Annotated in this window: 46 protein-coding genes (1 of these 46 running past the window's edge); 22 read left to right on the forward strand and 24 right to left on the reverse strand. The window is 42.7% G+C overall.

Going from position 1 to position 57,671, the window contains the following annotated elements; translation table 11 throughout:
* Positions 1 to 328: 328 nt before the first annotated feature.
* Both yciH and AACW75_RS09955 read right to left on the reverse strand, forming a co-directional pair.
* The gene (yciH, locus tag AACW75_RS09950; RefSeq protein ID WP_145565382.1) at positions 329 to 640 is read right to left on the reverse strand and encodes a stress response translation initiation inhibitor YciH; all 312 of its coding nucleotides are present in this window, start codon (positions 638 to 640) and stop codon (positions 329 to 331) included.
* 3 nt (positions 641 to 643) lie between these two features.
* Positions 644 to 1,012, reverse strand: coding sequence for a DUF3319 domain-containing protein (locus AACW75_RS09955; protein ID WP_004730993.1), 369 nt, complete (start codon positions 1,010 to 1,012; stop codon positions 644 to 646).
* Positions 1,013 to 1,112: 100 nt separating this feature from the next.
* Between AACW75_RS09955 and AACW75_RS09960 the strand changes: the two genes are divergently transcribed.
* Positions 1,113 to 2,081, forward strand: a complete 969-nt coding sequence (locus tag AACW75_RS09960) for a tyrosine-type recombinase/integrase (RefSeq protein ID WP_145568869.1) — start codon at positions 1,113 to 1,115, stop codon at positions 2,079 to 2,081.
* Between the two features lie 168 nt (positions 2,082 to 2,249).
* Here the strand turns inward: AACW75_RS09960 and AACW75_RS09965 are convergent, their stop codons facing one another.
* Both AACW75_RS09965 and AACW75_RS09970 read right to left on the reverse strand, forming a co-directional pair.
* On the reverse strand, positions 2,250 to 3,245 hold the full coding sequence (locus AACW75_RS09965) for a D-alanine--D-alanine ligase (protein WP_017074307.1): 996 nt from the start codon (positions 3,243 to 3,245) through the stop codon (positions 2,250 to 2,252).
* 179 nt (positions 3,246 to 3,424) lie between these two features.
* Complete coding sequence (locus AACW75_RS09970; RefSeq protein WP_017074308.1) at positions 3,425 to 3,988, reverse strand: SPOR domain-containing protein; 564 nt, start codon at positions 3,986 to 3,988, stop codon at positions 3,425 to 3,427.
* Positions 3,989 to 4,204: 216 nt separating this feature from the next.
* Between AACW75_RS09970 and AACW75_RS09975 the strand changes: the two genes are divergently transcribed.
* Positions 4,205 to 6,889 (forward strand): bifunctional acetate--CoA ligase family protein/GNAT family N-acetyltransferase, encoded by a 2,685-nt coding sequence (locus AACW75_RS09975; RefSeq protein ID WP_145568867.1) that lies wholly within the window; start codon positions 4,205 to 4,207, stop codon positions 6,887 to 6,889.
* Here AACW75_RS09975 and AACW75_RS09980 read toward each other — a convergent pair.
* On the reverse strand, positions 6,878 to 7,765 hold the full coding sequence (locus tag AACW75_RS09980; protein WP_017074310.1) for a LysR family transcriptional regulator: 888 nt from the start codon (positions 7,763 to 7,765) through the stop codon (positions 6,878 to 6,880). The genes AACW75_RS09975 and AACW75_RS09980 overlap by 12 nt on opposite strands.
* Before the next feature lie 225 nt (positions 7,766 to 7,990).
* Here AACW75_RS09980 and AACW75_RS09985 point away from each other — a divergent pair, with 225 nt between their 5' ends.
* On the forward strand, positions 7,991 to 10,138 hold the full coding sequence (locus AACW75_RS09985; protein ID WP_145568865.1) for a TonB-dependent hemoglobin/transferrin/lactoferrin family receptor: 2,148 nt from the start codon (positions 7,991 to 7,993) through the stop codon (positions 10,136 to 10,138).
* A gap of 355 nt (positions 10,139 to 10,493) precedes the next feature.
* On the opposite strand, the gene galE is transcribed toward AACW75_RS09985, so the two are convergent.
* Positions 10,494 to 11,507, reverse strand: a complete 1,014-nt coding sequence (gene galE, locus AACW75_RS09990; protein ID WP_102554312.1) for a UDP-glucose 4-epimerase GalE — start codon at positions 11,505 to 11,507, stop codon at positions 10,494 to 10,496.
* A 332-nt stretch (positions 11,508 to 11,839) separates the two neighbouring features.
* Here galE and AACW75_RS09995 point away from each other — a divergent pair, with 332 nt between their 5' ends.
* The 3 genes from AACW75_RS09995 (at position 11,840) to AACW75_RS10005 (ending at position 14,435) form a co-directional block, all read left to right on the forward strand.
* Positions 11,840 to 12,583, forward strand: a complete 744-nt coding sequence (locus AACW75_RS09995) for a 5-oxoprolinase subunit PxpA (protein ID WP_145568863.1) — start codon at positions 11,840 to 11,842, stop codon at positions 12,581 to 12,583.
* Positions 12,584 to 12,724: 141 nt separating this feature from the next.
* Complete coding sequence (locus AACW75_RS10000; protein WP_145568861.1) at positions 12,725 to 13,492, forward strand: 5-oxoprolinase subunit B family protein; 768 nt, start codon at positions 12,725 to 12,727, stop codon at positions 13,490 to 13,492.
* Complete coding sequence (locus AACW75_RS10005) at positions 13,485 to 14,435, forward strand: 5-oxoprolinase subunit C family protein (RefSeq protein ID WP_017074315.1); 951 nt, start codon at positions 13,485 to 13,487, stop codon at positions 14,433 to 14,435. The genes AACW75_RS10000 and AACW75_RS10005 overlap by 8 nt, the downstream gene beginning before the upstream one ends.
* A gap of 173 nt (positions 14,436 to 14,608) precedes the next feature.
* On the opposite strand, the gene AACW75_RS10010 is transcribed toward AACW75_RS10005, so the two are convergent.
* From AACW75_RS10010 to AACW75_RS10020, 3 genes are all read right to left on the reverse strand, one after another.
* Positions 14,609 to 16,063, reverse strand: a complete 1,455-nt coding sequence (locus AACW75_RS10010) for an FAD-dependent oxidoreductase (protein ID WP_017074316.1) — start codon at positions 16,061 to 16,063, stop codon at positions 14,609 to 14,611.
* Between the two features lie 573 nt (positions 16,064 to 16,636).
* Positions 16,637 to 19,075: an ABC transporter permease gene (locus AACW75_RS10015; RefSeq protein WP_145568860.1), complete on the reverse strand. Its 2,439-nt coding sequence runs from the start codon at positions 19,073 to 19,075 to the stop codon at positions 16,637 to 16,639.
* Position 19,076: 1 nt separating this feature from the next.
* Positions 19,077 to 19,751 (reverse strand): ABC transporter ATP-binding protein, encoded by a 675-nt coding sequence (locus AACW75_RS10020; RefSeq protein ID WP_145568858.1) that lies wholly within the window; start codon positions 19,749 to 19,751, stop codon positions 19,077 to 19,079.
* Here AACW75_RS10020 and AACW75_RS10025 point away from each other — a divergent pair.
* From AACW75_RS10025 to mrdA, 5 genes are all read left to right on the forward strand, one after another.
* The gene (locus tag AACW75_RS10025; protein WP_145568856.1) at positions 19,750 to 20,391 is read left to right on the forward strand and encodes an arylesterase; all 642 of its coding nucleotides are present in this window, start codon (positions 19,750 to 19,752) and stop codon (positions 20,389 to 20,391) included. The genes AACW75_RS10020 and AACW75_RS10025 overlap by 2 nt on opposite strands.
* 81 nt (positions 20,392 to 20,472) lie before the next feature.
* The gene (gene fabV, locus AACW75_RS10030; protein WP_145568854.1) at positions 20,473 to 21,672 is read left to right on the forward strand and encodes an enoyl-ACP reductase FabV; all 1,200 of its coding nucleotides are present in this window, start codon (positions 20,473 to 20,475) and stop codon (positions 21,670 to 21,672) included.
* Between the two features lie 178 nt (positions 21,673 to 21,850).
* Complete coding sequence (locus tag AACW75_RS10035; protein ID WP_237297384.1) at positions 21,851 to 23,758, forward strand: sensor domain-containing phosphodiesterase; 1,908 nt, start codon at positions 21,851 to 21,853, stop codon at positions 23,756 to 23,758.
* 119 nt (positions 23,759 to 23,877) lie between these two features.
* On the forward strand, positions 23,878 to 25,533 hold the full coding sequence (locus tag AACW75_RS10040) for an ABC-ATPase domain-containing protein (protein ID WP_017074322.1): 1,656 nt from the start codon (positions 23,878 to 23,880) through the stop codon (positions 25,531 to 25,533).
* A gap of 249 nt (positions 25,534 to 25,782) precedes the next feature.
* Positions 25,783 to 27,681 (forward strand): penicillin-binding protein 2, encoded by a 1,899-nt coding sequence (gene mrdA / locus AACW75_RS10045; RefSeq protein ID WP_145568850.1) that lies wholly within the window; start codon positions 25,783 to 25,785, stop codon positions 27,679 to 27,681.
* A gap of 188 nt (positions 27,682 to 27,869) precedes the next feature.
* Here mrdA and AACW75_RS10050 read toward each other — a convergent pair whose 3' ends face one another.
* Complete coding sequence (locus tag AACW75_RS10050) at positions 27,870 to 28,505, reverse strand: DNA-J related domain-containing protein (protein ID WP_145568848.1); 636 nt, start codon at positions 28,503 to 28,505, stop codon at positions 27,870 to 27,872.
* A 158-nt stretch (positions 28,506 to 28,663) separates the two neighbouring features.
* On the reverse strand, positions 28,664 to 29,503 hold the full coding sequence (locus AACW75_RS10055) for an isopenicillin N synthase family dioxygenase (protein WP_017074325.1): 840 nt from the start codon (positions 29,501 to 29,503) through the stop codon (positions 28,664 to 28,666).
* Between the two features lie 201 nt (positions 29,504 to 29,704).
* Here AACW75_RS10055 and AACW75_RS10060 point away from each other — a divergent pair, with 201 nt between their 5' ends.
* Positions 29,705 to 30,319 (forward strand): DUF2238 domain-containing protein, encoded by a 615-nt coding sequence (locus AACW75_RS10060; RefSeq protein ID WP_145568845.1) that lies wholly within the window; start codon positions 29,705 to 29,707, stop codon positions 30,317 to 30,319.
* A gap of 100 nt (positions 30,320 to 30,419) precedes the next feature.
* Here AACW75_RS10060 and AACW75_RS10065 read toward each other — a convergent pair whose 3' ends face one another.
* From AACW75_RS10065 to AACW75_RS10085, 5 genes are all read right to left on the reverse strand, one after another.
* On the reverse strand, positions 30,420 to 30,671 hold the full coding sequence (locus AACW75_RS10065) for a hypothetical protein (RefSeq protein ID WP_004730943.1): 252 nt from the start codon (positions 30,669 to 30,671) through the stop codon (positions 30,420 to 30,422).
* 21 nt (positions 30,672 to 30,692) lie between these two features.
* Positions 30,693 to 31,601, reverse strand: a complete 909-nt coding sequence (locus tag AACW75_RS10070; RefSeq protein ID WP_108117969.1) for a DMT family transporter — start codon at positions 31,599 to 31,601, stop codon at positions 30,693 to 30,695.
* Positions 31,602 to 31,666: 65 nt separating this feature from the next.
* Positions 31,667 to 33,358, reverse strand: coding sequence for an SgrR family transcriptional regulator (locus tag AACW75_RS10075; protein WP_145568842.1), 1,692 nt, complete (start codon positions 33,356 to 33,358; stop codon positions 31,667 to 31,669).
* A gap of 154 nt (positions 33,359 to 33,512) precedes the next feature.
* On the reverse strand, positions 33,513 to 33,746 hold the full coding sequence (locus AACW75_RS10080) for a DUF3389 domain-containing protein (protein WP_004730938.1): 234 nt from the start codon (positions 33,744 to 33,746) through the stop codon (positions 33,513 to 33,515).
* 57 nt (positions 33,747 to 33,803) lie between these two features.
* On the reverse strand, positions 33,804 to 34,229 hold the full coding sequence (locus tag AACW75_RS10085; protein ID WP_102551360.1) for a hotdog fold thioesterase: 426 nt from the start codon (positions 34,227 to 34,229) through the stop codon (positions 33,804 to 33,806).
* Between the two features lie 156 nt (positions 34,230 to 34,385).
* On the opposite strand from AACW75_RS10085, the gene AACW75_RS10090 reads away from it, so the two are divergent.
* Entirely contained in the window at positions 34,386 to 35,174 is a 789-nt protein-coding gene (locus tag AACW75_RS10090) for a M48 family metallopeptidase (RefSeq protein ID WP_145568841.1), read from the forward strand.
* A gap of 114 nt (positions 35,175 to 35,288) precedes the next feature.
* Here the strand turns inward: AACW75_RS10090 and AACW75_RS10095 are convergent, their stop codons facing one another.
* Positions 35,289 to 36,371, reverse strand: a complete 1,083-nt coding sequence (locus AACW75_RS10095; protein ID WP_145568839.1) for a site-2 protease family protein — start codon at positions 36,369 to 36,371, stop codon at positions 35,289 to 35,291.
* Between the two features lie 356 nt (positions 36,372 to 36,727).
* On the opposite strand from AACW75_RS10095, the gene AACW75_RS10100 reads away from it, so the two are divergent.
* From AACW75_RS10100 to AACW75_RS10110, 3 genes are all read left to right on the forward strand, one after another.
* On the forward strand, positions 36,728 to 37,987 hold the full coding sequence (locus AACW75_RS10100) for an outer membrane protein transport protein (protein WP_102445893.1): 1,260 nt from the start codon (positions 36,728 to 36,730) through the stop codon (positions 37,985 to 37,987).
* 13 nt (positions 37,988 to 38,000) lie between these two features.
* Positions 38,001 to 40,436: a VolA/Pla-1 family phospholipase gene (locus AACW75_RS10105; protein ID WP_145568837.1), complete on the forward strand. Its 2,436-nt coding sequence runs from the start codon at positions 38,001 to 38,003 to the stop codon at positions 40,434 to 40,436.
* Positions 40,437 to 40,660: 224 nt separating this feature from the next.
* The gene (locus AACW75_RS10110) at positions 40,661 to 41,218 is read left to right on the forward strand and encodes a PhnA domain-containing protein (protein WP_004730927.1); all 558 of its coding nucleotides are present in this window, start codon (positions 40,661 to 40,663) and stop codon (positions 41,216 to 41,218) included.
* 85 nt (positions 41,219 to 41,303) lie between these two features.
* Here AACW75_RS10110 and AACW75_RS10115 read toward each other — a convergent pair whose 3' ends face one another.
* The 7 genes from AACW75_RS10115 to aspT form a co-directional block, all read right to left on the reverse strand.
* Entirely contained in the window at positions 41,304 to 42,464 is a 1,161-nt protein-coding gene (locus AACW75_RS10115; RefSeq protein WP_145568835.1) for a BamA/TamA family outer membrane protein, read from the reverse strand.
* Between the two features lie 259 nt (positions 42,465 to 42,723).
* Entirely contained in the window at positions 42,724 to 43,629 is a 906-nt protein-coding gene (locus AACW75_RS10120; RefSeq protein ID WP_017092845.1) for a LysR family transcriptional regulator, read from the reverse strand.
* 142 nt (positions 43,630 to 43,771) lie between these two features.
* A complete protein-coding gene (locus tag AACW75_RS10125) occupies positions 43,772 to 44,197 on the reverse strand; it encodes a hypothetical protein (RefSeq protein ID WP_145568833.1) in 426 nt (141 codons plus the stop codon).
* 13 nt (positions 44,198 to 44,210) lie between these two features.
* A complete protein-coding gene (locus AACW75_RS10130; protein ID WP_145568877.1) occupies positions 44,211 to 45,383 on the reverse strand; it encodes a patatin-like phospholipase family protein in 1,173 nt (390 codons plus the stop codon).
* Positions 45,384 to 45,547: 164 nt separating this feature from the next.
* Positions 45,548 to 46,405: a pyridoxal kinase PdxY gene (gene pdxY, locus AACW75_RS10135; protein ID WP_145568831.1), complete on the reverse strand. Its 858-nt coding sequence runs from the start codon at positions 46,403 to 46,405 to the stop codon at positions 45,548 to 45,550.
* A 180-nt stretch (positions 46,406 to 46,585) separates the two neighbouring features.
* On the reverse strand, positions 46,586 to 48,181 hold the full coding sequence (locus tag AACW75_RS10140; RefSeq protein ID WP_017095568.1) for a bifunctional aspartate transaminase/aspartate 4-decarboxylase: 1,596 nt from the start codon (positions 48,179 to 48,181) through the stop codon (positions 46,586 to 46,588).
* Positions 48,182 to 48,270: 89 nt separating this feature from the next.
* On the reverse strand, positions 48,271 to 49,986 hold the full coding sequence (gene aspT / locus AACW75_RS10145) for an aspartate-alanine antiporter (protein WP_102450666.1): 1,716 nt from the start codon (positions 49,984 to 49,986) through the stop codon (positions 48,271 to 48,273).
* Positions 49,987 to 50,453: 467 nt separating this feature from the next.
* Here aspT and AACW75_RS10150 point away from each other — a divergent pair, with 467 nt between their 5' ends.
* From AACW75_RS10150 to AACW75_RS10175, 6 genes are all read left to right on the forward strand, one after another.
* On the forward strand, positions 50,454 to 50,666 hold the full coding sequence (locus AACW75_RS10150; protein WP_017079206.1) for a DUF1656 domain-containing protein: 213 nt from the start codon (positions 50,454 to 50,456) through the stop codon (positions 50,664 to 50,666).
* Between the two features lie 10 nt (positions 50,667 to 50,676).
* Positions 50,677 to 51,537: an HlyD family secretion protein gene (locus tag AACW75_RS10155; protein ID WP_017092840.1), complete on the forward strand. Its 861-nt coding sequence runs from the start codon at positions 50,677 to 50,679 to the stop codon at positions 51,535 to 51,537.
* Positions 51,538 to 51,550: 13 nt separating this feature from the next.
* Complete coding sequence (locus AACW75_RS10160) at positions 51,551 to 52,906, forward strand: FUSC family protein (protein WP_017092839.1); 1,356 nt, start codon at positions 51,551 to 51,553, stop codon at positions 52,904 to 52,906.
* A 359-nt stretch (positions 52,907 to 53,265) separates the two neighbouring features.
* Positions 53,266 to 54,927 carry a hypothetical protein gene (locus AACW75_RS10165; RefSeq protein ID WP_145568830.1) on the forward strand — a complete coding sequence of 554 codons (1,662 nt, stop codon included), beginning with the start codon at positions 53,266 to 53,268 and terminating at the stop codon, positions 54,925 to 54,927.
* A 218-nt stretch (positions 54,928 to 55,145) separates the two neighbouring features.
* Positions 55,146 to 57,242 (forward strand): carboxylesterase family protein, encoded by a 2,097-nt coding sequence (locus tag AACW75_RS10170; protein ID WP_145568828.1) that lies wholly within the window; start codon positions 55,146 to 55,148, stop codon positions 57,240 to 57,242.
* A gap of 84 nt (positions 57,243 to 57,326) precedes the next feature.
* Positions 57,327 to 57,671 carry the 5' portion of a phospholipase D family protein gene (locus AACW75_RS10175; protein WP_145568826.1) on the forward strand. The gene runs 1,113 nt beyond the window's last position, so the window shows 345 of its 1,458 coding nt (coding positions 1–345); the start codon lies at positions 57,327 to 57,329; the stop codon falls past the right edge of the window.

The raw sequence follows: 57,671 nt of genomic DNA on the forward strand, positions 1-57,671 counted from the left end.
ATCACTCATAGTCACCAGCATGTTGTTATGTCCATAGCGTTTACCAATATCAATTAAGCCTAGTGGTGATGAGCTAAAGGGACATTTTAACTTTGGAAAATAGTGACATTACAACTTTGCGCTTACAGATTCAGTGCGTATTATGTACGTTATGTTAAATTGATTTTGGCGTTTATAAGGCAGGTATCTCTATGTGATGCCCTGCCTTTATTCGATGTCGATATACTCTGATTTATACTTTGTATTTAACCATAATGGCTATTTACCATAAAATACCTAATATCCAGTGGTAATAATCTTCGATTTTACCCCTGGCATTAGTTAGAACTTAACCGCCAGCAAATTTAACTTTGTAGCCTTTCTTTTCAAGATGCGCTTTGAGCTTGTCACGAGCGTCGCCTTGAATCTCGATGTTGCCATCTTTTACTGAGCCACCGCAGCCACACACTTTTTTGAGTTCCGCTGCCATTAGTTTTAAAGGTGCGTCATCTAGGTCTAAGCCAGTTACGATAGAAACGCCTTTGCCTTTACGGCCTTTGGTTTCTTTTTGGATTCGAACGATACCATCGCCTTTAGGACGTTGGACTTTCTCTTCTTCAGGTGTGATACGACCTGTTTCTGTTGAATATACTAGGCTCATAAACTACTTCTTTTGTTGCTCTGCTTTTTGTTTTGCGAGTAAGTAAGCTTCTATATGACGCTGGATTGCAATCTTGCCGCCTTTGATAAGACGCCCGTTAAACATGCAATACCACGCGTTAGGCTCACCGGTGTCATTCTTGATCTGATAGCCGTTGAAGTTTTCAGTTAGGCCACCAGTTCCTCTCGACTTATTTAACGCCGTGAACTCTTTAGGGTCAATAATAGACGCAGTGTCAATCCACCAATCAATACTCTTCTTCACGGCAGCTAGGTTGCCCTGAATAACATTGTTTTTTAACTTAGCACGCCAAATGGTGTTGTTAGCATCCATCGATTGTAGGTGGACGCTTCGGTAAATTGAATTAGCCATATCTATTAATCATCTTTTTGTTTTCACTGCATTAATCATAAGTATACTTTTAATGATATCAAGCATAATATGGTAAAAACAGCTGTTGAGGTATGGTAATTTGAGAAAAAAAGTCCCTATTTTAACTGACTTTGTGACGATTAATTCATTTGTTGAAAAATTGAACAGCAATGCGACAATTAAAATTATAGATGAGTTAACAGGGCATCAATATTCTCATAATTCACTTTTAGGTATCTACAGTGATTGGAATCGCTATCATGCGTTCTGTACTAAAAATCGCATTAACACTCTCCCTGCATCTATCACTGCTATTCGTCGTTTCCTCGAAACTGAATCTAACGATAGAAAATACGCATCGTTAAAACGTTACACTGCAACACTTAGTTTGTTACACACTGTGCTCAACTTTGCCAACCCAATTAAACATAGGCAAGTTCGCTTTACCCTGCTCCACTTGCAAGCTCAGATGGCCGGTGACGCTAAGCAAACCAATGCCATGACATCTGCACACCTCACCGAATTGAACACGCTGCTTTCGCATGAGAACGTAAACTTAAAAGAGATTCGTGATATTGCAATCTATAATGTGATGTTCGAATGCGCTTTAAAGCGTTCAGAGCTCAAAGCATTATCAATGAGAGATGTTGATAGCTGTAACGAAGGCTACAAGATAACTATTAAAGATTCGGCGTATAAGTTGTCGCCAGTAGCAAGTGTGACCTTACAACGTTGGCTTTCTTTTACTGGTACAGATGATGAGTTCCCCGCATTTCGTGCGATAGATAAGCATGAGAACATTGGGCTTCAACCTTTGGATGATTCGTCGATTTACAGGATATTAAGAAGAGCAAGCGATATGCTTGCTCTCGCAGAAAATCATCACTTTTCAGGGAATTCGATCCGTGTCGGTGCGGCACAAGAGCTTTCGAAACAAGGTCTTAAGGTAAGAGAAATTCAGGATTTTGGACGTTGGCTCAGCCCTGCAATGCCCGCGCAATATGTGGGTTATGTTGGTACCGCCGATAATGAGAAAATGAAATTTAAAGCTATCGTACCTTGGCAATAAGCGGATAAAACCAAAGGGTTACCGTCAAGGAGGTTTGCAATAAGCACTCGGGGATCAAATAATCGGGCCCAGTTAATAAACTACTTGGTTATAAAAATGATTAGTGCCTTGGCTATGAGCTCAAGGCACTACTTTGATAATCTTAAGATGCGTTTGGGATAAGATGAACTAAGAGAGGCTCGTTCTCACGCAGTTCTCTAAGAACTGGCTGAATTTGTGGCCATCATGCTCAACCATTTTAGGGAACATAGAAATCGGCGTCATACCCGGGAACGTATTCACTTCATTCAGGTAAATCTCGTTGTCTTGCGTTAAGAAGAAATCGATACGAGACAAGTGACGAAGCTTCATTTGCGTAAATACCTTGCGTGCACTGTCTGCAATTAGTTCTAGTTGTTCATCTGTTAAGTTATTTGCTTCAACTTCGGTAATTGAGTGACTGTCTGAGCTGTATTTCTCTTCGTAAGAGTAAAATGCGCCATTAGGTGCAATCACCTCGCCTGGCTTACTAATGTGTAGTTCACCATCGATTTCATAAGCGGCAACTTCTAGCTCTCTAGGCACAACTGATTTCTCAACCAACACTTGATCCGAGAAGGTAAACGCCTTATTGATCGCTTCGCTTAACTCTTCCACTTGGTTAACTTGGTAACAACCTACAGAAGAACCTTGACGAGCCGCCTTCACGAACACTTTGCCCCAATTTTCAAAAGCTTGAGTCGCTTGTGAATGAGCTTGGTCGTTGTTATCTGATAAGAACAAATACGGTGTGTTTGGAATGCCCAGTGCATCGTACCAAAGCTTTGAAGTGATCTTGTTAAAGCTGTTGTTGCTTGCTTCAGAACCACAACCTAGGTACGGAATCTTAGCCAGTTCAAACAGTGACTGGATGTCACCCGTTTCACCTGGGAAGCCGTGAATGCAAGGCACAATGAAATCTACTTTTGAATCGAGTCCATCGCCACGTAAAGCTTGATTGTTGATATCGAGATAAACCAATTCACCTGAATCAAGACACCAGCCTTCGTTTTTAATCTCAACTCTTACAACGTTAAAATCTGCAACGCTATTGAGTTGTTCAAAAAGGTAATTGGCTGAAACTAAAGACACTTCATGCTCTGAAGATCCACCGCCGCAAAGTAGAAGGATGTTTGTGGTGTTCATGGGTAAATTCGGTCCTTGAAACTAGGAATACTGACTTCAATGATAAACAAAAGTCGAGATAGGTACAGTGTTTTGAACGTTAAATTTGTGTCCGAAAGAACGAGCGATTAACTATTAAACAAAACGGTTCGTCTTAAAACAAAAGAAGGAGCATTTGCTCCCTCTTTCTGAATTAAAACTTAGTTCAACTTGTTAAGCGTTGGGTATTCAGAGTTCTTGATGTCATCAATGCTCTTAACAAACGGCTTCAAGTTTTGGAAAGTGGTTGGCAGCGTTGAGATTGCCTTTTTAGCTTCTAAGCGTGTTGCGTAGTCACCGTAAAGGACGGTGAACCACTTAGTGCCGTTAACCATTTTGTAGTTTTCCCAAACTGGCTGAGAAGTCGTTGGTAGCATTTTCACGAAAGAGTCGACTTTGCTTTGGCTGCCCACAGCAACAACTTGAACCGTGTAACCAAAGCGTTGGTTCATGTCTTGTTGTTTCTTAGTCGGGCCTGTCACTGTTGTAACTGGCTTAGCTCTCGTTGTTTGAGCCACTTTTTGTTCAACAGGCTCTGTCTTGATAACGTTGACAACATTCTCTTCAACAACACCTGTTTGCTCAGATTGAGATACAACTGGAGCTTCAACCTTGGCAGTTTTGTACTCTTCTTGATAACTATCTGAAGTTACATTTGTAACATAGTCGTCCGATACACATGCAGCCAAGAGCAGTGGCAAAGTTACAATTGCAAATTTTTTCATGGAAAGCTCTATATCCTTAATAATAATTACTATAAATCATGCCGATACGTCGGTTTAGAATCAAGTTAACTTTGAGATTATACACCATTAGTGGGTGACCTATTTCACAAACTTTATCCAGTGTTTGCTTATTCATCTTAATTCGGTGAATTTGCCATCAACCCGTGAGTGAAAAGTAAGTTACGATGAACCTACGTGCATTGCTAGGATATGTCTATGAATCATCTTGATCCCCTACTCAAACCCCGTTCAATCGCTGTTGTTGGTGCTTCTCAACAAGAAACGCGCGCGGGATATATCGTTATGAACAATTTGCTGCACGGGGATTTTAAAGGTGCGGTCATGCCCGTTACACCGAAATATGATTCTGTCTCAGGGGTACTTTCTTACAAGGACATTTTGTCGCTACCTATCGTTCCTGACCTCGCGGTTTTATGTACTAACGCAACACGGAATGTAGCCATTTTTGAAGAGTTAGCGGAGAAAGGCATTGCTTGTGTAATTGTTCTTTCGTCAGACATGCATCAAACTAGTGACAACGGTGAAACGTTTGATTCCCGATGCCTAGCGATTGCCAAAAAACACAACATCCGTGTGCTTGGCCCAAATAGCCTTGGCATCATTGTTCCATGGTTAAAGCTAAACGCCTCTTTCTCTCCAGTTACTGCGCTGCCCGGTAAAATTGCTTTTGTTTCACAATCTGCAGCCGTATGTACCACTATTCTCGATTGGGCTAACGACAAAGAAATAGGCTTCTCTGCATTTATCTCGATAGGTAATGGCAGTGACATTGAGTTCTCAGAACTATTGGATTATCTAAGTACCGATTCTCACACCGAAGCAATCTTGCTTTATGTTGACAGCATTAAAGATGCAAGACGCTTTATTTCGGCTGCGCGTGCCGCATCTCGTAACCGACGAATTCTGGTGTTAAAAGGCGGACGAACTGCGAAAGGCAGAGCCGCTGCAATTGCGCATACTGGCGGTGCTGACACGTTAGATATTATCTATGATTCAGCCATACGACGTAGCGGCATGTTACGAGTTAAGAACTTACATGAACTGTTTGCTGCGGTAGAAACATTGACTCACTCAGTGCCACTGCGTGGTGAGCGGTTAGCTATCGTCACAAATGGTGGTGGCCCTGCAATTATGGCCGTGGATACCTTATTTGATCGAGGGGGCAAGCTTGCTGAGTTATCAGAACAAACTCTAGAGAGATTAAACAAAGTATTGCCATCAAGTTGGTCGCATAGCAACCCGATTGATATTGTTGGCGACGCCGGTGATCAACGTTATATCGATACCATTAACACGCTGCTTGATGGAGATGAAGCCGATGCCATTCTTATCATGCACAGCCCTTCTGCTATTGCTCATTCAGCCCAAACAGCTGAGCGAATTATTAAAGCAATTAAGAAACACCCTCGTCATAAGCGATTCAATATTCTAACTAATTGGTCTGGTGAGCTCACAGCAAGACCTGCTAGAAAGTTGTTTACAGAAGCAGGAATCCCAACCTATCGCACACCTGAAAGTTCAGTCGTCGCGTTCATGCACCTGGTCGAGTACAGACGTAATCAGCGCCAATTGATGGAAACGCCAACCACGGCCGAGAAAGTACACATTGAAGACTTAGCTGATGCAAGAAACTGGATTGAACGACAACTACTGGATAAAGACACAGTTAGCCTTGATACCCACCAAAACAGCCAGTTTTTCAAACATTTCAACCTAGATGTATTGCCGACTTGGATCGCTTCCGACCCTAGTGAAGCGGTGCACATTGCTGAAACGATTGGTTATCCGGTTGCCGTAAAACTCCGCTCACCAGATATTGCGCATAAGTCAGATGTGCAAGGTGTGATGCTCAACTTACGAAACAGTAGTGAAGTCGCAAATGCGGCTCAAGCGATTCTCGATCGCTCTCAATTGTCGTTCCCCACCGCACATATACATGGCCTGTTAATTCAAGGAATGGCGAAACTTGCGGGCGGCCAAGAGCTACGAGTGAAAGTCACTACAGACGAAACCTTTGGTCCAATCATTTTGCTTGGTCAAGGAGGCTCTGAGTGGGATGAGTCAATTGATGCCGCTGCAGCTTTCCCACCATTGAATATGACACTGGCGCGTTACTTGATAATTAGGGCGATAAAAAGTGGCAAGATTCGCCTGCAAAAACTGCCTAACCCGATCGACATTGAAGGACTCTCTGAGTTGCTGGTTCGTATATCGCAAATGGTAGTGGATTGCCCTGAAATACATGATTTGGATATCCACCCAGTACTGGCCAATGGTGACAAGTTCACGATATTAGATGCCGATATCATCTTGAAAGCGTACGAAGGCGATCCACAAGAACGTCTTGCGATTCGCCCTTATCCGGTCGAACTTGAAGAGAATATCGTACTCAAGGACGGCACCGAAGTGTTGCTACGCCCTATTCTTCCTGAAGATGAACCGCTTCATGCTGACTTTATTAATCGCGTATCTAAAGAAGATCTTTATAAACGTTTCTTTAGTGATGTTGGAGAATTCAACCATGAGGCATTAGCTAACTTTACTCAGATTGATTTCGATAGAGAGATTGCTTTTGTGGTTGTTCGTAAAGAACAAGGTGTTCCTGCGATTATCGGCGTATCAAGAGCACTGATTAACCCTGAGAACACAGATGCAGAGTTTGCCATATTAATTAGGTCTGATCTGAAAGGTGTCGGCTTAGGTCGAATTCTTCTGACTAAGGTTATCGACTACTGCCGAGCAAAGCAGACTAAGCAAATGTCTGGGATGACGATGCCAACGAACAGAGGCATGCTAACACTAGCTCAAAAGTTGGGGTTTGAGCTAGATATTAGTTTTGAAGACGGTACTGCGGATATGGTGTTGCCGTTACTTGAGTGACCATGTCTTTTTAAGGTGTTGAATACACCAAGATTTGGCGTCGCCCATTTTGTTGCGTCGCCAAGCCATCACGATATCAATAGGTTGTGGCTCAGTGCCCGCAATTCGTTGCAGAACACCAGATTCAATCAAAGGCTCGGCAATAACACTCGGTAAGGTGCCAATCCCTAATCCCGTCGTCAGAGCTTCTACTTTTGCAGGGAAGCTAGTCACTGTTAAACGCGGTTGTTTCTCTAGAATATTGATACTTAATGCCGGTTGGTCACGGGCTGTATCCGCAATTGCGATTACCCTGTAACTTTCTCTGGCCTTTTGGTCAAACTCACCGGAACGTTTGTGAACGTAGTGGTTTGATGCCGCGACCCAGACCATTTCCATTTTACCAATCACGTCACTTTTCATATCGTTTGGTATTGTATCGAGTTTCGGGCATACGAGTAAGTCGGCACGACCATCAGTGAGAGATTCCCAACACCCTGCCAAAATTTCTTCTTGCAAACGAACGCGTGTCTTACTGATTTTTCCGAGTTCATCGACTAATGGGAAAAAGTTGTTTATAGGGATAATGCCATCAAAGGCGATGGTTAGATCTAACTCCCAGCCATTAGCAAGAATACTCGCGTCATTAACGAGTTGTTCAGTAGCGCCAAGAATAATTCTACCTTGCTCTAATATTAACTGCCCCGCCTCCGTGAAATTTGCACGGTGCCCTGAGCGGTCAAAAATCATGATATCCAAGTCTTGTTCTAACTTTTGTATTTGATAACTCAATGAAGAAGGTGCTCGGTCCATTTCATTCGCTGCAGCGGCAAAACTCCCACGACGATCGATGGCATCCAGTATATGTAGTGCTTCAAGTGTTATTGGGCTATGCATCAGTATCCAACTTTATAAATGAGATGTTAATCACAAAAATTGAAGTATTCACCAGCTAAATGGAACGTTTAAAGCTTTTAAAATACAACGAGTTATACGGTTAAAGCAGGTTTAGACTGACAAAATCGAAAATAAATTCAAATGCAAATAATAGTAATTATCATTTAGATCCAATATTATCTTTCGCAAATCAAGATAATACTATGGAATTAAGGTAACTATCAGATGTATAAGCAATCCCTACTCTCTGCTTCAATCGTTTTAGCGCTTTCATCAACCTCAGCCTTTGCTGAAGATTATGCCCTATTTGACGAGGTTGTTGTATCGTCAACTCGTACGAATCAAACACTTATCAATACAGCGGCTTCTGTTACTGTCATCTCTGATAAGCAAATTGAAGAGAACATGGCAAAAGATGTTAATGAAATCTTCGAATACACTCCAGGTGTGACGATGAACTCGAGCTCTCGCCAAGGCGCCCAGACTATTAATATTCGTGGCATGGAAGGCAAACGCGTTAAGATTTTGGTTGATGGTTCATCGCAACCAGGTTCATTCGATGGTGGCCCTTATGCATTTATTAACTCTAGCGGTATTTCAATCGATCCCGATATGTTAAAAAGCGTCGAAATCATCAAAGGCGCTGCTTCAAGTTTACACGGAAGTGACGCTATTGGCGGCGTTGTTGCTTTCGAAACTAAAGACCCTTCTGATTTCTTAAAAGATGGCGAAGATTTTGGTGGTCAAGCTAAACTGTCTTACTCTTCGGAAGACAACTCTTTTAGCGAACATGTTGCGTTAGCGAATCGATTTGGCGACCTAGAAACATTGGTAGCTTACACGCGTCGAGATGGTGAAGAGTTGCAAAACTTCCGCAACCCTAACGACTTAGAGAACTACGCTGTTGAAGGTCAAGATACCTCAGCAGATAATCTTTTGGTTAAGTTGCAATACCAGTTAAACGAAAGTCATCGTATCGAGTTTTTAGCTGAGCTAATCAAAGATACTTCAGACTCTGACATCTACCACTCAAGCTACGATAGCTATACAGGTGCTGATGACACAACGCAAAATCGATTCGCTATTAAACATATTTGGTTCGCTGATGGCGCAATTGCCGATACCGTGACAAGTAAAGTATCGTACATTTCTAAAGAAGAGAATGGTGTAACGAAGCGCTTTAAACCAGCTGGTCCTGGATTTCCACCTTACGTACCTGCTAACAACGATAATCTTCAAACAAAAGATTATGAGTACACAGAAGATAAGCTTGAGATTGAAACGCAGTTAGATAAAGAGATAAACAACCATTACCTAGTTTATGGTGCGACATATACACACAGCGATATAAGCAACACGAATATGGAGTACAACTCTGATACTGCGACTGATGATAAGCTCTATGTATACACTCCTGATGCTAAAGAGCAAAAATTTGGTCTGTTTGTACAAGACGAAATTAGCCTAATGAACGACAAACTTATTGTTACTCCAGGTGTTCGTTTCGATCACTTCTCTACAGACCCTGGTAAAAATACAGGTGAGTCACTTACGGACTTCTCTGATTCTGCGGTAACTGGACGCTTAGGCTCAACATACAAACTTACTGATACAGGCACCATTTTTGGCCAAATTAGCCAAGGCTTTAGAGCCCCTTCTTTCGATGAACTGTACTACACGTATGACAACCCAGGACATGGTTACGTAAACGATCCAAACCCGGATCTTAAGTCAGAAACCAGTATCTCTTATGAGCTAGGTTACCGTCATAATACACAGGCCTCATCGTCTGAGATTGCGGCTTACTACAGTGATTACGATGACTTCATCGAAACAGTGGTAACGAAAAAAGTTGGCGGAACTACACACTACTCTAACGTTAACTTAGATTCGGCAACGATTAAGGGGATTGAGTTCTCGAACACGATACTTTGGGATGTTTTGGTAGGCGCGCCTGAGGGTGTTTCGACACACTTCGTGGCATCATACACTGAAGGTGAAGACGGAAACGGAAATGCGCTAAATAGTGTGAACCCTTGGAATGCTGTATTAGGTCTTAACTACGATGCTCCAAACCAAAACTGGGGTACTAGCCTTAAGTTAAACTACACGGCTAACAAGTCTGGTTCAGACATCAACTTCGATGACGAAAGTGGCGGCAACGCTGGTCAAGCTGAGCTTCCAAGCGCTACGGTTGTTGACCTGACAGCTTACTACAAGCCAATGAAGGATCTTACTATCCGTGGTGGCGTATTCAACTTAACTAATGAAGAGTACTACCGTTGGAACGACATTCGTGGCGATGATGAGCTTTACAAAGAAAACTCGCAAGCGGAAAGAAACTACGGTATCTCAGCTAAATACGAATTCTAATTCGTTAGTAAGCTGAACCACAGAAACGTATACAGCAGAAACTAAAAAGCCAGCTTAATGCTGGCTTTTGTTTATTTCACTAAAAAATGTATAAAAAAGGTAATAAGTGAAATTACTTCTCTGCCATCTCTTTCTTAACCATTACTGCAGCAGCAACGATGAAAGTGATAATTAGGCCTAGTTCCATGATTAACTCCAAAGAAAATTAACATTAAACATATAATTCGCGAGCATAATAACACAGCGGATACAGAATGATACTTTTTAACCACTAATTTACTTTTTATTCGATTTAGATCAAAAAAGATGCCCTGAAGCATCTTTTTGTACATTAATCATACGTAAAGCTAATGGGTTAGCTAGGGAAACCATCAGGGTTCGTTGACTGCCAGCGCCATGTATCTTCGGTCATATCAGACAGTGTACGCGTTGCATTCCAACCCAGTTCCTTTTGGGCTTTAGCTGGGTTTGCCCAACATTCTGCGATGTCACCAGGACGGCGTTCAACTAAGTTGTAAGGGATTTTTTTACCGCTTGCTTGCTCGAACGCTTTAACCATGTCTAATACACTTGAACCGTTACCAGTACCAAGGTTGTAGATATGGAGGCCATCTTTGCGCCCTACTTTCTCCAGGGCTGCGATGTGACCATCAGACAGGTCCATTACGTGGATGTAATCACGTACGCCAGTACCGTCTTTTGTTGGGTAATCGCTACCAAAAACAGACAGAGATTCGCGTCGGCCAACCGCAACTTGAGAGACAAATGGCATTAGGTTATTTGGAATACCTTGCGGGTCTTCGCCTAGCTCACCACTTGGATGTGAACCTACTGGGTTAAAGTAACGCAGCAGTGTAATGCTCCAATCTGGGTTTGCGTTTTGGAAGTCCGTTAAGCACTCTTCAACCATTAGTTTACTGCGACCATAAGGGTTAGTTGCGCTTGTGGGAAAATCTTCTGTGATAGGAACACTCGCGGGATCGCCGTAGACCGTTGCGGAAGAGCTGAATACTAGGGCTTTCACACCAGCGTCACGCATCGCATCAACAAGAACTAGAGATCCATTAACATTGTTGTCGTAGTATTCAAGAGGCTTAGCTACAGATTCACCGACCGCTTTTAGGCCAGCAAAATGGATAACTGCTTCAATGTTGTGTTGCTTCATGGTTTCAGTCAAAAGTGCTTTATCACGAACGTCACCTTCAATGAAGTTTGGGCGAACACCAGATACTTTTTCGATACGATCTAGAACGCTTGGCTTACTGTTGTACAAGTTATCAAAAAGCACAGGTGTCATTCCCGCGTTGATCATTTGGATACTTGTATGGCTACCAATGTAACCCATGCCACCTGTAACTAAAACATTCATGTTTAGCAGACCTTTTAATTAAAATATTCAACCTATCGCTTATGATACAACAACTTACAGTGAATTCACAAACGCCTAGTTTCATTGGTGTTCTTTAAAGAGCATCAACTGACCAATTTCTTTTCATTTGGCTCAATATATCGCGTGGTTATGTCGTGTGATCTAGTCACAAAGTCCAGAATCGAACATTCTTTAACCGAACATTGAACGAACACTCTGCATTAATAATGAGTGCTAGATTAACAGTAGTAAAACTTTGAATTAGGTCACTGTTTAATTTGTTCATATATAAGAGTGTCATTAGATACCTAAAGCTAAAGGAATAGTGGCAAGTGACGACGAAGATTTTGCTTAATTGCGATATGGGAGAGAGTTTCGGCAACTGGAAGATGGGTGATGATGAGTCGGTCATGGAATGGGTCGATATGGCAAACATCGCTTGTGGCTTTCATGCGTCTGATCCTCACGTGATGTCAAAGACAATCAAACTTGCGCAGCATTACCATACTCAAATTGGCGCCCATCCTGGCTACCAAGATTTGGTAGGGTTTGGACGTCGCTCAATCCCGCATGCCATGGGTGAAATTAGTGAATTAGTTTGTTATCAAGTGGGCGCATTACAAGCGCTTTGCCGTTATCACCATACTTCTGTTGGGTATGTGAAACCTCATGGTGCCCTTTATAACGATATGATGGCAAACACCGATGTTTTTAACGCAGTCGCTCAAGCGGTGGCTGAGTTCAATATCCCTCTGATGATTCTCTCTTCTTCTGATAACCAGCAGTATTTAGATATTGCTGACGATCACGACTTACCTCTATTGTTTGAAGCGTTCGCAGATCGAGCTTACTTGAATAATGGCCAACTCGCGCCACGAACTCAGAAAGGCTCGGTTTATGTTAATCAAGATGACATCTATAACCAAGTCATGCAGATCGTTAATTATGGTTCGGTAACGACGCTTGAGGGTGAAAGGCTGCCCATTGAGGCCGATACCATTTGTGTGCATGGTGATAATCCTCAATCCATCGCACTCATTAGAAAAATCAGACAAGATCTTAATGCATTTAATTAGTACGAAGCGTAACTCCATCGCACGCTTAACCATTAACCATTAACCATTAACCATTAACTGCTAAATTCCGTGTGTGACTTAAAACATGGAAGTTAGAAAAGCTAAGTCTGGAAACAAAAGAGCTAAACGTATGGAAGCGAAATGACGACGAATCCGATTGAATTTAATATAGCGCCGGTTGCCGAATGTACCGTTCTAGTCACGTTAACGTTGCCGCATTTAAAAGGCGACACCAATGCTATCAATGCGCAGTATATGGCACACTTTTCTGATGCTATTCGCCAGAATTTAGCAACCGTGTTGATGAATGTGACACCCGCTTACCACACCATATTGGTTGACTACTTACCTTATCGAATTTCAGAGCAACAGTTTATCGAACAGCTTAATTCGCTGTTAGCTAAAGCGCTTTCTTCCTTCTCAGAGACTCAAGCAACGCTCAATATTATTGAACTCCCCTCCTATTATTCACCTGAAACCGCGCTCGATTTAGATAGGTATCAGGAAAAAGGTTTATCGATGGAGGACATTATTAAGTATCACACCTCTCAGACTTACATTGTCAGTGCGATAGGATTTATTCCCGGCTTTGCCTTTATGTCGGATGTGGTTAGTGAGCTTGCGTTACCACGTCACTCAACCCCGCGCTTAAGTGTTCCGAAAGGAAGTATCGCTATTGCAGGCTCAAAAACAGCGGTTTACCCATCAGAGTCACCAGGTGGCTGGAACATTATTGGCAATTGTCCTTTGTCACTGTTTGACCACAGCCAATTGAAGAACGCAGATACTACACAAGCCCCACTGTCACTGCTTAATGTTGGCGATACTGTTCGTTTTAAAGCGATATCAAAACATGAGTTTATGGATCTTAGGTTTATAGAGCTTGGCGGAGATATCATTCATGGGTAAATTAATTGATAAACCGACGCTTACAGTCGTTAAACCAGGCCCTTTGAGTTTGATTCAAGACTTTGGCCGATTTGGTGTCGCTCACCTTGGATTGACACAAGGCGGCCCAGTTGATGATTACTCTTATAGTTGGGCCAATTATCTTTTAGGAAATGCCGTTAACTTAGCGGCGTTGGAAATTACACTCGGTCAATGTGCTCTAAAAGTAGATTTTGACTGTGAGATGGCGTTATGCGGCGGCGATTTACAAGCGAAGTTAGATGGTAAGCTTTTAAATAACTGGAGTACTTTCCAAGCGTTCAAAGGGCAAGTTCTCTCATTTGGCCTACCTAAAAATGGATTAAGAGCATATTTAGCGATTAAAGGAGGCTTCGATGTTCCATCAACTCTTGATAGCTGTTCTACAGTGACTCGTGAAAAGATTGGTGGATTAACGCAAGATGGAGAACCCTGCCAGCAAGGACAAAAAATTGGCTTTATCAAACACTCCCTTATTCGCCCTTTTAAACCGCTGAGTGTTACCTTCCGATATAAACCTGATTACAACTTGCCCGTAAACTTGAGAGTTATCGAAGGTTATCAAAGTGAATTATTCTCGGAGTTAGCAAAAGAAACCTTGTATAACGCGCAATATAGCGTTGATCAAAATTCAAATCGCATGGGTTACCGACTTAGTGGCAAGTCGGTCGACTCTCCTGACATTACGTTATTGTCGGAAGGCATTGCCCTTGGCGCCATTCAGATACCACAAGATGGACAACCAATTGTGTTACTCAATGATCGACAAACGATTGGTGGGTATCCGAAGGTTGGATGTGTGGCTAGAATCGATTTGCCACGTTTGGCACAAGCAAAACCGGGGCATCAGATATCTTTTAGCAAAGGCGATCGCTTAGGGTTACAAGATGTATGGTGTCAGTGGGCGCAGTTTTTCGGTTATTGATATTTTTTGTTTAGAATTGCTATTCGAAGTTTCCGCGATTAAGTTCGCATCAAAAGGTGTTTAAATTAAAAATCCAGCTCACTGCTTATTACTTACTACTTACGGCTTGCTAATAAGCTGGATTTAATTTTTGTGGGTCTTGGTTTTAGGCACCAACAGGGCTGAACCAGCTTTTAGTGGTGATCTTGCCCTGATATTTTAGCAAGAGCATCTGGATATCCACGTTCTTGTGTCAAATCTATCGCTTTGTTTTCAATATCATTTAGATTAAGTGACATTGTCACTGAGTGTGCATCCTCGATCGATGCAGTGTCCGTCACACCAAACCAATGCTGAGCAACCTTTTGCGCAGCCTCTAACGTTGAAGACGCTTTCACCACTTCAAGTCGAGCATAGCGATCACCGCAGAATGAAACGTCAGAAGCTCTTAAACTCGGATCGGTTCCAGGAATCTGCTGTGCGCCGAAAAGAGGTTTTCCGCCAACCTGTGCAGAACGAAAACTTGGGATGAACTGAGACATATGATTAATTGCAGCGCGGGTTCTTAACTCAAGTTGCTCTTCGCTCCAACCGGAGACGATTTTCTTAAGAAGTTTAGAGGGTAACTGAGGTTGTGACGAATTCGTCGAAGACGATACCAGCCCGCCTTCAAACAACGTAATCCCTTCTGTCATGCCATGTAACTGAAACACGCCATCAGCATACGGAGTCAATTGAGCCATACCTTGTGGTGTGCCTCTCGGGCCATGAAAGATAACTTCTGGCCACTCTTCTTTACATTCTTGAGAGTATGGCCACTCAGTAACGTATGCGGCTTTAAACTCAACGAGTCTTTGCTGCTTAGAACCGACAAAATCATCAACGATGCCAGTTTCAAACCCACTCGCATTGATCAAATAGTCCGTCGTTAGGTGTTGGCTTTGGTTATCGTGGTTCGAGTAAGTCAAAGACCAACCTTGCCCCGTCGATTCAACTGATTTTAAACGACTGTTAGTTAACACCGTACAATTAGGTTGCTTATCTAAAGACAATTGAGCCGTCGCTGAAAGTCGAAATACGCTCCAGCCATACTCTTGCACCATCGCGACCGGGTACTTAAGCGTGTCCAAATTAGTATGCTTAGCAAAAGGAATACACCAGTCATCAAGTGAAATGGGTCTTAACGGTTGAATTCTTGTAGAAAGCGCTAACAACTCGTCTTTGCTATAGAGCTTGTAATACTCTTCCGGGTCACCAAGCACTTGGTTGCTTTTGTCTTGTTTAACAAGGTCAGCATAAGCGTCTTTGATTATCTTTAGACGAGGAAGCAGATCCATCGGTTCCCCACCATCACTATGCGGCACAGCAATGATTGTTGGGCGAATATTGATCGTGTGGGGGAATAAGCGGACGGTATCAATTGACTGAGTGAGCAGTTGAAGACATTGCTCTACAGAAATATCTCGATACAAATTGCCGCCCGCGTGCAGGTGGCAAATAGGTGGGCCATTAACCAAACTCGGCCCTTTTTCCAAGATAGTGACCTTAAAACCCAACTCGCTAAAGTGAATCGCGCTTGTCGCTCCGGCAATACCGCCACCAACAATGGCAATAGAAGGTTGATTTGTATCCGTTTTGTTGTGGTTCATCGTGTTCTGTAGAATATGATTAACTGCCTCTATTCTACTTTTGTTCTGCGACGAATTAAAACACATTTTTTTCAAGGTCTTAGCTTGGCGGTTATTAATATCTATGTAAAAAACATAAATAATCTCTTGACTCAATAACTCCAGATAGAGTTTTAAAGGTTATTCTAACAGTCAAATTTGTCCTAAGTGACGCCACATAAAGGCTGCCTCAGTACTCGTAAAACAATGATGTTAACTTATCCCTAAAGTTATCCACCGTTTTTGTGGATAACTGTTGATAACGTTCTTGCTAAGTTGCGCAAACCCTTTATTTACAGGGACTAACCGTTGCTCGCTAAAAAGGCATTATTGCGCAACTACTTTCAAATAATGCTAAAAAATACCGATTTTGAGGTGTGAAATTTTTTACTTATGCTAGAAGCTGGTCAAATAAAAAACGGTCCAAAGCGAGATATTATAAATAGTACATTACTAAGTATAAATAATTCACTTTTAGACCGTTTGTTAAGTTTGGGTCGAATTCGTTATTTGCTAATGGTTAAAGGTTATTTACTAGTGGTTAAAAGTTAATTGCTATCCAAAATCTTTGTTCATTGGCGCAAGTAACCGTTTGATCAAACTATTCACCACAGCAGCTAATGTGATGAAGGTAAGGATAGGTAAAACTACCCAAAGAATTGGGTGAAGCGACGGTTCTAATTCGAAACCAAAGTTCATCACACCGGCAACGCTGAGTTCTGAACCCAATGCAGCAATAGACCCCGCCACCAATGCCATCAATCCATACTCACACCAAATGGTATTGAGAATTCTCTTCTTGCTCGCACCTAACGTGCGGTACAAACGTATTTCTTGTTGTCTTTGAGACAAGCTCAGTCGCAACAGAGTAAAGATTAGCAACAATCCCGCCACCACACCCAAAGCCGCAAGTACGGTTATCGACCAAACAATCTGTTTGAGCAACTCTTGGATCTTGCTACCCATCTTACGAATATCCATCAAACTCACGGTTGGGTGATTTCGAGAGAGTTCGTTGAGCATCTGATTATGTTGTTCCTCTAGTCTGAAACTCACGAGCCAAGTAGAAGGAATAGAGCTCAAAACGTCAGGAGTAAAGATGAAGTAAAAGTTCGGTTTCATTTCACGCCATTCTACCTTGCGGATGCTATTAACCTTGGCAGAAACACTTTGGCTGTTAATAGTAAACGACAGTTCATCACCAATTTTTAATCCGAGTTGATCAGCAACATCAGATTCAACAGACACGCCCTGCTCTTGCGTCCATACGCCTTCTAGCACTTCATTGTATTCAGGTAGACTATCACCCCAAGTGAAGTTAATTTCTCGACTCAGTGCGTCCGTACCTTCGGACGTATCACTGTACTCGTTAGCTTCCACTCCGTTAATTGTGGTTAATCGACCACGAATAATTGGGAACGCTTGAGTACGCTCTACCTCATTCGAATCGATGGTCGCCAGATAGCTGTCTTTCTCATAGCTTGCAATGTTAAGCGCAAACGCATTAGGTGCGTTCTCGGGCAAAGTTTGCTGCCAATCTGACAACAAGTCACTTCTCACTAGCCATATGATCGATAGCAGCATCAAAGACAGCGCTAATGAACCAAATTGAATCCCTGTTGCTAATGGTGTGCGATTAATTCGGCTTAATGCCAAACGCATAGATGTCGACGTCGGCAGTTTACCAACCAAACGCAGAACAAGCGTACTTACAATCGCGAGCACTAAAAACAGGCAAGCGATACCTGCTAGAACTATCCATACCAACAGATTGTCGCCGTACATCAGCATCATTGGAATTATAGGTACCAGCAATAACAAGTATTTCTTGTAGCTTTCACTTGATTGGTGACTCGATTGAATCACGCTGATTGCCGAGGTGTTTACCAAGCCAATTAACGGAATACCTAGCGCAGGCACACCAATGAGGATACTTGATAGAATCGCTAAAATGACGGGTTCAATACCATAGCTAGGAAGTGGTGTTGGTAACAAATCACCCAATGGTATACGCAGTAAAAACTCCAGGCCGATACCTATGGTAATCCCTAGCACGGCACCAATAAGCACCAGTAGAGATACCTGAACCGACAACCATTTAATGATCCATTGCTTGCTCGCGCCTAAACTCTTAAGCATCGCAATGGTTTTACGGCGACTCGCAACATAATGTTGGCAAGTGAGTACCAAAGTGGTCGCAGCCATGATCACAACGATAGCAACGGTTAACGAAAGATATTGAGTTGTGCTCTCGAACATGTCGTTAGTGCGACTTGCTGAATCTTGCGTGCGCCAGCGGTCGCTCGGCGTCAGTTCGATACTGTCTTGTGCGACTTTCAGTTTTGTATCATCACCATTTAGAAACAGCCTAAAGCTTACACGGCTGCCCGGTTGAATCGCTCCAGTGGCATCGATGTCACTTGTATGAATTAGTACGGCAGGCATTTGCTGGAATGGGTTAAAGCTCAAACCTGGCTCTTGAGTGATTCGCCCTGTTATCGTTAAATCCGCATCGCCTATCGTGACATTGTCACCTATTTCAACTTCTAATTGCGCAAAGATACGTTCATCAAGCCACAGTTCACCCGGTTCCACATGATTACTTGCCGCGTTATCTGCGCCTTCCAGTATCATTTCACCACGTAATGGGTAATTACTTTCAACGGCTTTAACCGTGACTAACTGCATTGAGTTATCACTGAATGCCATGGTTGAAAAACGAGTTAACTGAGAGCTTTCTAACTGTTCAAATTGAGTGAGGTCGAGTAAAGCTTGTGGAATTGGGTTTGCTGAGATGAACACACTATCGGCAGTAAGCGCATCTTTGCCCTGTTTAACAATTACCTGCTCCATACGCTCGGCCAACGCCGACAGCGCGAAAACACATGCAATGATCAATGTTAATGCTATGGAAACTGGCCACAACTGACCGTGTCGAATCTCTTCGATGCTCCAGGAGAACAGGCGTTTGTTGAGTCCCTTTGATGAATTCAATTTAGACTTCCTCTATATGACCGACGTGCATTTTCAAAGTCCGTTGGCAACGCTGTGCTAGCTTAGGGTCGTGCGTCACTAAGACCAGTGTTGTGCCGTGGGACAAGTTGAGTTCAAACAACAGCTCAACAATTTTTGCTGCCGTTTGTTGGTCGAGGTTGCCGGTAGGCTCATCCGCAAATAAAATTTTTGGTTTGATCATAAAGGCGCGGGCTAAAGCAACCCTTTGTTGTTCACCGCCTGATAGCTGAGATGGTAGGTGATCGAGCCTGTCTTTTAAGCCGACAGATTCTAATAAAGCGGTCGCACGTTCGATGTCTTCATCTTCGCCTTTAAGCAAACAAGGTAGCGTGACATTTTGCAGTGCAGATAAACTTGGAATTAACAAGAAGCTCTGAAATACAAACCCGACAGACTCACTGCGGATCTTAGCCCTCGCTTCATCATCAAGTTGTGAAAGCGGCTGACCTAACAAACTGATTTCGCCCGTTGTTGGAACATCCAGGCCTGCAAGTAATGTCATCAAGGTCGATTTACCAGCACCAGAGGTCCCCACAATCGCCACAGTTTCGCCTTCACGAATATCAATATCGACGTGTTCTAAGATTGTTAAATGTTCATGATTAGTAGACACTGTCTTAGAAACAGCTTCTGCTTTTATGATGGATGTATGCATGACTCGACTAATTTCCTTTTTATTTTTTATTTTATTTTCAACGGCTTCTTTGGCTCAAAATACTGATCTAGTTCAAAATCCTACGTCAGCTCCAAACGCTACTTTATTGATACTTGGCGATAGTTTGAGTGCTGGCTACAACATGGATATCAAACAGAGTTGGCCAAGTTTGCTGCCAGACGCCCTAACCAAGCATGATAAAGCGATTACTGTGGTTAACGGCAGTATCTCTGGTGACACAACGGGCAACGGTTTAGCACGTTTACCGCAACTGCTTGAAGAACATGCTCCTAATGCCGTTCTTATTGAACTTGGAGCTAATGATGGCCTTCGCGGCTTCCCACCTAAGCTTATGTCAGCAAATTTAGAACAAATCATTGACCAAATAAAAGCGGCCGGTGCTGAGCCAATCATGATGCAGATTAAAATCCCACCGAACTACGGTAAACGTTACAACCAGCAATTTGAATACGTTTTTACGTCCCTTGCTGATCAAAAAAATGTACCGCTTCTGCCCTTTTTTCTAGAGCATATCATCCTTAAACCTGAGTGGATGATGAACGATGGATTGCATCCAAAACCAGAAGCTCAACCTTGGATCGCTCAATTTGTCGCCGAAGAATTATATCAGTATCTTTAGGTTTTAATGGTCTAGCTCAATAAATTTTACACAGCTTTACGTTAGCCTGAGTGCATATCACCGTTAACTGTAAGGTTATTTATGCTGATCGAACCAATTATCAAGGGTGTGGTAGCAAAAAGCGCTCACCCTCTTGGCTGTAAAGAAGCCGTAAAGCAACAAATCAAGTTTGTTAAGAGTGCGCCGCAAATCAAAAACGGCCCTAAACGAGTACTGATTATCGGCGCTTCCTCAGGCTTCGGCCTTGCCGCCCGCATCGCTCTCACCTTTGGCGGTGCAAAAGCTGACACCATCGGCGTTTCATTCGAACGTGGTCCAAACGAAAAATCTCTTGGCAGTGCAGGTTGGTACAACAACATCTACTTCAAAAAAGAAGCGGAACGTGAACAACGTACTGCGATCAACATCGTCGGCGACGCATTTTCAAAAGAGACACGAACCCAAGTTGTAGAAGCAATCGAAACCTACTTTGAAGGTGAAGTCGATCTTATTATTTACAGCCTTGCAGCAGGCGTCAGACCAAAACCGGACTCCGACGAATACTGGCGTTCTGCGATTAAACCAATCGGTGAAAGCGTTACCGGAGCCACTATTTCCCTTGAAAACGACCGCTGGGACAACAACACACTTGAAGCTGCAACTGAAGAAGAAGCCGAAAGTACACTTAAGGTGATGGGCGGAGAGGATTGGGGAAACTGGATCGACGAGCTAATCAACGCGGAATCTATCGCCCCAGGTTGCAAGACGATCGCGTTTTCTTACGTTGGCCCAGAAGTCACACATCCTATTTATTTAGACGGTACTTTGGGCCGCGCTAAGATCGATCTTCATCAAACAAGCCATGCGCTCAACCTTGAACTCGCAAATTTTGATGGTAATGCTTATGCAACGGTTTGTAAGGCATTGGTCACAAAGGCAAGCGTATTCATTCCGGGGTTAAGCCCTTACCTGCTCGCTTTGTATAAAGTCATGAAAGAAAAAGAGACGCACGAAGGATGTATCCAACAGATGCAGCGTCTGTTTAACAGCAAGTTATACGGCCAATCGAAAGTACCGCTTGATGGCGAACGCCTCATACGAATGGATGAGTGGGAGTTAGACCCAGAGACACAAGCTCATGTTACGGAGCTACTCCAGGGAATGGATGAGACAAACTTTCAAACCTTGGGTGACTACAAAGGGTTTAAAGAAGAGTTTTTGCAGTTAAATGGTTTTGCTCAACCATCGGTAGACTATAACGAGAGACTTAGCCCTGAAGATTTTATAAAGTTAAAGCCTTAATTGAAACTTATCTCATTACTGAGACCCAGATTCATATTTGAAAACCTCTGCAAAATTGCAGAGGTTTTTTTCTACAACATTTCTTATACTTAGTTAACGTAAGGTTCACTATTTTTTGGGTTCATCATAATTAACACAGGATGTGTTGATGCATTTAGCATAATTGACTCGGAGTCATATGAAGAAAATCAAAACTATAGATTTAGATATTCCTGACGATATGGGGTCCAGTTGGCAAAATATCGTTGACCTGTTAGCTCAAATCACTCAAGTGCCAGCCGCACTTATCATGCGTGTTCACTCCAATTATATCGAAGTATTCTCAACCAGTAACAGTGATAACAACCCATATAACAAAGGTGATACGGAAACCTTGGGAAATGGGCTTTATTGCGAAAGTGTTATGGAGTCTAAGCAACAACTCGTTGTGCCCAATGCGTTAGCCGACCCGAAATGGGAAAACAACCCAGATGTGGAGCTCGGTCTAATCTCTTATTGTGGTATCCCGTTACTCTGGCCGAACGGTGAACTCTTCGGCACCATATGTATCTTAGATTCTAAAGAGAACCACTACACACCTACCTACATCAAATTACTAGAAAGCTTCCGTACGTCTATAGAGTCGCAGCTCAAAACTCTGTTCCAACACGCGAAACTGACTCAGATGAATCGCGACTTAAAGAACCGTGTTTACACTCGAACGAAAGATCTCGCAAGTCTTAACTATTCGTTAAACCAAGAGATAGACAAGCGCAAAGCTGCCGAACAAAAGATTAACTTCCAAAAGAATCACGATCTAGGGACAGGTTTTTTAAACCGCAACGCCTTTGAATCCCGCTTAAATCACAAACTATTGTCTAAAACAAAGCTGACTGATTGTTCATTCGCTGTTGTCCATATTGGATTTACTAACGGAAGACGCATACAAGCACGCTATGGTTATAACGCGTTAGATCAAGTGCTCGTCGAATACCGACAACGAATCGACAGCATTTCCGATCTTGAGGTAATAACAGCGCGCCCTACTTCTATCGATCTCGTACTTGCGTTCAGTGTTAAGGATTTACACCATCGCCTCGAAGAGCTCTGCCAAACTTTGGTTAAAGTGGGTCACTCCGAATTTGCTATTGAAAACGACAAAGTTCATTTGCATGCGTTTATCGGAATTGCGGTAACGAATAGTGAAGACAATGCAGAAAGTGTGTTACAAAAATCCTCAGAAGCGATGCTTGCCTGTAAAGATTCAGGACAAAAATTCGCTTACTACTCTCAATCTCATACAGAAGAACAGAGCCACATCAATAAAATTGAAGGTTATTTGCTGCAAGCGGTTCGCAATGATGATCTCATGCTCTACTTTCAACCAAAAGTATGCCCGTTAACTCATCGTTGGGTTGGTGCTGAAGCCCTGTTACGTTGGCGCCATCCTGTGTTAGGCGACATTTCCAATGAAACCTTGATACACATGGCCGAACAAAACGGTCTAATTTTCGAAGTGGGTAGCTTTGTTCTACGCTGTGCGATTGAAAAAGCCAAAGAATGGTCTGAATACGTTGATGACTTCAAAATGGCCGTTAATGTGTCAGCGGTACAACTTAAAAACGCACATTTCGCTGAACAAGTTGTCCATCTATTGGAAACGTATCACCTTGAACCTCGGTTCTTGGAACTTGAAGTGACAGAAAGCGGACTGATCGCAGATGAGGTTGTTGCCAAGAATACGTTAGAGTCATTACATGACATTGGCGTTACATTGTCACTAGATGATTTTGGTACGGGTTACGCCTCATTCAGTTACCTTAAGAAGTTCCCGTTTGATGTAATCAAAATTGATAAAAGCTTCATTGACCAGATGCTGAACTCAAAAGAAGATTCAGAAATTGTCCGTTCTATTGTCCAAATTGCAAAAAAACTCGACTTAAAAGTCACTATTGAAGGCATAGAATCCGAAGTTCAGGAGAAATTTATTATTGATGAAGGCTGTGATGTGGGACAAGGCTACCTATATGGTAAGCCGATGCCGAGCCAAGAATTCGAACACAGCTTAATCAATCAAAACTATTTAGGGACAACTCGCTACGCTTAAAGCGAAAAAGATCAGTTAGTTTTGGATTTAGGCCTACTTTCTCTTTACTCTAAAGGTGGTGATTTTTATAATCGCCGCCTTTCTGTTTTTATCTTCCCTTTATATAGGCATTCCTCGTTATGGATCAGTTGACTGCAAAGCTTAAAAAGCTCGAAAAACAAAACTTCCGCGCATATCAACAAATTAAAGGTCAATACGACTTTGCTGATTTCGAATTACACATCGACCACGTTCAAGGTGACCCTTATGCATCTTCTTCGCGTTTTCGCGCAACACGTGCTTGGTCGTTAACAGGGTTAGATTGGCTTAAAGAAAAGTCTTACGAATACCAAGTAGCAGCACGTGATTTCATTGCACGTAGCTTCTCTGAATTTGCCAAGCAAGAAACGACAGTATCTATCGCACTAACAGGTCAAACTGTTTTAGATAACACATCTGTAGTTTTCACCGAGCACGGTATCGAAATTCGTTTTCGTATCAACCTACCAGCTGATGGTCGTAGTATTCTTGCAAAGAAAGCAATCAACATCATTACGTTCTATTTGCCTAAGTTTATTCGTCGCGCAACTCTGGAACGCGAACTCAACATCGAAGCGATGATTAAACATTGTGAAGCCGTTGAAGACCAAGACGCATTGCGCGCTCAATTGGAAGAAAACAACCTAACGGCATTCGTAGCAAATGGCAGCGTATTACCTCGTATTGCGGGTAACTGCGATTTACCAATGAAAGGCGCGGTTCCTTTTCTAGCACCAGAGTCTTTGAGTGTTACGTTAAACACACCAAACCAAGGTGATGTGACTGGTTTAGGCATTCCTAAAGGTATCACACTGATCGTTGGTGGTGGTTTCCATGGTAAATCTACGTTATTGAACGCCGTTGAACGTTCTATCTACAACCATATTCCAGGCGATGGTCGTGAAGGTATTGTGACTGCTACTGATACTATGAAGATCCGTGCAGAAGATGGCCGATGTGTCCATAACTTGAACCTTTCAAACTACATCAACCATTTACCAATGCAAAAAGACACGTCTGATTTCAGCACACAAGATGCGTCTGGTTCGACATCGCAAGCAGCTTGGTTACAAGAATCTATTGAAGCAGGTGTACAAACACTCCTTATCGATGAAGATACGTCAGCGACTAACTTCATGATTCGCGACGAACGCATGCAAGCATTAGTATCAAAAGGTGCTGAACCAATCACTCCACTTGTTGATCGTATTGGACAACTTCGTGAAGAGATGGACATCTCAACTATCGTGGTAATGGGAGGTTCTGGCGATTACTTAGATGTGGCTGACACTGTGATTCAAATGCACGACTACCAAGCGGTAGACGTAACTGAAAAAGCACAAGAAGTGATCGCTCAACACCCTACTCAGCGAACTAACGAATGTGAGACGGCATTAGAAACTTTTGTTCCTCGCTCGTTGAACCGCGCAGCACTGATGAATATTCTTACTGACGGTAAATTCCGTGTTAACGCGAAAGGCAAAGAGTCACTGCGTTTTGGTAAGGAATTCGCGGATCTTTCAGCATTAGAGCAATTAGAGTCAACTTCAGAAGTGAACGCGATTGGTTGGGCATGGTTCCAGTTTGCACAAACTCCAGGCTGGTCAAACAACCCTGCTAAAGAGTTTAGCGCTATCTTAAGCGATGAGTGGCACGTGAACATGCCAAACTACGGTGACTTGGCGAAGCCAAGAGTATTGGATGTAATGGCTGCACTAAACCGTATGCGTAAATCTCAGTTCAAACCTTCGAACTAAATTTTACCTAAGCATCTATAATCCAGAACTGCGGCTCTCATTTTTGAGGGCCGTTTTTTCTCCTGTATTTAATAACTCTTCTCGTGAATCTCCACCTCATCCGCGACTAACTCAGTTCTGTTACCCTCGTTACATTAGTTATCTCGTATTATCTTATAAATCATGACATAGCTTTTACAAAGCCATAGTGATATTCAGATAAAGTCCTGCCTCGACAAGTGTAACCAAATGTAACGAACTGAGGTTTTGATGAACCACAAACGCGTAAAAATGCGTGACCATAAAAGAGAAGTAAACCTGTTTAGAAACCGAGTAGCCGTTGCATTTATCGGGATTTTACTCTTTACGCTCGTCTTAGTTGGAAACCTGTATAGGCTTCAAGTACAAAGTTTTGAAAGTTACCAGACCCGTGCCGATGGTAACCGGATTAAAGTGTTGCCTATCGCTCCTACTCGAGGATTGATATACGACCGCAATGGAGTGTTATTGGCTGAAAACCAGCTCGTCTTTGATCTAACCATGATTCCAGAGAAAACTGATGACGTTGAGGTAATGCTCGATAAGCTCAACAAATTCATTCCGCTCAATGATGAGCAAATCGTCCGTTTCAAAAAGCGTTACCACAACACTCGTCGCTTTAAGTCAGTGACAATAATGGAAAACCTCACTGAAGAAGAGATCGCTAAATTTTCTGTTCATCAATATCAATTCCCCGGTTTATCAATCGATACTAGCCTAAAGCGTTATTACCCTAGCGGTGAAGTGTTAACCCATGTTTTAGGGTATGTCGCACATATCAATGACAGCGACCTAAGAAAACTGGAAGAGCAAGGCAAAGAATCTAACTATCAAGCCACTACAACCATTGGTAAGCTTGGTGTAGAAAGATATTACGAAGATCTACTCCATGGGCAGAAAGGCTACCAAGAGGTAGAAGTCAACAGCCGTGGTCGTGTCGTGAGAACCATTCAATATGTGCCGCCAGTCGCGGGCAAAGACATTGTCTTGAATATCGACATCGAGCTACAAAAATACGTGTTCGAACAACTCGATAATCGCACTGGCAGCGCTGTGATTCTTGATCCTAAAGATAATAGTGTTTTAGCGATGGCATCCAGCCCTAGCTACGATCCAAACCTGTTCGTTGATGGTATTTCGACTAAGAATTATCAAGCTTTATTGAACGATCCAGCCCACCCATTGGTAAACAGAACAACATTAGGCGTGTATCCCCCCGCTTCTACCGTTAAACCGTTTATGGCGGTCGCTGGGTTGCAAGAGCATGTTATTTCGGAAAACACTATTCGTAACGACCATGGTATTTGGCGAATACCGGGTTCTAAACCAAACTCTAAAGCTTGGCGAGATTGGAAACGCTGGGGACATGGGCCTGTCGATGTGACGCAAGCGATAGAAGAGTCCGTTGATTCATTCTTTTATCAAACCGCTTTTGATTTAGGTATTGATCGTATTTCGGCGTGGATGAATCGTTTTGGTTTTGGTAAACCAACGGGTATTGATATCTATGAAGAAAGTAACGCCAACATGCCGACTCGTGATTGGAAAATGATGCGCTACCGTACTCCTTGGTATCAGGGTGATACAGTCCCGATCGGTATTGGTCAAGGTTATTGGACTTCGACACCTCTGCAATTGGCTAAAGCAACGTCGGTATTGATCAATCATGGCAAAGTCATGCCCCCGCATATTCTGCGAGCAACGTTAGATCATGGGGAAGATTTTGATACACAGCAGCTCGTTAAGCCAAAGCCGATGACGTCTATTGAAGAAGTGCCGGATAAAATTTGGGATGTTCCGATCAATGCAATGAGGTTAGTGAATAGCGGTAGTCGTGGCAGCGGTAGACGAGCATTCAAAGGGGCTGAGTATGTAAGTGGCGGAAAGTCAGGTACGGCACAAGTCTTTGATCTTGCGAAGGATCAGGTCTATAACTCGAAAAAACTCGCAAGGCACTTACTCGACCATGCGCTTTATACGGCTTTTGCTCCTTATGATAAGCCTGAGTATGTTGCGACAGTGGTCATTGAACACGGTAATGGTGGTTCGAAGGTGGGAGCTCCTTACATACGTAAGGTATTGGATTACGCCTTTGAGCACCAAAAAGACAAGAATAAAGCTCATTTGTAGCTAGTTAGTTGCATTCCTAGTTAGTGAATTTGCTCACTCGTTAATTTACTCTTTATTAGTGAGAGTGAAGCACCTTAGGGAGGCAACCTCCTCTTGAAATAAAGCCCCTTTTATCAGGGGCTTTATTGTTTCGAACGAGCGGAACTCATATGTCGGATTAACGAGAGCTAAAAGGGAAAGGTGAACTGCTAATATCTCAAGACATGCCATGCTTCGCACAATATTTGAAACTTCGCGGTGTTTCCCTCATCTCTGTCAGGATGCCAACGCAACGCCAAACGTCTCCATCTTTTACGTATCTCTTGTTGAGATGCATCGATGGGTAACTCGAACAAGGTCAGCGCTCGGCTTCTATCCATGTCAGTTTCACTGATACCAGCGAACTTCTTGTAACGAGTCCAAAATTCATTGAGCAAGCGTTTTACTTCACCTTCATCGGCTTCGTAGTTCAGCCAATTGATGTAATAGTCGCGCAGTGGGTCTTTGGGATCAATGGCGTGGCTGTTTCCATAGTAACGCCCGCTCATCAATTCAATGTCCATGGCTTGAACTTGGAGCCAACTGTCTGGATACAGGGTCTCTTGTAATTGGTAAAGCGCATTCATGATTAAGAAGTTTTTCTTAAACAACTCCTTTTCTGGAACGGGATCCAACACCGGAACCAAACCTAGATCATTGAGGTGCGCAGCCAATGTATGCACTTTCCAACCACTCGGTTTATGTTTAAGCACTTCCATAATTGGCCAAAGCAAAGGGTTTTCCATATGAGCCTGAAAACTGAGGCTTATATCTTGATGGCTCGATGAATTTAGCTTATCTAACATAATTAAGTCGTATCGTTATCAGATGCATTGAAGTATTTTAATTGAAAGCGATTTATGGCTGTTTGTCGAGTTTCAAATCAAATAAATTTCAATCAGTTAGACTATATAAAGAAAAGGCCAGCATTAAGCTGGCCTTTTGGAATATGAAGTTTCCCTAACTAGATAACGCCAAGTTCTCTCAGACGTTCCATCAGGTATTCATTCGCAGTGTAGTTTTCTGACAACACAACTTCTGGTTTCGGGTGTAAGAATAGCGGTAGAGAAATACGCGACTTCTCTTGGCGCTCGCCTGATGGGTTGATTACACGGTGAGTCGTTGATGGGAAGTAACCACCTGACGCTTCTTGAAGCATGTCACCGATATTGATAATCATATTACCGAAATCACATGGAACATCTAACCACTCATCGTTTTGAGCTTTAACTTGAAGGCCAGGTTCGTTTGCAGCGGGAAGAACGGTAAGCAGGTTAATGTCTTCGTGTGCTGCTGCGCGGATAGCACCCGGCTCTTCATCACCTTGCATTGGCGGGTAATGAAGAACGCGAAGCAGTGTTTGTTCGCTGCCATTAATCATTTCAGAAAGCGCGATTGAGAACTTCTCTTGTACTTCTTTTGGAGCATGCGCTTCAACCCAACCTAATAGCTCTTGAGCGAAAGCATTAGCACGTTGGTAGTAATCTAGAATCTGTTCTTTGAGCTGTTCAGGGATCTGGCCCCAAGGGTATACGTGAAAGTACTCTTTAATATCTTTTACAGTGTGGCCCTTTGCAACTTCCGACACTGAAGGTGGAAAATATCCATCTTGTGTTTCAACATTGAAATGGAAGTTTTCTTTATCTTCTGAAATGAAGAATTGGTACCAGTTTTCGTAAATAGACTCAACAAGCTCTTTTGGGATTGGGTGGTTTTTCAAAACACCAAATCCAGTTTCACGTAGAGAGCGAACAAATTGTTCTGCTGCATCGTCAGCAAGATAATCGACAGTTTCCAGTTTCATGACTTTCTTTCTTGTTATGTATTTATATAGGGATTTTATGGTTCGCCTTGTTGTAAATCAAACTTTTATGAAACTCTCGCAACCGTTTGTCTAGATACTGGGCGATAACGCCAGTTTTCAACAATTTTAGTAATGTGACCACAATTGAACACTGTTCATTATTGTGTAACACTATTAAAAACTTCGATGAGAGATCTCGATATGACAACTACGCCTCTTGCTCAAAATAGACCTTTACTTGCATTAACTTCATTCTATTTGGTCATTTTTTTATTTTCTGCATTTGCTCCCGTATCCCGAGCTGTGTGGATAGCTGAGATTGTGCCTGCATTATGTATTCTCGTCGGGATCTGGTGGTTATCCACAAAACTAACGTTTTCGAAAACCGCTTACGGTTTGATGTTTATCTGGCTCGTCTTACACACGATTGGCGCAAAATATACGTTCGCTGAAGTGCCATTCGATTGGTTTAACAATATGATCGGTTCTGAGCGTAATAACTTTGACCGTGTCGCGCATTTCTCTATTGGCCTTTACGCTTACCCGCTCGCTGAGTATTTGATTCGTAAGAAACTGGCTCAACCGGTACTGTCATGTTTCTTTGCCTTATTTGCGATCATGAGTGTTGCCGCAGGTTACGAAATTATAGAGTGGTGGTATGCGGAGATTGCAGGTGGTGATGAAGGTATCGCATTCCTTGGTTCACAAGGTGATATTTGGGATGCACAGAAAGACATGCTTTGCGATACAACCGGAGCAGTAGTTTCCTTACTACTGCTTAAGCTTCAAGGGCGAGTCAGGACTCATTCATATTAGCCTTTGATCCTGAACTTCAAAAACAGATTTGAAATGCCACACACGTTATGTGCTGTGGCATTTTTTATTTCATCGTAAACTTTCATTTTATAGCTAGCGTTTACTTCATAGTCACCTTGCCACCCACAAACTTGTAGGCTGGCGTACCTCGAACCAAGGTATCTCGCGCAAATTCAATCCCACATTCAGGGCACACACATGGCTCTTTAGTGAAGTCTTCAACAATACGTTCCTTAAAACACTTCACGAGTGCACCTTTGCCACCTTTCCGATACTTAAAAAGTTGCGCTTTGCATTTCGCACAGAAAATCTGAACCGTTTTGGTCGGTTGTTTCTTGTTTGGTTTAGCCATAGAAGTTAATGATTGAACTCTTTATTTCTTAAGTTTAGGTGCGACAAGAACCAAGCTTATCCCGAGTAAAATAACGGTCGATGATATAATGAATTGCATGGTGACCGGCTCGGAGAGTAACAAGACGCCACCGAGTGTCGCGATAACCGGCACAGAAAGCTGTGCAATGGATGCGACCACTGTATTCAGCTTTTTCACCACGTAATACCACAAACTATAACCCACACCAGAAGCCGCCGAGCCCGATATAACCGCGTAAATCAAACCTTGCTCAGTGATAGAGACTTGAGGCATTGCATTAGGTATTACAACTAGAAGGCTTAAACCTGCAAGGATAACTAGCGAGCTAAATCCAAAGTTAGCGGTCGTCGATTGCAGTGCGTTTAAAGATTTCTTTCCTGCCAATGTGTAAATACCCCACCCAACTCCGGCCAGAGACATCAAGATGATAGAAACTAAGTCTGGTGCCTGTGTCGATTCAGTTGGCATTAACAAGTAAACAAGCCCTGCCACCGATAACAAACATCCGCCCCACTCAAGTAATGACATTCTGTTTCCAGAGAACAAGTGCGCGGCAATCATCGTAAATTGTACTGCGACAAACAACACCAGAGCACCAAGACCTGCGCCAAGCTTTAAGTAAGCGAATGAGAAGCCAAACATATACACAAGCAGTGACAATATTGATGTGAATTGAAACTGTGACTTTAGCTTTGTATATACCGATGTGCTGTTGCTTGCTAGCTCTTGCTTAGATTTTGATTGGGAAGATAAAGTGAATAAAATCAGAAGTGTAAGCGCACCAGACAGGATGCGTACGATAGAAAAGCTCAAAGGATCAATCGTTTGATCCATTAAAGCCCAGCGACACAATACTGAATTAGCAGCAAAGGCCACCAGCGTAATAAATGTAACCATCACAGTTTGCATCGTTTTGTCCTAATTGAGTTGTTTGGTCCTAATAAGTGTTCTTGGGTTTCAATCAACGTTGGATTTCAATCAACGTCAGGCTTCACCCAAACTTGACTAAAGTCGAACCAACCTAATGCATTACATTTTGCGTTCTGCAACGTACCACATTGATCTTTGTTAACGCCCAACCAACAGTGGAACATCGGAATTAACTGATTGCTTTGCACCAGTTGTTTACCTAACTGTCGTGCTGGGAATTGCTCGAATTCGCCTGAACGCCAACGATCAATCATGTGACACCATTGGTCGAAATCTTCAACTGGGCTAGATTCATCAAGAAAACTGTAATCCATTAACCAACCGGCCAATGCATCGTCTCTATTATTAGCGATACCCATTGGATTAATCCAAATATCAACATTATCGGCGTGTGGAGGATCGGTTTCGTAACCGATAAGCTCAACATCGACATTATATTGCTTCAACACGGTGACAATCGCTTTGGCAAGTGTTGGGAACATCGGGTGTTGGCATTGGTACGCCAATCTAATGGTAGGTTTCGCATTTGCTGGTGGACAAACTGGCGTGTTTAACTTTATGTCATACCAACCAGGTTTTATCCCATATGCGTGCAGAACGCCCAAATCGATGACGGTCTCTTTTGGGATATGAACAAACAGATCCGCTGCATTCAATGCGTTAGACAAAAACTCCGCCCATGCGGGATCTTGTGCGATGCCCTTCTTTCTATTCAACAGCAAATACGTACAGCCGGGATCAAGCTCTACTTCATCACTATCACCACGGTCGGCCATCACCGGTTTCGAAAGACTTGGGTAAACCATAGAAGAATAGGCCTCATCAACCACCCAAACCTCAACGCGATCAATCAACGGCCTGAAACCAAAGTATCCGTTGAAAGCCGTTAGTACAAGTTGCTTCTCATCGTTCTTCTCAATGCGATACGGCCCCGTACCAATTGGTCGAATATCGTAGTCTTCGCCACGTAAAATCATCGGTAAAGTGACCTTAGCGACCGACTCCGTGAGCGCGAGTGGGAAATACTTATCTGGGCGCGTTAAGAAGACATCGACCACGCAATTTGCGGGTGAAGAGACATCTTTAATATGAGAGAACATATTGAGTGGTTCGAGCAAAAGAAGCGTATCCACAACGTGGCTTGTTAACAGCGGTTCTCCATTATGAAAACGAACGCCCGGTCTCAAAAAGAATCGCCATTGGTGGTCGTCAATCTTTTGCCATGAATGCGCAAGATCAGGCTGTAGTTGATCGTTCTCATCGAGACGCGTTAACCCACTGAACACCTGACACGTGATGTGTTGTTCAGAACGTCGCATCGATTTAGTTGGGTTAAGCATGGAAAGTGGACGGTAGTAAGGCAAACGAATAACTTGTTCACCTTCTTGATACTGTACGCCCAAGTAATTTTGAATAACTTGAGTAAGCTTGGCTGCATTGTGGTCGAGTACCGACAGTGCTTGACCAATTTTACCTTCTTCTAAGTAGCGGCGTGCTAAGTTTTCGCTTACATCGCAACGATTCTGCTTAAAGATAAGTTGAGATAATTTACCTCGCCCCGCAGCAGGTAGCCACTCTACCCAACCCTCTTCTTCGAGTTTATTAAGTACCATTCGGGCATTTCTGCGCGTACAACAGAGAACATCGGTAATGTCGTCTAACTGAACATTAGAATCTTTACCGTCAAAGTACTCAAACAGGGTTTCAAATTGAACGCGAAGTCTTGGGCTGCTCATAAAGAGGAAAACTTATTCAAAGGACATTGAATTCAGTTTCCCTATTTTAAGACGTAAAATCAATCTTACTGACGTGTTTTTATTGCGAATTATTGGGTATGACGTCCCAAGATGTTATTCAAACAGAATGGCTAAGTACTTTTGCAGCATACGGTTACATCACATCGCAGCCGATTTCATTGGCTATGTCGCGGAGCTGTTGTTCATTGTCTAACTTAATCGACCATTTGCATTCAGAACCATTGGCTGAAATAACATTTGCCCCCTTTCCAATCAATTGAATTGCATCAACTTGAGCTTGTAATGTCACCCTATGCTCTCCATCTAGGCGAACAACCAGTTCATGTGCCGTTGCAATAACTTTTCCACTTTTAAACGTTATGACCATCTGTTTCTCAAAATACTTATCTTAAATATAATTACAGGTTAAATATTACGAATTCATTTAACGCTTGTGCTTCTTAACCGCAATGGTTAAGCGGCTTGTACACACCAAGCGTTGACGTTCATCTGTGATGTTTATCTGCCATACTTGGGTAGATACACCAAGGTGAATAGGCTCAGCAGTGCCTATAACATGCCCCTCACGCATCGATCGAACGTGGTTAGCATTAATGTCTAACCCTACACAGTAATAGCCGTCTGGAACACAGAAGTTTGCCGCGAGTGAACCCAACGTTTCAGCTAAAACGACGGACGCGCCGCCATGAAGCATGCCCAGCGGTTGGTGCGTAAAATGACAAACCGGCATGGTCGCTACCAAGGAATTATCGTTAACTTCGGTGTAAACAATGTTGAGGTGATCAATTAAGGTATTTTTTGAGGTCGCGTTGAAGGTATCTAGGTCAACGGGCTTTTTCCAAATACTCATATGGGTTCCTTAATTAGTACGTGAGCAGATTGATTGACGTTAATGGTGTTCTTAACGATAACAATGCTCTTAAATACAATAGTTATCTTACAGCTATTAGATATTACGCAAGTTGATGTTAACATGCATAAAAACCGAATACACAGAGGATATTGTATGACGTCATGGACGAAGTTTGCCTCGCTTCTCACACTTGCAGGCCTGACAGCATGTAGCGCTTCCCCAACAGGAAGAAACCAATTGCTGCTTTTTTCAGATAAAGATATGTCTCAGCTTGGAGCGCAATCTTTTGAACAAATGAAGAAAGAACAGCCGATCAGTAAAGATGCCAAAACCAACGCATATGTTCAGTGTGTAGCGAACAGTATTACTCAACACATTCCTAAGCAAGGCTTTAGTGAATGGGAAGTCGTTGTTTTTGATAGCGATCAAGTGAATGCGTTTGCCCTACCTGGTGGAAAAATTGGCGTATACACTGGTTTACTCAATGTTGCAGTTAATCAAGACCAACTCGCAACGGTCATAGGCCACGAAGTCGCACACGTTTTAGCGGACCACAGTAACGAGCGTCTTTCTCAGTCTCAGATAGCTAATACGGGTTTATCTATTACTAGCGTCGCGTTAGGCGCATCAGAATACAAACAATATCAGGGCATGACGATGGCTGCGTTAGGCTTAGGTGTTCAATACGGTGTTGTTCTACCTTATGGCCGAACTCAAGAGTCTGAAGCTGATATTGTAGGCTTAGAGTACATGGCTCAAGCTGGGTTCGATCCAAAACAAAGTGTCGATTTGTGGCAAAACATGGCGAAAGCATCAGGTGGGAACCAACCTCCCGAATTACTTTCTACGCACCCTTCCCACAATACGCGTATTAAAGATCTGCAAGCGAAAACAAAAACGTTACCTCAATCTGGAACATCAAGGCCAAATTGCAAAGCGTAACCTGATGCTCGATTAAATTTAGAGCCTCAAATACAAAAACGCCCTATCCATATTGGTTAGGGCGTTTTTAGTGAATCAAGCTAACGAGTTATTCGAACCACGTTAACTTGCAGATTAAGTGCCTAGAATTTGGAGCGGTAAGCTTAATAACTGATCGCCAGTTGATGCAAAGTACCAGATAACGCCGATTAAACTGCTCACTAAACCCACATACCAAAGGAATGATACGACTTGGCCGTATTTGTCTAAAGGCAATAAATGACTGTGATGCCGTCCTTTCCATTCGAAGAGTATTTCCACACTGCCCATAATCAATAAGAAGCCAAACAGGGTCAAATTCAGCTGATAACTCAGTACCACGCCAGCAATAGCTGCCGCAACACACAGGACAATACCAAGCACACTGTTCATCGAGAAACTGATACTTTTCAGCACATGGCCGCCATCAAGAGGCAAGATCGGCAGTAGATTGAACAGGTTTAACAAGGCATTAAATACCGCAAGCCCAGCAAAGAACATCTCACCCGTCGCCCAGTACAACACCATAAACACCAACGACAATATCAACCCAAACAGTGGTCCCATAATCGAGATAACCACGTCTTGCCAGCGTGTATTAATCTTTTCGTCCGATAACGCTAAGCCACCTAGGAATGGGATTAAATAGATGCCTTTGGTCTTCATACCAAAGTACTTCATCGCTCTGATATGACCATATTCATGAAACATTAGACAAGCAATCAAGGCCAAAGCGAACTGAATTGAAAAAAGCCATGAGTAAGCCGCTAAACTCGCAGAGGCGAGTACTACCTTAATTAGTTTGGCACTCTTGAAGGCTTTCATACCGAGTGACACTAACCCTATTAAGCTAAAACGCTTCTCTGACTTAGGTGTTACAACGGGTGTTTGTTGCTCGATATCTTTAGTGTTTCGATTGCCTTCGGTAACGGTTTGGCCATTCACGGTCGCTTTATAGGTCATCTCAAACGGTTGCCACTGAACGGTCGCCTCAACGTTACACTGCAACGTTTCTTCACCTGCGCGCAGAGTAAATGCATGGGTTCGAGCATCATCTTGATCTGTGGTTGCGTCTAATTGGGACACCAAAGTATTGTCCCAATACAGCTGTTGCCACCCTGCCATTGACCCCTCTAAACGAAGTGGTTTTCCAAGAAACTCTATCGCGAGTAATTCCAAACTTTAATTCCAATTTAATGACTATCAATATGAATCGATATTATGCCGATTTAGCGATTAACGGTAAACATAAACAAAGTTGTTACATATTGAGCAGTTGACCACTATTTATACCAGCACCTAACATAAACATTCTGGTCACACCTCCAACCACCCATAAATCATTGATTGTATTTATATTATTAGTGTTAGAGTGCCGCCCCTTAAAAATATTACTTCACAAAATGATAACTCATTCTTTGACTTTATATTAAACATGAATTTAACATGCCATTTACATTGGAGCTTAAACACCAACAACGCTCAGTGTGTTTTCAACAATAAGAATGAGATTTGATGCCCTAGGAGGGTCAAGGATGAAAACAATACAACGCTCTCTCGTTTCACTTTCTGTGCTATTTGCATGTAATTCACTTGCGGCTGGTTTCCAAGTTGCTGAGCACTCTGCCTCAGGTCTTGGTCGTGCATTTTCAGGTGAAGGTGCTGTAGCTGATAACGCGAGTGTACTAGCGAGAAACCCCGCCGCAATGACCCTATTTGATACAGCCCAATTTTCAGGCGCGGTTTCTATCGTTGATCCAGAGGTGGATATTACTCAAAACAATGTTCCAGGTTCAGGCGGACAGAGCCAAGTATCCAAAGACGTAGCGCCACTGCAAGTCGTCCCTGCTGCTTACTACATCAGCCCAATCAACGATAAATGGGCTTGGGGTATCGGTATGTTCTCTAACTATGGAGTTGCTACCGATTACCCAGATGATATTTATGCGGGTGATCTTGCTGGTGATACCTCACTTATATCAGTAAACGTAAACCCTAATGTCGCTTATCGTATTAATGATCAATTTAGTGTCGGTGCGGGTGCAAACCTTGTTTACGCAGAAGCCGAACTTAATCGTCACCAAGGCTCTATCTCTAACATTACTGGTGACTCTGCCTCTACAAAACTGATCAGCATGACAGGTGAAACATTTGCATTTGGTTGGAACGTAGGTGCGTTATATGAACTGAATGAAAGCAACCGATTCTCTATTGCTTATCGTTCAGAGGTAGACCTCGACTTTGATGATGGTGACTTTACTGATTACACGGGCAGCATCGTGCAAGGTAGTGCTACGACAACAACAGGCCGTCTAAAAATCACGTTGCCTTCAATTATTGAAATTTCAGCTTTCCACCAATTGACCGACCAATGGGCAATTCACTACGGCTGGCAACAAACTGGATGGAGTAGTTTTAAAGAGCTTAAAGCGACGAGTTCAGATTGTGCAAATGGTGAGTGTTTTAAAAAGACTGAAGACTACGACGACAATAACCGTTACTCACTGGGTGCAACTTACCAGTTGAACCAAGAATGGACCTTACGAGCTGGTTTGGCTTATGACGAGCAAGCTGGTGAAGCCACATTAAGCATCCCTGACAGCGACCGTTTCTGGTATAGCGCAGGTTTGACTTATCAATACAGCCCTAACCTTTCAATCGATGCTGGTTTCGCTCTTGTTCAAAGTAAAGAAGGTGATTTCACTGAAACCAATGAACTTGGTCAGGAACTTGAATTCTCTGGTGATGCAGTGGCTTATCTATCTGCGATTCAAATGAACTACACCTTCAACTAAACGGAATTAAAACATGAAAAAGTTATTTAATGTTTCGCTGCTTGCGTCAACAATGTTTCTTGCAGGTTGTGGTGATGACTCTTCGAGTTCAGGTGCTTCAACAACGATTCAATATGAGCAATACATTCAAGATTCACTCGCACAAGCGACGAGCATCAAGTTTCAATTAACGGGTGCTGATATTGCTGTTCCTCTTCCTAGTTTCGCGTTGATGGATGCTACCGACGGTACACTTGGCTTGCCAACTAGTGGCAATGACTCATTAACCAACCCTATTGCAGCAATGAATACAATGGATGGTTGGTCTACCTCAATGCCAATAATCATGGACTTTGAAGGTACTGGTTTAGCTGATGGTGTCGCAACTGGTGGTGTTTACCTACTAAAACTTAGCGGCTCACTTACTTCTGAAACCGCACCAACTGTTACGGGGATATTGACTCTAGGCACTGACTTTAACGTTTTATCTAGTGCATCAAGTGACAAGTTCACAATAGTGTTCAATAAGTCACTCGATGCTTCAAGTGAATACGTGTTGGCTCTGTCAAATGAATTAACAGATGTTAACGGCGACCCAGTTGGCATGTCTGCAAGTTATGCTGCGCTGAAATCAAGAGCAGTAACTTACACCGAAGGCAGCCTAGCTCAGGCGCAACAAGTCACTCAAGGCGTTGAAAAGATCTTCGCCGGAGCTACTGCAGCAGGTGCGATTAACCTTGATACTGAAAACATCATTTACTCGACTTGGTTTACTACAGAGTCTGTCGGTGATTCCCTTTTCGCTACAAAAGCTGCAACAGCAACAGGATTGGCTGTAGCAAACCTCAATAACGTTTGGACAGGGAGCGCAAACCCTAATTCTGTTGACCTTACAACAGCTTACGCAATGCAGTTTGTTTCTACTGAAACGTTCAAAACCGCATTAACTAACGATGTTGATTTTGATAAATACATTGGCGGCGGAGATGGAGCAACAATCGCGAAAGCCAAAGGAGCCATCGAATTTATGTACGGTGCCACTGACAACGTAGATGTCAGTCAAGGATTTGTTCAATTACCTTATTATCTTGAGACAAGCAGTAGTGAATGGAACTCGCAACCTTTTGAATCTGGTATGCCTAGCCTGGCTAAAGTTTCAAATGCTTTGAGCGATAGCGCAGAACAAGCCAATATGGCTGCTCAATTGGTTACTGCAGGCATAGATACAAGCGTATTAGCGACCAGCCAAACTGAGCAGCTTAAGTTGATCGGCTTAAACTTAACGCTTGCTGACGGTTCTGCGCTTGATAGTGAAAGAGTAATCACCAAATACTCTCCAGTTCCACAAGTTAAATCATTGGAAGCTGTTGAATTCTTGTTGTTTACACCGAATGGTTCTGATCCTACTAATGTAGTGATCTACCAACACGGTATCACCTCAGCTAAAGAAAACGCTTACGCATTTGCCTACAACTTAGCACGAGCAGGGACGGCCGTTCTAGCAATTGACTTACCAATCCACGGCACACGTAGTTTAGATGACACACGCTCAGCAAACTCCGACGTGTTAGCTTATCTAAACCTCACTAACTTGCCTGTAGCGCGTGATAACGTTCGTCAAAGTGCACTTGATGTAATGGGCTTACGAGCGTCATTGGTGGCTTCATTACAAGCGGGCTTACTCGTTAATTCACCGTTGAAGGGGTTTAACATAGCGACTGGTTCACAAGTTAAATTCTTAGGCCACTCTTTGGGCGGTATTGTTGGAACGACAGCGGTTGCAGCTTCTAACCGTACCTTAGGTAGCCCAACGGCTGATGCTCTGTATTCGTTTAGTGCTGCGGCAATTGAAAACTCTGGTGGGCAAATATCTAACCTTCTACTCGGTTCTACTGAATTTGGCCCTCAGGTTAAACACAATGTAGCGTTGAGCGCTTCGACGGAATACGCAAGCTATGCGGCAGCTAGCTGTACAAACAGCTCAGATAAATTGTGCTACGAAACGTTTGAAACTAATGCAACCACAGCCCAACTAGCAGTGATGACGGCTGCATTTCAGCAATTCGCGTATGCAGCTCAAACCGTGTTGGATACCATCGATCCGTTCACTAACGCTGATCACCTGTTAAGCTCTGGTTCACCTGTACTACCTATTTATATGGGACAAGTTAAGGACGATGACACGGTACCTAATTCAGTTGCGAGTGCTCCGTTTGCGGGAACAACTCCGTTGGCGACAAAGCTTGGTTTAACTGTTGTGGATTCAAGCAATACGACACCAAATGGCACCAAAGACTTTGTTAAGTTTAATGATGTTGCTTTTCACAGTACTTTTGTATTACCGAAAGATACAACGACTCCGACACCTCTTGATTCAGCTCATTACGCAGAGATGCAGGCTGAAGCTGTAGATTTTTTGGTGGACAACAAGTTGGATTCAGTATCAAACGCAGGCTCTGTTTTGGAGTAAAATTTACCTTTCTATCAAAAACAAATGCCAGCCTAACCGCTGGCATTTTTGTATCTATCGACACCCCATCGTCCCTAGTTAACCGTTTGCATAAACCTTTAAAACACAAATGGTCGATCTCAGCTAAAATTAATCAAGACAGAATACCGTACGACCTCTTTCTTTATTGTAAATAAAGTGGATAATAGCCCCGTAATTTAATACCTAATAAATGTGAGTCCATTATGTCTTCTGAAGCTACGATGCTAGAACGCTGCCAATCTAAATGTGAACTATGTGGTTCTGATTCTTCTCTTACTGCATACGCAGTACCGCCACACAGCCACGTAACAGTGGATCACGGCATCATGGTATGTGACAAATGCCTGGGTGAAATTGACGATCCAAAAGATATCAACCACTGGCGTTGCCTAAGCGACAGCATGTGGAGCCAAGAAGCGCCAGTTCAAGTAATGGCATGGCGTCAACTTACTCGTCTGAACTCTGAAAGCTGGGCTCAAGACGCGCTAGACATGATGTACCTTGAAGAAGAAACATCAGTTTGGGCACAAATCGGCATGTCTGCTGATGACAAGCCTCTTGATGTAAACGGCGTTGAACTTAAAAAAGGTGACGACGTAACAGTAATCAAAGACCTGCCAATCAAAGGTACTAACCAAGTGATTAAGCAAGGTACTGTTATCCGTGGCATCAGCGTTGGTGACGATCCTAAGCTTGTTTCTGGTAAAACAAACGGCGGTCAATCAATGTACGTAATCGCTGAGTTCTGCCGTAAGAAGTAATTCTTCTCTTAGCTGAACAAAATCTCAAAGGCGCTAATGAATAATTAGCGCCTTTTTAAATTGGAAAATTCAAACCAATTTTTTATCAGAATCCACTGCCTATATTAAAGTAGACGGCACTTTCTTCGTGGCTTTGTGCGTAATCCATCCCGATATGTAAACCATACCTGCGAGCAATTTGATAACGAAAGCCTACTCCACCTGCGCTCACCTTGTTACTTTGTTCAGCTCGCTCTGATGCTTTTCCTGATCCATAGAAGCCTGATACGTTCCAACGATGGCTTATGCTGTAAGTTAGCTGCCCTTGAAGTGTCTCAATTTCATCTCCCTGATAGCGAAATGAGGAAACACCTCTTAATTCAACATATGGCTTGGCTGTTGGAGAAACGAACCCATCATCTTGCTCATAGCTTTGATAATTACCCGCTAGCCCAAGCGTCCACTTTTCTGCCACTGGGATGTAACCTTCGCCTTCAACATTGAAGTTACGATAGTTTGAATCACTACCAATAGCATCATCAAAAACCATGTAGTCCGCTGAAAACCGGTACCCGCTCTTTGGATAGAACAAGTTATCTCTTGTATCAAATTCAGCTTCAATACCTAAGCCTGATGTCACCGACTCTGTGCCTAAAGTGAGTTCCATTAACTTATCAATCAAGCGATTATCAGATTCAACTTTAGACTTGGCTAATAACTGTTTCACGCCAATCATCCAGGGCGTGTTTCCAATTCTAAATTGCACCTTTTGCGACAGTACAGCGACTGACGTTTTTGTACCAAATTTAAGGTCTAACTCTTTCCCGACAAGAGAAAACTGCTTATATAAATCAAGATTCGCAACACCAAAACCACCACCACCAATATAACGTATTGAATCATTCACCCAAGATCGTCTATGGCCACCGAATACAAACCAAGTATCATTCTCAGTCCCCAAAGCACCTACGACACTCATCGCAGACGGAACGAGTTGCGCCCCTCCATCAATAGCCTTTAACGCAGCTTCTTTACGGACACGTTTTTCTTCTTCACTCTCATGTAGAAACAACCCAGCAACACCGCCACCGTACCCAACGGCAGGCTCTGTAATTAAGATAGGTATGGGTAAGAATCCAGTCGCATTTTCCGCGATGTGATGCCCCATATCAAACTGACCGTCCACTGGGTCGTAAAAGGATGCCATAGAAGTAAAAGGGGTCAATAAGGAGCTTGAGAATAACGCAAGCACACCACAGCGATTCATATAAATTGCCTCAAAAAAAAACCGAGGACTGAGCCTCGGTTGAAAGTTTGCTTCCGTGCAATAAACATTGAAATTAAGAACTTTTTGCTGCTAAGAGAGTTCCTCATCAGCACGGGCATAATAACCAGCTTTGTATATTTGCCCTACTCCCATATGGAGGATGTCGCCCTACAAAATTAAAGAGCTTTCTATATGACAGAAACGCAAAAGGCTCATATAAATGAGCCTCTATTAATAAGTTACTTACGTTCTTGCTCTGCTAATCTCGTTTCAATACTCGATCAACATGTTCTTTTATAACAGATAAAACCGATAATTTTACTTCCCTCATTTGCTTAGAATGATGGCACCAAAGCGCAAAACCGAATTTGAATCCTTGTTGCATTTCAGACGACTGTATAGGTTCAATGTCGTAATGGGAAAATTCAGAATGAGCAAACGTTTTTGGTAACAGTGCCCACCCTAAACCGGCTTCAACCATTTTAATAACTAACGCCAATTGATCGACTTCTTCGTTATCGGAGCTGATGGTTACTTTTTCTGACATTCCCTCCTCAATAAACGATCTCAAGATAAACTGCTTTGAATTTCTTAACGCTAAAAGTACATCCTCTTGCGCCAAAGATGAGAACTCACCATTTTTTTGAACGAATGGGGAAAATTCAATGTGACCTAGAAAAGTCGCATCAAAGCTGTGTATACCACGGCTGTCATGCACATTAACTAGTCCAAAGTGGTACTCCCCGCTTTGAAGGCCCTTCTTAATATCCTTTTTGTTTCGAATTAAAAAGTTCACTCGCATCATCGGGAAATCACGACGCAGTTTCTTTCGAATATCCAAAAGCATTTGATGAGGTATCACACCAGAATAAGCAAAGGTGATGTTTTCCAACCCGCCATAAGACAAGCTCAAAGCCACCTTGTCGAATGTTCTTGCCTGTTCAATCGTTTGCTTAGCGTAGTGGTAAAGATGATGACCATCTTCTGTCGGCTTTACAGAGCGTCCAACCCTTTCAAATAGGCTTACCGCGAGTTGGTCTTCAAGGTTAGTTATAACCTGCCCGATTGTCGTTCTGTGCTTGTTAAGCTTGACTGCTGCCTTGCTGAAAGACAGTTGGTCATAGACAGTCACAAAAGCAAGAAGTTGTTCAATGCTAAAGTTCATAATGAAGTACTAATTTTTCTCGAATCATGTATTTAAACTATCACAAGAACGCGTAATTGCTACTAAGCAATGCAAATAACGCCATGACTAACATGCTGGATAGAAAAGAAAACCTACTGAATTGAGTAGGTTTATAGAACGCTTATTTATATTCGATGACACGCGCTAAGTAATTAAATTCACCTGAGTCTCCATGATAATCTCGGTATACATCAACACTGAAATAGCTCGGGCGATCTCTCTCAATATGTTCCATTAACTTTTGTTCTAAGAATTCGAGGCTATCGCCAGTTTGTGAGTAAACAAGTTTTTTGCCCACTTTTTGTAGTTGCAGCGCGTTTGCCTCATCATGAGAAACGTAATTGTTTATCTCTGTCCATTCGCCAACGTATTCAATAGAAACATAACTCGAATTCTCATCAATCATAATAATGGCTGAATCTTCATGTACTCGTGTCATTTGTTGCATTTGGTTATCTACGTGATGTTGCTCAGCTTTCGTTAGGTCTTGCGCCATAACGCTCGTTGACATGCTTAGTAATAGTAACGCCAGTGTTGTGTTGTTCATTTCTTTGCTCTTTTTATTGTGGTAATTCAGTGACCCAAAGCTGCCCTTGAGTCGCTTTATAGAAGCCGTATTGATAAATTGCTTTCAAGTAGTGCTCGTCAAACATGTCTTTTGAGCGTTTGGCAAATCCAAAGTCTTTTTCGATATAGGTAAATTGCATTTTGATGTCATTCAGTTCACTGAAGTATTTCATTCGATAAAGGTCTCCTCGCGTCTGTGCCAACGTCAAGCTTGTTAAACTTTTTGCTACCAAATCCAACCCCTTATCTTGTAAACGATGATAAGGCGCTTTAAGAGCCCCGTTTCTAATTACGTCTAATTGGGGAGGTGTTTCGAGGTCTAACGCTTCAGATATCTTTGTATAATCAAAATTTGATGGATTAAAAAACACTTGAGCAGCAAGGCCACCATCAACATGCAACTCTTCATATGTCTTTCCGTCGAGTTCTACATTGATGAACTGCGGTGGAAAAACCCCTGGGATTGAAGCACTTGCGGCTAATACTTTGTATACGAGTTCTGCCTTATCTGGTCGTTCACTATTAGCAATGGCGCCTAAATTCCAAATAACCAATTCTCCGGAATCAAAATGCGTACTGCCAATGAATAGGCGTTTACCATTTCGATGTTGTTGAGCGATTTTGTCGATCATTGATTCCGGATAAGCATTGGCAATGAATTGGTATAAATGTTCACCGTCAGTAAAGGCGTCTTTGAAAACCGTGTTTAGAAAATTCTTTTTCCCTAATATTGCATCGTCGTTAATGTCGAGCATGACGTTTTTCATTTCGCGTAGCGCATCTCCACCGATGAAAGCAAACGGCGCAATCAACGCCCCCGCACTAATGCCTGTGATAATTGAATAGTCTTTGAGTTGTCCGGACTCCTTTAGTCCCATCAAAACTCCAGCCCCAAATGCCCCATTCGCCCCTCCACCAGAAAGCGCGAGTATATTCAAATGTTCGCCACTCACCTTAATCGGGGTTGTTTTGTTATATTCAGAATAGAGAAAATCAGGGGTTTCATTCGCCCACGTACGTAATGGCTCATGAGAAGGTGTCGCTGCAACCGTTACGTCTCGATAATTATCCTTAGAAACTCTTGCATCTAAGGTGTGAGGAGAACTACACGCCACTAAGAAGGCGGACAGCAGGACAGTAAAAACAGAGTAAACTCGGCGATTCATATTTGGACTCATTTCATCTTCTCCGGTGCTTTCCAGAGTATTTTTTCAAGGGTAAGAAATAAATGAAGTCCGTTTCTTCTGTTGAATAAATATAAAACGAATCGACGAGTTTAAATAATCACGTATGTAGGATGTAACCCTTCGAAAAAACACCCGATAAGGTGCTATGCAATTTTAACAACATTGAAATCACTCGTTGGTTCTACGAATTCATATTGAGCATTGATGGTTTGTAGCTCCCAAGTACCATAACTTTTAGTTACTTCTAATACCCCATAGACCGCATTATGTGCGTGACGAAAAGCGGCAACAGGCGACATGCGTTTAACTAAACATGCGGTGAACAGCCCTGAAATTAGGTCACCAACACCTACAGGTTGTCTAGGAAAATCGATATTTGGTCGCTGAGCTAGATAACAGGCTTTAGGTGTCGCCAAGATCATGCTGAAAGCTTCGTCAGGTAATGCATGGAGATGTTTTACTAGAACGATTTTCGGGCCCAGTTCTAACGCTTTTTTGCATGCGGTCACTGCATCGTACAAAGAGTTGATATTGATACCCGTAAGTTCCGTAAGTTCAAATTGATTCGGAACAATGACATCAGATATGGGTAAAAGATGCTCGACAATCGCTGCCTTAACACCGTCATCAACAATGCAACCTTTGTCCGGGTCACCCATTACTGGGTCGCATACATACAAAGCATTTTTATTGCGTTCTTTGACTAAAGTTACTGATTCAGCAACAGCCCGACACTGGTCTGCACTCCCTTGATAACCCGATAATACAGCGCCGCATGCTCGTAAAGAGTCAATGTTATCAAGCCCTTTCATCAAGTTTCGAATGTCATCTGATGTAAACTTTTGCCCAGTCCAACCCTGTGTATACTGTGTGTGGTTTGAAAACTGTACAGTGTGAATCGGCCATACATCTAGCCCCATTCTCTGCATCGGAAACACTGCTGAACTATTACCAGCGTGACCATAAACAACATGAGATTGGATCGAGATAATACTTTTCATATGTCACTCTTCTTTAGTGAGATCGATTGACGACTAAATAAACACAACAGATTAATTGGATTTCACTGTGCTTATTTGGTCGGAATAGCCCCGACGGTGTCGAGGCTTATTCTTTATAGTGTAAACCGTTGAGTTAATAGGACCGGTAAGTGAATAGAACCACTAACTCATTAGCGATTATTAGCCTTGAAACTCAACAAAGTGTTCATCAAGTACTTTACGAGTCGCGCGGCCAATTAGCTCGTATTCATGGTGAGTTAGGTTAGCGAGTGATACACGAACTGATGCATGTACCGTGTCGAAACCCTTGCCTGGCAGCAAAATAACGCCCGTTTCATGTGCAAGACGGAATAGGAAATCTTTACCTTTGCCATTTGATTTGAACCAATCGACAAACGCGTCGCCGTACAACTTGCCACCTAAAGTATCCAGCTCAAGCAGTGTGTAGTAATCAACGCGATCTTTGTTCTCTTCAACTTCAAGACCCATGTTTTTGTAAAGCGTAATGTAACGTTCACGGATGATGCGTTTACACGCCGCTTTATAGCTGCCTTCAGAATCCATAAGGCATGTTAGGGCAAACATCGCCATTTGCACTTGTTGTGGTAATGACAAGCCAGCAGTGTGGTTCAATGCAACGCTTCGGCTATCAGCCACAATACGATCGATGAATTTGATGTCGCGAGGTTCAGGAGACAACGTTTTGTAACGGTCATCAAGCGCACATTGTTTCTCTTCACTGAATGAACGCAGTGTGTCGTCGAATACATTTTTGTGCTGAATACCGATAGTACCTAAGCGCCAGCCAGTTGCACCGAAGTACTTAGAGAATGAATAAACACAAAGTGTGTTGTACGGTAGTTTTGCAAATAGAGAAACGAAATCGTCAGCAAACGTGCCGTATACATCGTCGGTAATGATAAATAGATCGTTGCGTTGCTCATTTACAAATTTTGTTAAGTTATCTAGCGTTTCATCCGAGAATTTCACTGATGCCGGGTTCGCCGGGTTAACGACACAAAGCAGTTTAATGTCTGTATCTGCTAGTTTTTCAATTTCAGACATTGGTAATTGCCAAGTTGTCTCATCAAGGCGTAGTTCGACGATCTCTAGCTCATATTCAGAAAGTTCAGGTATTTCTAAATAAGGAGTAAAGATTGGTGTGATCAACGCAACCTTGTCGCCTTTTTTAAGTAAGCCGTTGTTAAACATCGTTTGGAATGTATAAGTCATTGAAGCGGTTCCACCTTCCGTTGCAAACAAATCAAAATCTGTTGTCATTGGTGTTGGGCCGTACATTTCTTCCGCGATGTATTGTTTAACTACTTTCTCAATGTTTACCAACATACGCGGTGGTACTGGGTAGTTACACGCAAGGTAAGCGAGAACGAGTTCGTTTAGGAACGCTTGTTTTTGGATGCCTAGACGATCTTTTGCGTAGCTTAGTGCGCGCTCGATGAACTGAACACCTTTGTCGTTTTGGTATTCTTTTGCAAATGTATCGAAACGCTCAACAATACCTACGCCGTCAGGAATGCCACCAAAATCACCACCAAGGTATGCATAGTTACGTTCTGCTTCATTAACAGCGAATTCACCAAGGCGAATAAACGCTTTACGTGGTAGTGTCGCTAAAAAATTAGGGTTACCACGACCAGCATCTAATAGTGCGCGGTCAGGCACTGTTTGTGCTACTTCGATTAGTTTATCTTTTAATTCAAATGGGCTTAAATCTTCGAATTTTGAGAAGTCGATTACTGTATTTTGTGTAGTCATAATATTTACCTAATTATATATTTACTAAATTTGGGGAATACTTACCCTATCGACCAAATATTTAACCGATAAGTTATACTGTTTATTATTTACATGCCTGCGTTTAAAGTAATTACACCGACGATGATGGGGCCCCACAATGTAAGTAGGACATTAGCTACTGCGTAAGTTACTGTGAAAGTAAATACAGGTGTTGCATTGCCTGTTTTTTCCATTAATGCCGCAAAGCCAGGGTTTGCGCTGCGTCCGCCAGTCACACAACCTAATGCTTCTACCGGATTCTTAATTTTCAACACAAAGTATGAAAAGAAGAATGATATAAGTTGCGGAATAATGGTTACAGCAGCACCTAAGAACAATAATGACATACCGTGTTCTTTGATGGTGTCAACGGCTTGTGGTCCTGCTTGCAGACCCACAATTCCAACAAAAGCTGCCAGGCCAAAGTCACGAATAAAGTTAACGGCTCCAACTGGAAACTGTGCAATGTGAGGGTTTCTGCTACGAATCCAGCCAACGAATAAACCAGAGATCAAACAACCTGCACCAGAGCCGATCGTTACTGGGATACCAGCGATTTTAAAGCTAATCAAACCAATAAGCAGACCAACAACCATACCCAAACCAAGAATCACAAAGTCAGTCATGCTTGCTGAGCCCATGCGCTGTCCAATATTTTTCTCTACGCGATTAATATCATTTGCAGTACCAGTGACTTGAATAATGTCATTTTTCTTAACAACCAATTCCGGTGTCAATGCAAGCGCTACGCCTTCACGGATATAATCAGTAATGTAAACACCACGATATAAACCTTCGTTTGAGTGTTGTTTGATCTCTCGAAGAGATTGTCCGACAAGCTTACGGTTATCTGCGATCAGCTGTCGATTTTCTTCTATAATTTCATAGCTTTCAGGAAGAGATACTTCTTTGCCATGAGCGCTACCCTGTAACTCTTGGACCGCATTTCTACGACCGGTAACAACGATGATGTCACCTTCTTTGAGTACTGTGAACTTGTCTGCATTAAGCTCACGTCCATCACGCTCAATCAATTCGATACAAGCAGAAAGCGATGTGTCATTTAACTGTGCTAAGGTATTTCCGACTAACTTGTCTCCAGAACTGACTTTAAACGCACGGGTAACTAATGCCGTAACCGCATTAAATTCACCAGGTGCCAGTTCGCGTTTACCGCTAGAGTTTTTTTCTTCTAGGGCTATCGCTTCAGCTCGAATGTCCCACTTCATCAGTGTTGGGAATACCCAGGTAACCATTAGGATTGGACCTAAAGAACCAAAGATGTAAGTTACTGCATAGCCGACAGCAACATTGGTTTGCATTAGGTGTTTTGCTTCTTCTGATACCCCACCAAGGCGAGCGATAGCATCACCAGCGGTACCAATAATTGCAGACTGTGTGAGACCACCAGCGGCTAGGCCTGCAGCCGTACCTCTATCGAGGTCAAATAACCATGCGGCAGCTAATACACAGAGTAAGCCCGACACTGTCATTACGACAGCTGAAAGTAATATATTGATGGTTCTAAAGTTAAGTGCTTTAAAGAACTGAGCACCACCTTGATAACCGACTGCATATATAAATAGCGCAAAGAAAATACTTTTCACGCCTGGATCAATATCAACACCGAATTGTCCGATAATTACACCCATTAATAATGTCCCGGCAACACCGCCTAAAACAAATCGACCAATGGTAATCTTACCGACCATATAACCGAGAGAGAGTGTAATAAACAGTGCGACAAATGGGGCCATATCAAATAGATTAGAAATGATGTCCATGACAAATTTACTCTTATGTTAAATTAAGGAATAAATAATCGAACGAATAAATTAGTAATGATATTTGTTGGATTATTAAAGCATCTCGTTGCTTCGAGACGAATATTAGTTAGAAAAGAGTATTCAATGTAATCCTTTTTGATGGACTCAATCATCGCATGTTCAATAATTAAGCGATATCATCATTTTAGAAATGAAGATTTCACTATATTACAGTGAGTTACAATAAAAATGATTGTTTTGAATTTTGTAGATATTTTTAAAAGTAACCGTTATTTGTTTCTTACCTCTATTTATACCTCTGACAACCTCGCTTTACGTATCCACTTCACTTCGTATTGATAGGCTTATCCGGCAAATAGAAAGTCGATTACGCCTATTGATGGATCAGGTCCTCTAAACACGATTATCACGTTCAGCCTAACTACCGTATCGTTCCATTCATCAAACAAATAGAGAACAAAACCATGAACACCATGCCGCATGAGCTCGTATGGGGAGAGGTTTACTTTCCACCGCTGTTACTGGTTGTCGCATTGGCTTATGTGTTGACGATATTAACCGGCTCAATCACAACCAGATTAGGACTTCATAAATATGTCGCGTTTCCTGCGTTAGCTGAGTTGAGCCTAATCGTCATTTTTACTGGCATCGTCGGCCAATTTATTACCATTTTTTGAGGCAATTCCTGTGATAAAACGTTATCTCATTACACTCCTATTATTCGCAGCCGCTGGTACTGTCATCTATAGCTATTACCAATCTTATTCAAGCAACCCTTGGACTAGAGACGGCCAGGTGAGTGCTTATATTGTCTCTATAACACCACGAGTTACAGGCCAAGTAACCAAAGTCCATATTGATGATAACTCTCAAGTGGTCAAAGGCGATATTCTGTTCGAAATCGACCCAAGCCTTTACCAAGCGGCCTATCACAAGGCCTTAGCTTCTCAAAAACAAGCCTTAGCATTACTTTCAAAAGCAAAGAATGAAGAGCAACGCGCACTTAACTTAGAAAAAAGAACGCCAGGTGCTATTCCAGTTTTAACGCTAAACAACCTCAGTAATGCGGTTGAGACATCCTCCGCGAACGTTCAGCTCGCTAAAGCAAACGTCGAAGAAGCACAACTTAACCTTGAGTATACAAAGGTGTATGCACCAACTAATGGTTATATCACTAATCTAAGCCTTCGTGAGGGTTCTCAAGCAGTCGCAAACTCGCCAGTTGTCGCGTTAATTGATGAGGATAGCTTTTGGATTGAAGGTTATTTCAAAGAAACGGATCTTGTTGGCGTTGACGCGCAAGACAAAGCATACGTAACGTTAATGATGCACAACAAAATCCAGTTAGAAGGTCACATTAAGAGCATCGGTTTTGGTATCGCTAAACAAGATGGGAGTACCGGCAACGACTTGCTGCCCAACGTAAACCCAAATTTCCAATGGATTCGCCTTGCGCAACGTATTCCAATTAAAGTGAAGTTAGACCATATTCCTGATGAATTGCAGCTTCGTGTTGGTATGACAGCTTCTATCAAAATTATTAAATAATTGGGTGTTTTCTATGTTCAATGCGTCGACTAAAGAAGCGATAAAAGCGGCGTTCTCTATTGTTATCGCTATATGCTTAGCACTATGGTTCCAATGGGAAAAACCTTATTGGGCAGCAATTGCAGTTGCAGTGATGGCGTTGAATGAGAGCTTTGCTCACTCTATAAACAAAGGGCATAACCGGTTAATGGGAACCTTGTTAGGGACCGGTTATGCCTTTTTCCTCATTGCGATGTTTTCACAAGACCGATTTTTGTTTCTGACATTTTTTACATTGTTCTTAGGCACATGCATTTTCATGTCTAGTGACGAGAAATATGGCTATGTGTTTTCAATTGGTTTCGCAGTCTGTTCGATTATTTCTTGTATGGGCGGGTTTGATAGCCAAGTGACCTTCCATTTTGCCGTGCTACGTATACAAGAAACCATACTTGGTATCGTAACTTTTTCTATCGTCTATCGTTTAATTTGGCCAGTCAACACAGAGCTAAATTTTATACAACGATTTGAAACCAGTAGAAATTCACTATTAGAAATAATGGAAAACCTAGACAACATCGACATCAACGCGCTTGAAAGTAACACCGCCAATATTGATAAGTTGCATCAACTTTTAGATTTGCCACTTACTGGTAGTTACCATCTTAAACAGAACAGCCAAACATGGCGCTTACGTATCAACGAGATGGCGCATATCCAAGATACATTACTTGAGCAAAGTCACAGTGAATCTGACTTGGGTATTCAATGGGTCGTTATTACCAACAACTTGAAGAGCTTTAATACGCTAACACCAGATCAATCACTTATTGAAGGTGAACCCAATGTAATGGGCGATAATAAAGACGTGTCTTGGCATCGCGCTCATCGTACGTTTGTTCAACATTTGAATGAAGACGGACGCAAGGTCCTACAAGGTGTGTCGATGTTCGTAACTTCGCTATTGATATGGATATATCTTCCAATGCCGGGTGGCTTTATTTTTCCAATGCTTGCGGGCGTTTTTTCTTCAATGGTACCTACAATGCCACCGAGTATCATCAAAGATGCATTTTTCGGCGTGCTTGGTACAGGTTCAGTGATCTTACTTCAATACATCTTCGTGATGCCTTTGATGACCGAGCTTTGGCAACTTGCCCTATTCTACTTCGTTAATATCATGGTGATATGGAAAGTCTTCGCGACACCTAAACTAATGGTACATCGAATATTGGGTATTAACTTATTGGTGGTGCTTACATCTGGTGCACTCAACCTGACACCAGTCTATCAAATAGAAACACCACTATTAATGTTGGTCAATATCTTAATCATTTTGATGATAGCGAAACTATTTACTGATCTATTCAGAGTAAAAGTGACGGTTTAAAATTACGCCTGCACTACCTCATAAACATGTAACGGCCTGCCAAGCATATTGCTTCGCAGGCCGTTTCCCTTTCTATTTACCTGCCTGACTTATGAACACATTAAGTTTTAAAATCAATTAGTTGCCAAAGAATACCATTGAAAAGTAATTAAGTGAGGATGGCGTCCATCAAACGCGATTAACGACATTTCCACCCTCACCTTAGAATCCTATCATTGATTGGCGCAATGCATTTTTAAACGCGACATTCACACTGGAAATCCTTATGGATACATACATAACAAACTGAACACGAGGTTCAGTACAACATCGACTGTTTGAGTCTCGAAGGTTTGAGGCTACTCAGAGTGGAAACCGTCATGAGTTTTTTTGAAATACGCACTAGCGCCTGTAAGACCCATACTCTTTCTGTATTAGCGAGCGCCCTGCTACTTACAACACCCTCTTTAGCTTCAGCCGCAGAAGAAACTAAAACTTACAGCGAAGCCATGGAAAAAGGACGTGCCCTGTTTGACAAATATGGCATCAGCTACGACTTACCAAAACTAGCAATCAGCTCATTGGTTCAAGGTGAGCACTTAGTCGAACATGCGCGTCGTACTCTTCAAGTCGGTGATGAAATTCGTGACTCAAGCGTCTACCTAGTTAAAAACACCGACAGCAAGGGCAACATAGACCTACGTATAAAATATAACCCAGAAGAACTGGACGATAACGATGATCTTCTGGATGAAATAGAAGCTTTCACTCGTACTGAATATCGCTTACGTGACTATGCCGAAAGCTTTGATTCTTCTTCAGTGCGCGTGCAAGAAATCGACGACAACAAAGTCATCATTAGCTTTGATTATTCGAAGTATGGCTTACCTCAAGATATCGCGTATTTCCGATTCTTGAATGTCGATATCGAATTAGTCGACGGTGAACCAAAGCGAATGCTGATCACCAATGACAAGCCTTTTACACACCATATTTACAAGGTAGAAAGCTACAACCAAGAGATTGAGTTCAACACATTGGAGTCTGGCAAGCTCGTTATTGCACGCAAAACAACAGAAGTCGTCGGCACAACGAAGAATAAACCGATGAAGATGACTAGTTTGGTCGAACCAGTGGCGCTATACGCAGATGACAACGGCGTAGAAGTTCTAAATGAAGCAAGACTTCAGGAAGTCTCAGACCCAAGAATGCAAGAAGCGAGCGTAAAGCTGGACCGCATCTTTCCATTAATGGGTGACATGGTGCGCCGCAAAGGCATCGATATGCCGCTTCCATTCGGTGTTTCTGTTGCTTACCGAAACCAAGACATGAATGTTCCCTTCAACGATTTCACTATCGGAGGTGTTCGTTTAAACGATTTGTTCGATCCCGACGACAGTGTGGGCATCGTCAATGCAGAGAGTTTATCTATCCGAGGTGACGTAAATATCCTACCGTTTTGGAATGTTTTCGGATACATAGGAAAGGTTAATGTCGATGCAAATGTCGACGCGTCTTATACAGGGGAAGCTGGGCAATTTCTCAAAGATAAACTTAACGACAAACTACCAGGATTGGGCGACAAACTTTGTGAAGGTGTATCTGCACTGTGTAACAGCGGTCGCTTAAACGTTCCACTTCACCTTGAATATGATCTCCGAGGTCTCGGTACAACGTTATCTGTTGGTTACAAAGAATTTTTTGCCTCAGTTACCGGCACTTACTCGCAAACACGCCTAAAAGGATTAGACGATTGGGGAGAAGGCATTGTTACAGTTCAACCAATGCTGGGTTATCAATTAGTCGATTATCGCGCTCAATTTTTCGTAGGTGCGGAATACCAAGGTTTAGATTCACGCATGCAAGGTACTGTAAAAACCGGTGATATTGAATTTGATTATGACGTTGGTGTCGAGCTAAACGAATGGGCTCTCCTAACGGGTTTCAACAAGCAAATCGGTAAAAATTACAACTTAACCGTTTTGTACAACAAAGGCGAAACGCGCGATGCACTGACATTAAATCTCGGCTACCGCTTCTAGACTAAATCTAACCAAATTTCTGATGTGAACCTACGTTGTATTAGGTCGACATCATACAAATGAAAACGCGCCAACGTTGGTTATCCAGTAGATAACACACGAAGAAACACAACGTCAAATGCTCCAAAGACGGAGCCATCACCTTATGGATCTACAGGTTTGACGGTATCGATGCGCGGTTCGTTATTTTACCGAATTCTATTGTGGACACATTTTTTATGACTATTGCATACCGCTCACTTATCGCATTGTCTATTGCTACTGCCCTTATAGGCTGTGGCGACGATAGCCAACCAACGGTTCCAATGCCAGACAAACCTGAACCTCTCGTGCCTGCCCCTGCTGAAACCTTTACTACTCAAATCGGCGACGCAAGTATCAAAGCGACCAAAGAAGAGCTGGTTATTACGTCGAATACCGAAGACGATAAGCTGGCTTCTGTTGAGGCTTTTAAAGGCATTAAATTTGCCGAAGCAGAGCGCTTTGAGCAAAGTAACATTGTTGATCTTGGGAGCGACATTGATGCGACTGCGTTTGGTAATGCATGTCCTCAATTGAAGAACGTTTCACAGACACAATCTGAAGACTGTTTGAACCTTAACATTTGGCGACCAGTAGGCGTAGATACTGATGCAGATCTACCGGTTTATGTATTCATCCACGGTGGTGACTTTGAATATGGCTCAGGTTCTGAAGCACTTGTGCACGGTGATACCGTGGTTGCTCAAGGAAGCGACGATGGTAAGCCTTTCATCTATGTAAGCTTGAACTACCGTCTTGGTCAGTTAGGTACTCAATGGATTAAAGGCGTGAACGAAGATGGCAACTATGGCCTAGGTGACCAGAAGCGCGCCTTAGAGTGGGTACATAACAATATCGCTGACTTCGGTGGTAATGATCAAAACGTAACCGTTATCGGTCAAGGCTCAGGTGCTATGTCTATTGGTTTCTTGCAACAAGATGACAATATCGCAGGTCAATATTTCCAACGTGCCATCATGCAAAGCAACCCGTATGGTTTTGAGTATCCTAGCTATGACGTTGCTAAGGACCGCAACAATGACTTTGATGTAGACACTTCGATCGACGAGATCATGGCGTCGCAAGAAACAGCTTTGAATGGTATTGAACAGCTAAAAAATTGGTTGTTAGGTTCTTTGCAAATCCCAATTCTGAGCCCAGTAGCAGATGAGACGCCAATGTCAAACCTGATGCCTTATGCTCCTTACATATTGTGTGAAGAAACTTTCCTTGGTAGCTGTAGAGAATCAGCAAAATCACCAACGCAAGCAGGCTTCTCAGTACCAACTGTCCTAGGTGAAAATGCACATGAAGCGAACAGCTTTGGTATGCTCTTTACCACTACGTTCTTAATTCCAACGGTCATCGAGTTATTAATAGATGATGAACCTGAACTGCTTACTAATGAAGATCCAGCAAAGCTAGCTCTAGCTATGGTTAACTGGTTAGAAGATGAAAACAACATCGTTCTTCTACAGCAAAAACTATCTGAGCAAGCAAGTGATGAAGTTTCAGCAGATCTTGTATTGCCAAGCAGTGCTTACAGCGCAGTAACGGGTTTATTTTATGGTGCAAAGCTAGAAGGTGATCTACTTGAAATGACTGGATGCATTGATACCAGTGACATTACGGGTACCGTAGGTTGCTTGGTCGACATTGTTGATATCACTAGCCACCAACAAACCCAAGATATTCTGGCTCTAACGGATTTCTACCCTAACTCAGAAGCTGACATAGGTGGTGCTCTTGACAACATGACGCAATTTAAAACCCTGCTAAATGACACCTTGTTCAATGGCCCTGCTCGTTATATGGCAGCAAATAGCAAAGTAGAAGCAACGCTATACCACTTTGAGCACAAACCAAGCTTTAACATGTGGAACTTTAAAACAGGTCTAAATGAAGAAACGGGCGAATACGACCAACTGTCAATCATTGATCTATTCAAAACGATCGGTTGCATCAGCGGCGCATGTAACGGTTCAGAACTGCCATTTATGTTCAACAAAGCTATACGCTTTGACGGTAGTGATATTCACCCGACAAGCAATGAGAAGGTATTGATGAACGAAATGTCGCGTCTTTGGTTTAGCGATGAATTGTTCCAGAGCTACCAGTACAGCGATGCAGCCGACAATGTGCTTGTAATTGATGGTGCAGGATTCAGCGAAAACAGTACTACCTTCGACTGGGACTATGTCACAAACCCAGGTGTTGATCCTAAGCTTCGTGAAGGTCGCTTAACGGGTCTAGCAGAGCAAGGTCTTATGCCTTGGGACTGGTACCTTAACTAAACATATTCAACACCCCTCCTACTTTAACGGCCAGCTCGCTGGCCGTTTTTATATCCAAATTTCATGTTTAAACGCAGGTTAGTTATGACATTTAGCAAACTAAAAACAGCATGCACAATAATGTTGATTGCTTTGGTCACAGGCTGTGCCCAACCTTACCCCGATGTTGAACCTGACTTCGAAGCTAACTGGCAGAGCACAGAACATCAAGCTCAAGTCTATTTGATCCCTAGTGCGCCTGAAGCCTTTGCTCGCCGCATTGATCTGGTTCGCCAAGCCCAACATTCCATAGAAATGACCTACTTCTCATGGGAAAACGACACTCTGGGTCTGATGCTGTTAAACGAGCTAAAACACGCCGCTGATCGCGATGTGGCTGTGCGCCTGACGCTAGACGACTTACTGGTATTCAATGACAAATGGCTTGCG

The organism is Vibrio sp. L3-7, from assembly GCF_963898195.1.
GTDB lineage: Bacteria > Pseudomonadota > Gammaproteobacteria > Enterobacterales > Vibrionaceae > Vibrio > Vibrio echinoideorum.

Excerpts from the sequence above, each read along its gene's own strand:
- galE (WP_102554312.1), bottom strand. The coding sequence starts at position 11,507 with ATGAATGTTTTAGTTACAGGTGGCATGGGTTACATTGGTAGCCATACA.
- aspT (WP_102450666.1), bottom strand. The coding sequence starts at position 49,986 with ATGGACATCATTTCTAATCTATTTGATATGGCCCCATTTGTCGCACTG.
- AACW75_RS10060 (WP_145568845.1), top strand. The coding sequence starts at position 29,705 with ATGACAACTACGCCTCTTGCTCAAAATAGACCTTTACTTGCATTAACT.
- AACW75_RS10130 (WP_145568877.1), bottom strand. The coding sequence starts at position 45,383 with ATGAATCGCCGAGTTTACTCTGTTTTTACTGTCCTGCTGTCCGCCTTC.
- AACW75_RS10150 (WP_017079206.1), top strand. The coding sequence starts at position 50,454 with ATGAACACCATGCCGCATGAGCTCGTATGGGGAGAGGTTTACTTTCCA.
- AACW75_RS10070 (WP_108117969.1), bottom strand. The coding sequence starts at position 31,601 with ATGCAAACTGTGATGGTTACATTTATTACGCTGGTGGCCTTTGCTGCT.
- AACW75_RS10125 (WP_145568833.1), bottom strand. The coding sequence starts at position 44,197 with ATGAACAACACAACACTGGCGTTACTATTACTAAGCATGTCAACGAGC.
- AACW75_RS10040 (WP_017074322.1), top strand. The coding sequence starts at position 23,878 with ATGGATCAGTTGACTGCAAAGCTTAAAAAGCTCGAAAAACAAAACTTC.
- AACW75_RS09980 (WP_017074310.1), bottom strand. The coding sequence starts at position 7,765 with ATGCATAGCCCAATAACACTTGAAGCACTACATATACTGGATGCCATC.
- fabV (WP_145568854.1), top strand. The coding sequence starts at position 20,473 with ATGCTGATCGAACCAATTATCAAGGGTGTGGTAGCAAAAAGCGCTCAC.
- AACW75_RS10000 (WP_145568861.1), top strand. The coding sequence starts at position 12,725 with ATGACGACGAATCCGATTGAATTTAATATAGCGCCGGTTGCCGAATGT.
- AACW75_RS10085 (WP_102551360.1), bottom strand. The coding sequence starts at position 34,229 with ATGAGTATTTGGAAAAAGCCCGTTGACCTAGATACCTTCAACGCGACC.
- yciH (WP_145565382.1), bottom strand. The coding sequence starts at position 640 with ATGAGCCTAGTATATTCAACAGAAACAGGTCGTATCACACCTGAAGAA.
- AACW75_RS10120 (WP_017092845.1), bottom strand. The coding sequence starts at position 43,629 with ATGAACTTTAGCATTGAACAACTTCTTGCTTTTGTGACTGTCTATGAC.
- AACW75_RS10010 (WP_017074316.1), bottom strand. The coding sequence starts at position 16,063 with ATGAACCACAACAAAACGGATACAAATCAACCTTCTATTGCCATTGTT.
- AACW75_RS09955 (WP_004730993.1), bottom strand. The coding sequence starts at position 1,012 with ATGGCTAATTCAATTTACCGAAGCGTCCACCTACAATCGATGGATGCT.
- AACW75_RS10100 (WP_102445893.1), top strand. The coding sequence starts at position 36,728 with ATGAAAACAATACAACGCTCTCTCGTTTCACTTTCTGTGCTATTTGCA.
- AACW75_RS09985 (WP_145568865.1), top strand. The coding sequence starts at position 7,991 with ATGTATAAGCAATCCCTACTCTCTGCTTCAATCGTTTTAGCGCTTTCA.
- AACW75_RS10080 (WP_004730938.1), bottom strand. The coding sequence starts at position 33,746 with ATGGTCATAACGTTTAAAAGTGGAAAAGTTATTGCAACGGCACATGAA.
- AACW75_RS10170 (WP_145568828.1), top strand. The coding sequence starts at position 55,146 with ATGACTATTGCATACCGCTCACTTATCGCATTGTCTATTGCTACTGCC.
- AACW75_RS09975 (WP_145568867.1), top strand. The coding sequence starts at position 4,205 with ATGAATCATCTTGATCCCCTACTCAAACCCCGTTCAATCGCTGTTGTT.
- AACW75_RS10020 (WP_145568858.1), bottom strand. The coding sequence starts at position 19,751 with ATGCATACATCCATCATAAAAGCAGAAGCTGTTTCTAAGACAGTGTCT.
- AACW75_RS10050 (WP_145568848.1), bottom strand. The coding sequence starts at position 28,505 with ATGTTAGATAAGCTAAATTCATCGAGCCATCAAGATATAAGCCTCAGT.
- AACW75_RS10075 (WP_145568842.1), bottom strand. The coding sequence starts at position 33,358 with ATGAGCAGCCCAAGACTTCGCGTTCAATTTGAAACCCTGTTTGAGTAC.
- AACW75_RS10005 (WP_017074315.1), top strand. The coding sequence starts at position 13,485 with ATGGGTAAATTAATTGATAAACCGACGCTTACAGTCGTTAAACCAGGC.
- AACW75_RS10065 (WP_004730943.1), bottom strand. The coding sequence starts at position 30,671 with ATGGCTAAACCAAACAAGAAACAACCGACCAAAACGGTTCAGATTTTC.
- AACW75_RS10160 (WP_017092839.1), top strand. The coding sequence starts at position 51,551 with ATGTTCAATGCGTCGACTAAAGAAGCGATAAAAGCGGCGTTCTCTATT.
- AACW75_RS10110 (WP_004730927.1), top strand. The coding sequence starts at position 40,661 with ATGTCTTCTGAAGCTACGATGCTAGAACGCTGCCAATCTAAATGTGAA.
- AACW75_RS10115 (WP_145568835.1), bottom strand. The coding sequence starts at position 42,464 with ATGAATCGCTGTGGTGTGCTTGCGTTATTCTCAAGCTCCTTATTGACC.
- AACW75_RS10025 (WP_145568856.1), top strand. The coding sequence starts at position 19,750 with ATGACTCGACTAATTTCCTTTTTATTTTTTATTTTATTTTCAACGGCT.
- mrdA (WP_145568850.1), top strand. The coding sequence starts at position 25,783 with ATGAACCACAAACGCGTAAAAATGCGTGACCATAAAAGAGAAGTAAAC.
- pdxY (WP_145568831.1), bottom strand. The coding sequence starts at position 46,405 with ATGAAAAGTATTATCTCGATCCAATCTCATGTTGTTTATGGTCACGCT.
- AACW75_RS10140 (WP_017095568.1), bottom strand. The coding sequence starts at position 48,181 with ATGACTACACAAAATACAGTAATCGACTTCTCAAAATTCGAAGATTTA.
- AACW75_RS10105 (WP_145568837.1), top strand. The coding sequence starts at position 38,001 with ATGAAAAAGTTATTTAATGTTTCGCTGCTTGCGTCAACAATGTTTCTT.
- AACW75_RS09965 (WP_017074307.1), bottom strand. The coding sequence starts at position 3,245 with ATGAACACCACAAACATCCTTCTACTTTGCGGCGGTGGATCTTCAGAG.
- AACW75_RS10165 (WP_145568830.1), top strand. The coding sequence starts at position 53,266 with ATGAGTTTTTTTGAAATACGCACTAGCGCCTGTAAGACCCATACTCTT.
- AACW75_RS09970 (WP_017074308.1), bottom strand. The coding sequence starts at position 3,988 with ATGAAAAAATTTGCAATTGTAACTTTGCCACTGCTCTTGGCTGCATGT.
- AACW75_RS10055 (WP_017074325.1), bottom strand. The coding sequence starts at position 29,503 with ATGAAACTGGAAACTGTCGATTATCTTGCTGACGATGCAGCAGAACAA.
- AACW75_RS10035 (WP_237297384.1), top strand. The coding sequence starts at position 21,851 with ATGAAGAAAATCAAAACTATAGATTTAGATATTCCTGACGATATGGGG.
- AACW75_RS10090 (WP_145568841.1), top strand. The coding sequence starts at position 34,386 with ATGACGTCATGGACGAAGTTTGCCTCGCTTCTCACACTTGCAGGCCTG.